At 55.2% G+C, this 57671-nt stretch carries 52 protein-coding genes (2 of these 52 running past the window's edge); 24 read left to right on the top strand and 28 right to left on the bottom strand.

Translation table 11 applies throughout. The features are described 5' to 3' along the window. The 4 genes from ABLV78_RS11520 to ABLV78_RS11505 all read left to right on the top strand — a co-directional run. Positions 1–1349 carry the 3' portion of a cytochrome ubiquinol oxidase subunit I gene (locus tag ABLV78_RS11520; RefSeq protein ID WP_047048764.1) on the top strand. 49 nt of this gene lie to the left of the window's left edge, so the window shows 1349 of its 1398 coding nt (coding positions 50–1398); its start codon lies beyond the left edge, outside the window; the stop codon is at positions 1347–1349. After that, positions 1349–2359 (top strand): cytochrome d ubiquinol oxidase subunit II, encoded by a 1011-nt coding sequence (cydB, locus tag ABLV78_RS11515; RefSeq protein WP_047048766.1) that lies wholly within the window; start codon positions 1349–1351, stop codon positions 2357–2359. Before ABLV78_RS11520 ends, cydB begins: the two co-directional genes overlap by 1 nt. Then, positions 2359–2484 carry a DUF2474 domain-containing protein gene (locus tag ABLV78_RS11510; RefSeq protein WP_064571560.1) on the top strand — a complete coding sequence of 42 codons (126 nt, stop codon included), beginning with the start codon at positions 2359–2361 and terminating at the stop codon, positions 2482–2484. Before cydB ends, ABLV78_RS11510 begins: the two co-directional genes overlap by 1 nt. Before the next feature lie 165 nt (positions 2485–2649). Further along, on the top strand, positions 2650–2886 hold the full coding sequence (locus ABLV78_RS11505; RefSeq protein ID WP_045394002.1) for a DUF2554 family protein: 237 nt from the start codon (positions 2650–2652) through the stop codon (positions 2884–2886). 9 nt (positions 2887–2895) lie between these two features. On the opposite strand, the gene ABLV78_RS11500 is transcribed toward ABLV78_RS11505, so the two are convergent. Further along, positions 2896–4857, bottom strand: a complete 1962-nt coding sequence (locus tag ABLV78_RS11500; protein WP_047048769.1) for a peptidase U32 family protein — start codon at positions 4855–4857, stop codon at positions 2896–2898. 233 nt (positions 4858–5090) lie between these two features. After that, positions 5091–5636, bottom strand: coding sequence for a helix-turn-helix domain-containing protein (locus tag ABLV78_RS11495; RefSeq protein WP_047048772.1), 546 nt, complete (start codon positions 5634–5636; stop codon positions 5091–5093). A 93-nt stretch (positions 5637–5729) separates the two neighbouring features. On the opposite strand from ABLV78_RS11495, the gene ABLV78_RS11490 reads away from it, so the two are divergent. After that, the gene (locus ABLV78_RS11490; protein WP_045393997.1) at positions 5730–6896 is read left to right on the top strand and encodes a benzoate/H(+) symporter BenE family transporter; all 1167 of its coding nucleotides are present in this window, start codon (positions 5730–5732) and stop codon (positions 6894–6896) included. Here the strand turns inward: ABLV78_RS11490 and ABLV78_RS11485 are convergent. Then, on the bottom strand, positions 6873–7742 hold the full coding sequence (locus ABLV78_RS11485) for a helix-turn-helix domain-containing protein (protein ID WP_047038408.1): 870 nt from the start codon (positions 7740–7742) through the stop codon (positions 6873–6875). The genes ABLV78_RS11490 and ABLV78_RS11485 overlap by 24 nt on opposite strands. 184 nt (positions 7743–7926) lie before the next feature. Between ABLV78_RS11485 and ABLV78_RS11480 the strand changes: the two genes are divergently transcribed. Next, the gene (locus tag ABLV78_RS11480; protein ID WP_047048775.1) at positions 7927–8823 is read left to right on the top strand and encodes a DMT family transporter; all 897 of its coding nucleotides are present in this window, start codon (positions 7927–7929) and stop codon (positions 8821–8823) included. 45 nt (positions 8824–8868) lie between these two features. Here ABLV78_RS11480 and ABLV78_RS11475 read toward each other — a convergent pair whose 3' ends face one another. Further along, the gene (locus ABLV78_RS11475; protein WP_045393989.1) at positions 8869–9537 is read right to left on the bottom strand and encodes a DUF3313 domain-containing protein; all 669 of its coding nucleotides are present in this window, start codon (positions 9535–9537) and stop codon (positions 8869–8871) included. A 135-nt stretch (positions 9538–9672) separates the two neighbouring features. After that, positions 9673–11265 (bottom strand): ABC transporter substrate-binding protein, encoded by a 1593-nt coding sequence (locus ABLV78_RS11470; RefSeq protein WP_047048778.1) that lies wholly within the window; start codon positions 11263–11265, stop codon positions 9673–9675. A gap of 310 nt (positions 11266–11575) precedes the next feature. Between ABLV78_RS11470 and pepT the strand changes: the two genes are divergently transcribed. After that, the gene (gene pepT / locus ABLV78_RS11465; protein ID WP_047048782.1) at positions 11576–12805 is read left to right on the top strand and encodes a peptidase T; all 1230 of its coding nucleotides are present in this window, start codon (positions 11576–11578) and stop codon (positions 12803–12805) included. Here pepT and tehB read toward each other — a convergent pair. Continuing rightward, positions 12802–13398, bottom strand: a complete 597-nt coding sequence (gene tehB, locus ABLV78_RS11460; protein WP_047048785.1) for a tellurite resistance methyltransferase TehB — start codon at positions 13396–13398, stop codon at positions 12802–12804. The genes pepT and tehB overlap by 4 nt on opposite strands. 2 nt (positions 13399–13400) lie before the next feature. Next, positions 13401–14399: a dicarboxylate transporter/tellurite-resistance protein TehA gene (gene tehA, locus ABLV78_RS11455; protein WP_047048789.1), complete on the bottom strand. Its 999-nt coding sequence runs from the start codon at positions 14397–14399 to the stop codon at positions 13401–13403. 111 nt (positions 14400–14510) lie between these two features. On the opposite strand from tehA, the gene ydcK reads away from it, so the two are divergent. Further along, positions 14511–15491, top strand: a complete 981-nt coding sequence (gene ydcK / locus ABLV78_RS11450) for a YdcK family protein (RefSeq protein ID WP_047048792.1) — start codon at positions 14511–14513, stop codon at positions 15489–15491. Between the two features lie 4 nt (positions 15492–15495). Here the strand turns inward: ydcK and rimL are convergent, their stop codons facing one another. Continuing rightward, the gene (rimL, locus tag ABLV78_RS11445) at positions 15496–16056 is read right to left on the bottom strand and encodes a 50S ribosomal protein L7/L12-serine acetyltransferase (RefSeq protein WP_045393973.1); all 561 of its coding nucleotides are present in this window, start codon (positions 16054–16056) and stop codon (positions 15496–15498) included. Between the two features lie 68 nt (positions 16057–16124). Beyond that, the gene (locus ABLV78_RS11440; protein WP_047048797.1) at positions 16125–17780 is read right to left on the bottom strand and encodes a glucan biosynthesis protein D; all 1656 of its coding nucleotides are present in this window, start codon (positions 17778–17780) and stop codon (positions 16125–16127) included. A 321-nt stretch (positions 17781–18101) separates the two neighbouring features. Between ABLV78_RS11440 and ABLV78_RS11435 the strand changes: the two genes are divergently transcribed. Continuing rightward, entirely contained in the window at positions 18102–19190 is a 1089-nt protein-coding gene (locus ABLV78_RS11435) for an NAD(P)-dependent alcohol dehydrogenase (RefSeq protein ID WP_047048799.1), read from the top strand. 41 nt (positions 19191–19231) lie between these two features. Here the strand turns inward: ABLV78_RS11435 and ABLV78_RS11430 are convergent, their stop codons facing one another. Both ABLV78_RS11430 and ABLV78_RS11425 read right to left on the bottom strand, forming a co-directional pair. Beyond that, positions 19232–20005 (bottom strand): ABC transporter substrate-binding protein, encoded by a 774-nt coding sequence (locus ABLV78_RS11430; protein WP_015366384.1) that lies wholly within the window; start codon positions 20003–20005, stop codon positions 19232–19234. A gap of 11 nt (positions 20006–20016) precedes the next feature. Beyond that, positions 20017–21186 carry a pyridoxal phosphate-dependent aminotransferase gene (locus ABLV78_RS11425; protein WP_045393965.1) on the bottom strand — a complete coding sequence of 390 codons (1170 nt, stop codon included), beginning with the start codon at positions 21184–21186 and terminating at the stop codon, positions 20017–20019. Between the two features lie 287 nt (positions 21187–21473). On the opposite strand from ABLV78_RS11425, the gene ABLV78_RS11420 reads away from it, so the two are divergent. Next, on the top strand, positions 21474–22820 hold the full coding sequence (locus ABLV78_RS11420) for an L-cystine transporter (protein WP_047048802.1): 1347 nt from the start codon (positions 21474–21476) through the stop codon (positions 22818–22820). Positions 22821–22870: 50 nt separating this feature from the next. Here the strand turns inward: ABLV78_RS11420 and ycaC are convergent, their stop codons facing one another. Then, the gene (gene ycaC / locus ABLV78_RS11415) at positions 22871–23494 is read right to left on the bottom strand and encodes an isochorismate family cysteine hydrolase YcaC (RefSeq protein WP_015366381.1); all 624 of its coding nucleotides are present in this window, start codon (positions 23492–23494) and stop codon (positions 22871–22873) included. Between the two features lie 172 nt (positions 23495–23666). Here ycaC and ABLV78_RS11410 point away from each other — a divergent pair, with 172 nt between their 5' ends. Continuing rightward, positions 23667–24563 carry a LysR family transcriptional regulator gene (locus ABLV78_RS11410; RefSeq protein ID WP_047048805.1) on the top strand — a complete coding sequence of 299 codons (897 nt, stop codon included), beginning with the start codon at positions 23667–23669 and terminating at the stop codon, positions 24561–24563. Here the strand turns inward: ABLV78_RS11410 and ABLV78_RS11405 are convergent. Both ABLV78_RS11405 and hglS read right to left on the bottom strand, forming a co-directional pair. Then, entirely contained in the window at positions 24502–26010 is a 1509-nt protein-coding gene (locus tag ABLV78_RS11405; protein ID WP_045393954.1) for a carboxylesterase/lipase family protein, read from the bottom strand. The two genes, ABLV78_RS11410 and ABLV78_RS11405, sit on opposite strands and share 62 nt — an antisense overlap. A 42-nt stretch (positions 26011–26052) precedes the next feature. Next, entirely contained in the window at positions 26053–27396 is a 1344-nt protein-coding gene (gene hglS / locus ABLV78_RS11400) for a 2-oxoadipate dioxygenase/decarboxylase HglS (protein WP_045393952.1), read from the bottom strand. A 236-nt stretch (positions 27397–27632) separates the two neighbouring features. Between hglS and pcaH the strand changes: the two genes are divergently transcribed. The 6 genes from pcaH (at position 27633) to ABLV78_RS11370 (ending at position 33534) form a co-directional block, all read left to right on the top strand. Further along, positions 27633–28373 (top strand): protocatechuate 3,4-dioxygenase subunit beta, encoded by a 741-nt coding sequence (pcaH, locus tag ABLV78_RS11395; protein WP_020078656.1) that lies wholly within the window; start codon positions 27633–27635, stop codon positions 28371–28373. Then, on the top strand, positions 28370–28990 hold the full coding sequence (pcaG, locus tag ABLV78_RS11390; RefSeq protein WP_047048808.1) for a protocatechuate 3,4-dioxygenase subunit alpha: 621 nt from the start codon (positions 28370–28372) through the stop codon (positions 28988–28990). The genes pcaH and pcaG overlap by 4 nt, the downstream gene beginning before the upstream one ends. 178 nt (positions 28991–29168) lie before the next feature. Continuing rightward, entirely contained in the window at positions 29169–30092 is a 924-nt protein-coding gene (locus ABLV78_RS11385) for a LysR substrate-binding domain-containing protein (protein ID WP_045382604.1), read from the top strand. A 301-nt stretch (positions 30093–30393) separates the two neighbouring features. Then, complete coding sequence (locus ABLV78_RS11380; RefSeq protein ID WP_047048811.1) at positions 30394–32766, top strand: glucose/quinate/shikimate family membrane-bound PQQ-dependent dehydrogenase; 2373 nt, start codon at positions 30394–30396, stop codon at positions 32764–32766. A 128-nt stretch (positions 32767–32894) separates the two neighbouring features. After that, positions 32895–33164 (top strand): hypothetical protein, encoded by a 270-nt coding sequence (locus tag ABLV78_RS11375; RefSeq protein WP_047048814.1) that lies wholly within the window; start codon positions 32895–32897, stop codon positions 33162–33164. A 91-nt stretch (positions 33165–33255) separates the two neighbouring features. Beyond that, a complete protein-coding gene (locus ABLV78_RS11370; RefSeq protein ID WP_047048817.1) occupies positions 33256–33534 on the top strand; it encodes a hypothetical protein in 279 nt (92 codons plus the stop codon). A 56-nt stretch (positions 33535–33590) separates the two neighbouring features. Here the strand turns inward: ABLV78_RS11370 and ABLV78_RS11365 are convergent, their stop codons facing one another. From ABLV78_RS11365 to ABLV78_RS11340, 6 genes are all read right to left on the bottom strand, one after another. Then, on the bottom strand, positions 33591–34709 hold the full coding sequence (locus ABLV78_RS11365) for an S-(hydroxymethyl)glutathione dehydrogenase/class III alcohol dehydrogenase (protein ID WP_045393936.1): 1119 nt from the start codon (positions 34707–34709) through the stop codon (positions 33591–33593). A gap of 23 nt (positions 34710–34732) precedes the next feature. Continuing rightward, a complete protein-coding gene (locus tag ABLV78_RS11360) occupies positions 34733–35008 on the bottom strand; it encodes a metal/formaldehyde-sensitive transcriptional repressor (RefSeq protein WP_015705585.1) in 276 nt (91 codons plus the stop codon). Between the two features lie 104 nt (positions 35009–35112). Next, positions 35113–35586: a GNAT family N-acetyltransferase gene (locus ABLV78_RS11355; RefSeq protein ID WP_047048821.1), complete on the bottom strand. Its 474-nt coding sequence runs from the start codon at positions 35584–35586 to the stop codon at positions 35113–35115. A 16-nt stretch (positions 35587–35602) separates the two neighbouring features. Then, the gene (hpaX, locus tag ABLV78_RS11350; protein WP_047048824.1) at positions 35603–36985 is read right to left on the bottom strand and encodes a 4-hydroxyphenylacetate permease; all 1383 of its coding nucleotides are present in this window, start codon (positions 36983–36985) and stop codon (positions 35603–35605) included. 284 nt (positions 36986–37269) lie between these two features. Continuing rightward, positions 37270–37797 carry a cytochrome b561 gene (cybB, locus tag ABLV78_RS11345; RefSeq protein ID WP_047048825.1) on the bottom strand — a complete coding sequence of 176 codons (528 nt, stop codon included), beginning with the start codon at positions 37795–37797 and terminating at the stop codon, positions 37270–37272. 141 nt (positions 37798–37938) lie between these two features. Then, a complete protein-coding gene (locus ABLV78_RS11340; protein ID WP_052766971.1) occupies positions 37939–38841 on the bottom strand; it encodes an endonuclease/exonuclease/phosphatase family protein in 903 nt (300 codons plus the stop codon). Positions 38842–39339: 498 nt separating this feature from the next. On the opposite strand from ABLV78_RS11340, the gene gap reads away from it, so the two are divergent. Continuing rightward, positions 39340–40338 carry a type I glyceraldehyde-3-phosphate dehydrogenase gene (gene gap, locus ABLV78_RS11335; protein WP_047048829.1) on the top strand — a complete coding sequence of 333 codons (999 nt, stop codon included), beginning with the start codon at positions 39340–39342 and terminating at the stop codon, positions 40336–40338. A gap of 41 nt (positions 40339–40379) precedes the next feature. Here gap and ABLV78_RS11330 read toward each other — a convergent pair whose 3' ends face one another. The 7 genes from ABLV78_RS11330 to ABLV78_RS11300 form a co-directional block, all read right to left on the bottom strand. Next, on the bottom strand, positions 40380–41171 hold the full coding sequence (locus ABLV78_RS11330; protein ID WP_047048832.1) for a YdcF family protein: 792 nt from the start codon (positions 41169–41171) through the stop codon (positions 40380–40382). A gap of 110 nt (positions 41172–41281) precedes the next feature. Then, positions 41282–42718, bottom strand: a complete 1437-nt coding sequence (locus ABLV78_RS11325; protein ID WP_047048834.1) for an amino acid permease — start codon at positions 42716–42718, stop codon at positions 41282–41284. Between the two features lie 10 nt (positions 42719–42728). Beyond that, complete coding sequence (astE, locus tag ABLV78_RS11320; RefSeq protein WP_047048837.1) at positions 42729–43724, bottom strand: succinylglutamate desuccinylase; 996 nt, start codon at positions 43722–43724, stop codon at positions 42729–42731. Between the two features lie 10 nt (positions 43725–43734). Beyond that, on the bottom strand, positions 43735–45075 hold the full coding sequence (gene astB, locus ABLV78_RS11315) for an N-succinylarginine dihydrolase (protein WP_047048840.1): 1341 nt from the start codon (positions 45073–45075) through the stop codon (positions 43735–43737). A 22-nt stretch (positions 45076–45097) separates the two neighbouring features. Beyond that, on the bottom strand, positions 45098–46564 hold the full coding sequence (gene astD, locus ABLV78_RS11310) for a succinylglutamate-semialdehyde dehydrogenase (RefSeq protein WP_047048843.1): 1467 nt from the start codon (positions 46562–46564) through the stop codon (positions 45098–45100). Continuing rightward, entirely contained in the window at positions 46555–47577 is a 1023-nt protein-coding gene (astA, locus tag ABLV78_RS11305) for an arginine N-succinyltransferase (RefSeq protein WP_165430698.1), read from the bottom strand. Before astA ends, astD begins: the two co-directional genes overlap by 10 nt. A gap of 18 nt (positions 47578–47595) precedes the next feature. Beyond that, positions 47596–48801, bottom strand: coding sequence for a bifunctional succinylornithine transaminase/acetylornithine transaminase (locus tag ABLV78_RS11300; protein WP_047048848.1), 1206 nt, complete (start codon positions 48799–48801; stop codon positions 47596–47598). Positions 48802–49332: 531 nt separating this feature from the next. On the opposite strand from ABLV78_RS11300, the gene ABLV78_RS11295 reads away from it, so the two are divergent. The 6 genes from ABLV78_RS11295 to ABLV78_RS11270 all read left to right on the top strand — a co-directional run bounded on the left by ABLV78_RS11295 (position 49333) and on the right by ABLV78_RS11270 (position 56037). Next, positions 49333–50607, top strand: coding sequence for a Glu/Leu/Phe/Val family dehydrogenase (locus tag ABLV78_RS11295; protein WP_015366353.1), 1275 nt, complete (start codon positions 49333–49335; stop codon positions 50605–50607). 182 nt (positions 50608–50789) lie between these two features. Beyond that, the gene (locus tag ABLV78_RS11290; protein WP_045382685.1) at positions 50790–51221 is read left to right on the top strand and encodes a MarR family winged helix-turn-helix transcriptional regulator; all 432 of its coding nucleotides are present in this window, start codon (positions 50790–50792) and stop codon (positions 51219–51221) included. After that, on the top strand, positions 51221–52873 hold the full coding sequence (locus ABLV78_RS11285) for an MFS transporter (protein ID WP_059355880.1): 1653 nt from the start codon (positions 51221–51223) through the stop codon (positions 52871–52873). Before ABLV78_RS11290 ends, ABLV78_RS11285 begins: the two co-directional genes overlap by 1 nt. 27 nt (positions 52874–52900) lie before the next feature. After that, entirely contained in the window at positions 52901–53986 is a 1086-nt protein-coding gene (locus ABLV78_RS11280) for an HlyD family secretion protein (RefSeq protein ID WP_047048854.1), read from the top strand. Continuing rightward, positions 53983–55362, top strand: coding sequence for an efflux transporter outer membrane subunit (locus ABLV78_RS11275; RefSeq protein ID WP_047048856.1), 1380 nt, complete (start codon positions 53983–53985; stop codon positions 55360–55362). The genes ABLV78_RS11280 and ABLV78_RS11275 overlap by 4 nt, the downstream gene beginning before the upstream one ends. Further along, entirely contained in the window at positions 55363–56037 is a 675-nt protein-coding gene (locus ABLV78_RS11270) for an O-methyltransferase (protein ID WP_072251519.1), read from the top strand. A 60-nt stretch (positions 56038–56097) separates the two neighbouring features. On the opposite strand, the gene hrpA is transcribed toward ABLV78_RS11270, so the two are convergent. Further along, a protein-coding gene (gene hrpA / locus ABLV78_RS11265; protein ID WP_242436982.1) for an ATP-dependent RNA helicase HrpA crosses the window boundary here: on the bottom strand, positions 56098–57671 show its 3' end. 2272 nt of this gene lie beyond the right edge of the window; only the last 1574 of its 3846 coding nucleotides appear in the window; its start codon lies beyond the right edge, outside the window; the stop codon is at positions 56098–56100.

The following is a 57671-nucleotide window of genomic DNA, read 5'->3' as shown; positions in this document are numbered from 1 at the left end:
CCGTCTCATTTCATATCATCTTTCCAGCGATCACCATCGGTCTTGCCAGTTACCTGGCGGTACTTGAGGGATTGTGGTTAAAAACAAAAAATTCTGTCTGGCGCTCGCTGTATCATTTCTGGTCGAAAATCTTTGCCGTCAACTTTGGTATGGGAGTGGTCTCAGGGCTGGTTATGGCCTACCAGTTCGGCACAAACTGGAGCGGTTTTTCTCAGTTCGCCGGCAGCATTACCGGCCCATTGCTAACGTATGAAGTCCTTACCGCGTTCTTCCTGGAGGCCGGTTTCCTTGGCGTGATGTTATTTGGCTGGAACCGTGTCGGCCCCGGCCTGCATTTTTTCGCCACCTGTATGGTGGCGCTGGGCACCATTATTTCCACGTTCTGGATCCTGGCCTCAAATAGTTGGATGCAAACACCGCAAGGTTTTGAAATTGTTAACGGCCAGATCGTACCCGTAGACTGGTTCGCCGTTATCTTTAACCCTTCTTTCCCTTACCGCTTATTCCATATGTCCGTTGCTGCGTTTCTTAGCAGCGCGTTATTCGTGGGCGCATCCGCCGCATGGCATTTGCTGCGCGGCAACCAAACCCATGCCATCCGCGCCATGTTCTCAATGGCGCTATGGATGACGCTGATTGTCGCCCCCATCCAGGCATTAATCGGCGATATGCATGGGCTTAATACCCTGAAACACCAACCGGCGAAGATTGCCGCCATCGAAGGCCACTGGGAAAATCCGCCCGGCGAACCGACGCCGCTGCTGCTGTTCGGCTGGCCGGACATGCAACAAGAGCGCACCCGCTACGGGTTGGAGATCCCCGCCCTCGGCAGTCTGATTCTTACCCATAGCCTCGATAAGCAGGTACCGGCGCTGAAGGAATTCGCCCCGCAAGATCGCCCTAACTCAACCATTGTCTTCTGGTCATTTCGTCTGATGGCCGGTCTGGGAATGCTGATGATATTGCTTGGCGCCATTGCGCTGTGGCTGCGCTATCGCCAGCGTCTGTATACCTCAAAACCTTTCCTGCGCTTCGCGTTATGGATGGGGCCTTCCGGACTGATTGCGATTCTTGCTGGGTGGGTGACCACCGAAGTTGGCCGCCAGCCATGGGTCGTCTACGGCGTACAGCGCACCTCCGAGGCCGTATCAGCTCACGGCGATCTGCATATGACCATTAGCCTGCTGGCCTTTATTGCCGTCTACAGTTCGGTGTTCGGCGTCGGTTATAGCTACATGCTGCGCCTGATCCGCAAAGGACCGCAGGAGCAGACACCGGCGCCAACAGGTACGCCCGCGCGTCCGCTTTCTGCCGTTATGGATGGTTTTCAGCATAAGGAGTCCCGCTAATGGGTATTGATTTATCGGTTATTTGGTTTGTTATCATCGTGTTCGCCACGCTGATGTACATCGTCATGGACGGTTTCGACTTAGGGATTGGGATTCTGTTTGTTACCGTACGCGGCGATGAAGAGCGCGACGTGATGGTCAACAGCGTCGCCCCGGTATGGGATGGCAATGAAACCTGGCTGGTGCTTGGCGGCGCAGGTCTTTTCGGTGCCTTCCCGTTGGCCTATGCGGTGATTATCGACGCGCTGTCGGTACCCTTAACCCTGATGCTGATCGGCCTTATTTTTCGCGGCGTGGCCTTCGAGTTTCGCTTCAAAGCTACCCCTACGCACCGTCCTTTCTGGGATAAAGCTTTTCTTGGCGGATCGCTACTGGCGACATTCACCCAGGGCATGGTCGTTGGCGCGGTCATTCATGGTTTTCCGGTCAGCGGTCGCAGCTTTAGCGGCGGAATGTGGGATTGGTTCACGCCATTTACCCTTTTCTGCGGCCTCGGCCTCACCGTTGCTTACGCGTTGTTGGGCGCCAGTTGGTTGGTGATGAAAAGCGAGAATCCGTTGCAGAATACCATGCGCAGAATTTCACGCTTTCTTCTGCTGGCCTTACTGGTGGCGATAGCCGCGATTAGTCTGTGGACGCCGCTCTCTCTGCCGGCTATCGCCGAGCGCTGGTTTAGCCTGCCGAACCTGTTTTACCTGCTGCCGGTGCCGCTACTGGTTATCGCCATCAGCGCCTTGTTATGGCGCACGCTTGGGAAACGCGACGCTCACGTCCTGCCGTTTATATTGACGCTGGGATTAGTCTTTCTTGGCTTTAGCGGGCTTGGGATCAGCATTTGGCCGAATATTATCCCGCCGGGGATTACGTTGTGGCAGGCCGCGGCGCCGCCGCAAAGCCAGGGCTTTATGCTGGTTGGCGCGCTACTGATTATTCCCGTCATTCTTGGTTATACCTTCTGGAGCTACTACGTATTCCGCGGCAAAGTTCAACCTGGCGAGGGATATCACTGATGGAGAGATCATGGATAAAACGTTTGCTATGGCTGGTGGCCATATGGGGGGCTAGCGTGCTGGCGCTGGGCGCCGTCAGCATGATTTTCCGCCTGCTGATGAACGCCGCCGGGCTTCGCGCCTGATAAAAGAAACTGTTTCTTAGCCTGGCGCTTGACGCGTCAGGCTTTTTTTTCATCATTCTTCAGCCGCGCCTGACAAAGCCTTGCGCTTCTTTGATAACCAGGCAAAAAAGCCGATATTAAATCAACCATATTACTCATGCGTTATCTATTGATATGGAAAATGATATGTGGCGAAAATTTTTGACAGCGGTTGTGTTGATGTGCGGGTTATTGTCCGGCCATGTGTTAGCCCAGCGTCAGGGGCATGAATATTTCCCGGTGCAAAGCCTCGAACAGCAGTTACTGCACGAGGCTGATTGCGATGAGCTACGCAGCCAGGCTGAGGAGACCGCCAGCTCGCTGCGCGAGCATCATCACCGGCAGTATGCGCGCAAAGCAAAGGCGCATAACGGCCCGCTGTGAGAACGGCCCTTACGCGCCTTTACGCTTGGGCAACGTTTTCATCAGCTCGTCCGGGCTAACGGAGGCGACGATGCTGCCCGGATGCGGCATCTTGAGGATATGATTTTTGATTTTACCCACCACGTGCATTTCGCACGGGCGACAATCAAATTTCAGCGTCAGGACTTCATCACCGTGGATCAGCTGCATCGGCGTCGCCTTCCAGCTTTTAATCGAGCCTTTAGCCTGCTTCGGACATAGGTTGAAGGCAAAACGCAGGCAGTGCTTGGTGATCATCACCGGTACGTCGCCCTTCTCTTCATGAGCTTCATACGCCGCATCAATCAGCTGTACGCCGTAACGCTGATAAAAAGCGCGCGCTTTGTGGTTATAAACGTTCGCCAGAAATGACAAATGCGTTTCCGGATACACCGGCGGAGGTACGGAGACCGGTTTACGCGTACCGCGCTGCCAGGCATCGAGGCGCGCCTGATCGAGCATCTCTGCCGTTTCGCGGCGAAGTTGGTTGAGCATACTGTTCGGTACAAACAGCGCCGGCAGATTAATCTGCACATCACGCGGGTAGTAAATAGTCTGCCCGAGCTTCGCCACGCCATCACGCAGATTAGCCAGCGCTTTTTCCGCCTGGGTCGCTTCGGCAAATTCGCCATCCAGCGTATGCGTGACGCTGACGCCGTCTTCACAGGTCATGGTCAGCACCAATTGTTCCTGCCAGCCGCTCAGCGCGATATCAACCGCAATGCGACGCTCGCTGGAAGTTTTCAGTAGCGCCTGCTGCCAGTTATGGTCGAGGTTACGATTAAGCGCCTCATGCGGACGTACTTTATGCAGGTCTGCCGGCATCTCGTTTGGCCAGACGCGATAACGGTTTTCCCCCGTTTTCTCCACCGTATTGGCACGGAAGCCGACAACTTCACGTTTGATCATGACATTCAGACCGTCGCCGTTAGTCAACGCGTCGGTCACTTCGACATCGAGATAATCTTTTCCGACTTTTAATACTTCGCCTACCGGCAGACCGATAAATTTCGGCGAATCAAACGCGCCGATATCGCCCTTACGCGCGTTAACAAAATAGTCGGTGCTGCCGCGATGGAACGTTTTATCGGTAGACGGCACGAAAAAGTGCTCGGTGCGCCCGGCGGAAGAACGCGCGAGATCGCCGCGGTCTTCAATAATACGATCCAGCATCTGACGATAGTGAGCGGTGATATTTTTCACATAACTCATATCTTTATAGCGCCCTTCAATCTTAAAGGAGCGCACGCCGGCGTCGATCAATGCCGCCAGGTTGGCAGTTTGATCGTTATCTTTCATCGACAATAAATGTTTTTCATAAGCCACGACGCGCCCCTGATCGTCTTTCAGGGTGTAAGGCAGGCGGCAAGCCTGAGAGCAGTCGCCGCGGTTGGCGCTACGTCCGGTTTGCGCGTGAGAAATATAGCACTGGCCGGAATAGGCAACGCACAGGGCGCCGTGAATAAAGAACTCGATAGTCGCGTCGGTATTGTCGTAGATCGCTTTAATTTGCTCGAGGTTGAGTTCGCGAGCCAGAACAATCTGGCTGAAGCCTGCATCAGAGAGAAACTTCGCCTTCTCGACGCTGCGAATATCGCACTGGGTGCTCGCATGCAGCTCGATTGGCGGCAGATCCAGCTCCATTATCCCCATATCCTGCACGATCAGCGCATCGACGCCGGTCTCGTACAGATCGGTAATCAGACGTTGCGCGGGTTCCAGTTCATCATCATGAAGAATGGTATTCAGCGTCACAAACACCTTAGCGCCAAAGCGATGCGCAAACGGCACCAGGTTGGCGATATCGCTCAGGCTATTACTGGCATTATGCCGCGCGCCGAAGCCCGGCCCGCCGATATAGACCGCATCGGCGCCGTGTAAAATCGCTTCACGGGCGATCCCGGCATCGCGGGCGGGACTAAGAAGTTCAAGATGATGGTTTTGCAGGCGCATACGCTCGTCGTTATCCGTTATAGGGGGTCGAAATGGCGGCTATTGTAGTCAGAACTGAGCGCAGACGAAAACATTTTCCGCCGCGCCCGCACAGCGAATTTGCAGAAATCGGCAAAGCATTGAAGAAAAAGCTATTTCTCATGAAAACCCGGCAAGGTTACAGTGGCTGCGTATTCCGGATTTTCCTCGTCACGTTGTGAATTTTAGTCTCAGTCATCTTGATTGGCCGCGGATTAGTCCGCGGCTTTTTCTTTTGGATAATGAATCAGCGAATGAAAGTGCGCCGTCTGCGCGCCGCTATTGCGGTAAGCGTGCGTCAGGTCACCGGCAAAGCGCCGCCCTTCTCCCGCCTGCAATGAATGCCACTGCCCCTGCAGACATAAATCCAGCGTACCGCTAATGACCACCACATGTTCAATGACGCCGGTCTCATGCGGCGTCGATTCGCTCAGCGCGCCGGGGGCGAGGGTAATCGAAAAATGGTCAAAACGCAGTTCGGGATCCCATGGGAAGATGGGCGTCACCACCATCGCCTGCTGCTGCGGGTCGAAGGCGGCGGGCGCTGCGGACTCATCAGCGACAATAAAAGTCGAAAACGCCACATTGAGGCCGGTGGCTATCTTCCACAATGTCGCAACCGTTGGGCTCGATTCATTACGTTCGATTTGCCCGAGCATCGCCTTTGATACTCCGGTTTCTTCCGCCAGCCGCGACAAACTCCAGCCGCGCTGCTGACGCAGGCTTTTCAGCGTCAATGCCAGATGTTGGGCAATATTCATTGGTGCTCCTCGTCATTTTCTTGATATTACCAGTTGTACGCTATAACGCACAATGCTACCTTCGTCGTATGTTATAACGCACAAGAGGTGTTCATGCGCTCCTTTACCCTTCCCATCCCCACGCTGCTCGCGGGATTTGTCGCCGTGCTGGTAGGCTACGCCAGCTCCGCCGCCATCATTTGGCAAGCGGCCGCCGCCGCTGGCGCCGACGCCGGGCAAATAGCCGGTTGGATGACCGCCCTTGGCCTGGCGATGGGCGTCAGCACGCTGGTATTAACGTTATGGCGGAAAGTCCCCATCCTCACCGCATGGTCAACCCCAGGCGCGGCTTTACTGGTCAGTGGATTACAGGGAGCGACGCTGGCACAGGCGGTGGGAATATTTGTTTTCGCCAACGCGCTGATCCTGCTATGTGGCGTGACGGGACTGTTTGCCCGCCTCATGAAAATCATTCCGCATTCGCTGGCGGCGGCAATGCTGGCGGGGATCCTGCTACGCTTTGGTCTGCAGGCATTTGGCAGTTTGCAGGATAATCTCCTGCTATGCGGCGGGATGTTCGCCGCCTGGCTGTTATGCAAAGCGCTTTATCCACGTTTTGCGGTGGTCGCGGCATTAGCGGCAGGTGGGGTCATCGCCCTGCTAACCGGCGCGCTGTCACCAGTGGCAAACGATATGGTTTTTGTTGCTCCGCAGTGGATTACCCCGCAGTTCACTCCTTCGCTGTTACTCAGCGTCGGTGTACCGTTTTTTCTTGTCACCATGGCTTCGCAGAATGCGCCGGGGCTGGCGACTATTCAGGCATCAGGCTATCGGGTTCCGGTCTCGCCGCTTATCGTATTTACCGGCGCGCTGGCGCTGCTATTTTCACCATTTGGCGTCTATTCCGTATGCATCGCCGCCATTACCGCCGCGATCTGTCAAAGTCCGGATGCGCATCCGGATGCGGATAAGCGCTGGCTCGCCGCAGCGGCGGCCGGTTTTTTTTATCTGTTAGCGGGTCTATTTGGCGGTTCGATAACCGCGCTAATGGCGGCGCTGCCGCCGGTGTGGATCCAGATGCTGGCGGGGCTGGCATTGTTGGGAACCATTAGCGGCAGTCTCTATCAGGCGCTGGGGCATGAGAGCGAACGCGATGCCGCAGTCGTAACATTTTTGGTCACCGCCAGCGGCGTTACCCTTGCAGGAGTCGGCTCGGCCTTTTGGGGGCTGGTCCTCGGCGGTATCAGCTATGCGCTATTAACCGCGCTGCGCCGCGCGTAGCTGGCTTGGCGTAAGACCCGTGGCGCTTTTTACCCGATGACTAAAATGGCTGGCGGAGCTAAAGCCACAGGCTAACGCTATCTCGGTCAACGGCTGCTGAGTATGGCAAATCAGATGTTGCGCCTTGAGCATCCGCCGCTGCATCACATACTGGTGCGGCGCCATATTCATTGACTGGCGGAACATCCGTGCAAAATGGTATTCGCTAAGCGACGCCTGGGCGGCCAGATCGGCGAGCGTTAGCGGTTGCTCGAGGTGCTCCTCAATCCACGCCAACAGATTACGCAACAGATGCGGCGCCAGGCCGCCGGTAACGGTCGGCAACCGCCACTGGACGTTCGAATAGTTTTGGATCAGATGCGTCAACAGCAGCGTACTGGCCGAGCTTAACAGCAGTTGATTAGCCTGCTGGCGCCAGTCGTTGTCGAGCAGAAACTGACGATAGACCGCCGTAATTTTGTCATCGCTGGCAAAGGTCTTTTCCTGCAAGGTGAAAGAAGCAGGACTGCGATCCCAAATTTGCTCGCCGACGCGGCGCAGGTGTTCATCAGTGCAATAGAGATGAACGAACGAAAGATCGCCGCGAATATCCCAGGTGCTTTCATCGCCCTTCGGCATCAGACAAAAACGATCCGGCCCGCCGCCGTTCTTCCAGCCGTAGGGCGTTTTTTGGTAGCTTTCGTAACCATCGGCGACATACAGGCTCAACGTGTGGTGGTCGCTGCGCACCGTGATTCGATCGAGGTCGTTGTACCACGCGGCAAGCTGGATCCCGGAATTGAGTTCTACGGTCCCCCGCAGCACCGCATTTTGTTGTTGTAATGTTTCGAACGTCCCGTATGCCATAGCCTTCACATCGTTTTTAATCCGCAGACCTCTAGTCTATAAATTGTCCTCTACGCTTACCAGCATTGACCATGAGCTTGTGAAAAATAAGCGCAAGATTTTGCAAGTCGGCAACAAAAAGGTGACAGCGCTTTGCCCGGAAAAACCGCACACTCACGCCAGGCATATTAACAGGAGAGACATTTTGAACGCATTACTCTACGGGCTGGTGGTGGTTATCTGGGGTACCACATGGATTGCTATCTTTTTACAACAGGGGCCCGTTGCCGCGCCGGTGTCAATTTTCTGGCGTTTTGCCGTCGCCAGCGTCACCATGCTGACAATTTTGCTGATTACCCGCCGTCTGCGCCCGCTGGCAATGCGCGATCATCTGTTTTGCATGCTGCAAGGCTGCTGCGTCTTTTGCTTTAACTTCTGGTGTTTTTATACCGCCGCGGCGCATATCAATACCGGCCTTGAGTCGGTGATCTTTTCGATGGCGGTATTATTTAACGCGATCAACAGCTTTATTTTCTTCCGCCAGCAGCCGCCGGGGCGCTTTTGGCTGGCGGCGGCGCTGGGGCTCGCCGGAATCGTCACCCTCTTCTGGGACGATCTCCTCGCCAATGGTCTGAACGCGTCGCTACTGTGGGGAATCGGCCTGAGCGCCCTGGGAACGTACGGTTTTTCATTGGGCAATATGCTGAGTATTCGCCACCAGCGCCGCGGGCTTGAGACATTGACCACCAATAGCTGGGCCATGTTTTACGGCACGCTGGTGATGGGCGCGATCGCGCTGCTGCGCGGCGATAACTTTATGCCACAGTGGACCTGGAGTTATATGGGCGCCCTGCTGTATCTGGCGTTGTTCGGTTCGGTGATCGCCTTCGGCGCTTATTTCACCCTGGTAGGACGTATCGGCGCCAGTAAAGCGGCCTATAGCACGCTGCTTTTCCCGCTGGTGGCATTAACTATCTCCACCTTCTATGAAGGTTACATCTGGCATAGCAACGCGGTGATAGGTCTTGCGTTAATACTGGTAGGAAATCTGGTGATGTTCGCCCGCCCCGAGCAGCTATTTATGCGCCGCCGGCTGGCCTGATAATAAGCCCGTCAGGCATCGCGCCAGACGGGCTTAACGCATCAATTACTTCTGTGACGGGTCGAATTTCACCGCGTCGATCGCCATGTCATCAATCACCTGCTTCAACGTATCAGCGGTTAGCGGCGTGCTCTCATTAGACAGCGTTTTACCTTCGCCCTTACGCACAACCTTAATAACCGGCTTATTAGTCTTCGCGTCGATCAGTTCGCCTTCGAAGTAGAGATTCGTGTCCATCGTGCGATGGCCGGTTGCCGCCTGGGTACCCGCGACAATCATCGCTACCGGGATCACTTCATAGAACTGCAGCCCTTCTTTACTGGTATCAACACCGGTGATGGCGCCGCGGAAAATCAGGCTGCGAGGGCCAGCCGTGGTCGCCAACGGTTTACGTTCGCTGATGGCCTGTTTCATCTGCTTGTTGGTGTAATTGAGGATGTCCTGCAGCGCTTTCTCCCCTACCTGAGTCGTTGGTTTCGGCACCGGGTAGTAGGTGATTGGACGATAAACAACATTGTCATAGTTGTTCGGATTGTAGTCCGGGGAGATCCAGCGCAGCTCTGGTTTGCCGGAGGCCGAGGTAGTCTCTTTTAACTTAGAGTAATCTTTTAAGAACCCGGAATACTGATCCGGTTGCGCCAGTTTAGATGCACAACCGGTTAATGCCAGTAGCCCGGCCAGAGCGGCTACTTTAAATAACATTTTTGTACGCATGGATGATCCCTGTAAATGCAGTTTGTCGGCAAGATTTATAACAAATTCCCACGCTAAGTTTTGTGACAAAAAAGGTGGTCCGTCAACTCCTTGCAAAAAATAAATCCGCCAACGCGGCGGATTTATTTACGATGTTTATTTTACGTCCACTTGATAAAAAATATGTTTACCAAAAGGGTCGATTTCATACCCGATCACCGATTTATTAACCGGCTCAAAAATAGTTGAGTGCGCAATCATCACGGCCGGCATTTGATCGTGCATCATCTGCTGCGCCTGTTTATACAAGGCTTCTCGTTGCGGCCTGTCGGTGATGGTTTTGGCTTCGGCGATAATTTTATCAAACGGCGCGTAGCACCATTTCGCCGAATTAGAACCACCGTTGGCCGACTGACAGGTAAATAATGGGCCAAAGAAGTTATCCGGGTCGCCGGTCGCGGTAGTCCAGCCCATCAACGCCGCCTGATGCTCGCCGTCTTTCACCCGTTTAAGGTATTCGCCCCATTCATAGGTGGTGATTTTGGTCTGCACGCCGATTTTAGCCCAGTCGGCCTGGATCATTTCCGCCATTCGTTTCGCATTTGGGTTATAAGGACGCTGAACCGGCATCGCCCACAGGTCGATGGTAATGGGGCTCTTCACGCCGGATTCACGCAGCAGCGCTTTGGCTTTTTCCAGGTCCCAGCTGTAGTCCTGCAGGTCGGCATCGGCACTCCAGACGCCAGGCGGCAGCAGGTTTTTCGCTACTGTCCCGGTACCGTGGAACACCGCGTCGATAATTGCCGGTTTATTGATCGCCATGGCCAACGCCTGGCGCACCTTAACGTTATCCAGCGGCGCTTTCTGGGTGTTGAAGGCGAGGAAACCGGTATTAAGCCCGGCTTTGCTCATCAGATTGATCTGCGGATTATCTTTCATCCGCGGTAAATCGGCGGGATTAGGGAACGGCATGACCTGACACTCATTTTTCTCGAGCTTAGCGTAGCGCACCGAGGCATCAGGCGTGATACTGAATACTAAACGATCGATTTTCGCTTTTCCCTGCCAGTAATCAGGGAATGCGGTAAACAAAATCCGCGAATCTTTTTGATATTGCGCAAGCTTAAACGGCCCGGTGCCGATGGGATCCATATCAACACGCTGCGGGGTACCGGCTTTCAGCATCGCATCAGCATATTCCGCAGAGAGGATTGAAGCAAAATACCAACCGAGGTCAGCAACAAAAGGCGCCTCGGGGTGCGCGAGGGTAAAACGCACCGTATATTCATCCGGTTTATCAATTGCGGTAATTAACGAACCAAACTCCAGGCTTTCGAAATTGGAGTAGTTGCCATTAGAGACATTATGATAAGGGTTATTCGGATCCTTTTGCCGCATAAAGGAAAAAATAACGTCATCGGCATTAAAATCACGGGTCGGTTTAAAATACTTATTACTTTGGAATTTAACGCCCTTGCGTAAGTGGAAAGTATAAACTTTGCCATCGTCGCTCACCTCCCAGCTTTCCGCCAGGCTGGGCTGCAATTCCGTGGTGCCAACTTTAAAGTCCACCAGCCGGTTATATATCGGTACCGCGCTGGCATCGACGCTGGTCCCGGAAGTATAAAGCTGCGGATTAAAGTTTTCCGGCGAGCCTTCAGAGCAATAAACCAGTGTTTTCGCATTCACAGCGGAACTCACCGCTAATGCCGCTATCGTCAGAGCTATTGAAGTAAATGTGCGTTGCATGCGTTTCCCTTTTCATTTTTTGACTAATGAATAGCTTGTTGTTTTATTGCCCATAGATAACACTAAAGCCAGATTGCAAACACCTTAAAAATAACTATACCCTAAATAATTCGAGTTGCAGGAAGGCGGCGACGCAGCGAATCCCCAGGAGCTTACTCCAGTAAGTGACTGGGGTGAGTGAGGACAAATTCGTCAGGAACGAATTTGAACGCAGTTCACTGCGCCCGTAAGGGCGAGGCCCAGGGATGGGCCGAGTTATTGCCAACGCACATGCAACTTGAAGTATGACGGGTATATAGAAGGAAACACTATGGCCTCGCCCTTAACCAGACAATTAACCCAGCGCTTCTTTCGCTATCTGGCTATCACCAGCCAAAGCGATCCACGAGCAACCACGTTACCCACGACGCCCGGACAACATCAGATGGCGCAGGCGTTAGCCGACGAGCTACGTCAGTTTGGCCTTGACGATATCGTTGTCGACGAGCATGCGACCGTGACGGCGGTAAAAAAAGGCACCGTCCCCGGGGCGCCGCGGATCGGCTTTATCACGCATATTGATACCGTTGATGTCGGGCTGTCGCCGGATATTCATCCGCAAATTCTGCGATTTACTGGTGAAGATCTCTGTCTTAATTCGGAACAGCAAATCTGGCTGCGGGTTGACGAGCATCCGGAAATCCTGGCCTATCGTGATGAAGAGATTATTTTCAGCGACGGCACCAGCGTACTGGGCGCCGATAACAAAGCGGCGGTGACCGTTGTCATGACGCTGCTGGAAAACATGACCGCCGAACATAAGCATGGCGATATCGTCGTGGCGTTCGTCCCGGACGAAGAAGTGGGTCTTCGCGGGGCAAAAGCGCTGGATCTCTCGCGTTTCGCCGTCGATTTTGCCTGGACCATCGACTGCTGCGAGCTGGGCGAACTCGTTTATGAAAACTTCAACGCCGCCTCTGCGGAGATACGGTTTACCGGCGTCACGGCACATCCGATGTCCGCCAAAGGCGTATTGGTCAACCCGCTGTTAATGGCTACCGACTTTATGAGCTATTTCGACCGCCAGCAGACGCCGGAGCACACCGCCGGGCGCGAAGGCTACGTGTGGTTTAACGGTATTCATGGCGATCAGAACAGCACGCGGTTGCAGGCCAACATTCGCGATTTCGATCTGGACAGTTTTAACCGCCGCAAACAACAGATTGGCGAAGTGGCAGAGAAAATCGCCGCCCAGTACCCCACTGCCAGAGTTGAATTCACGATAAGCGATACTTACAGCAATATCAGCAACGCCATTGGCGAAGACCGCCGGGCTATTGACCTGATGTTCACCGCGATGGAAAGCCTCGGTATAACGCCAAAACCCACGCCGATGCGCGGCGGTACCGACGGCGCAGCGCTATCGGCAAAGGGTCTGCTGACGCCGAACTTCTTCACCGGCGCGCATAATTTCCATTCGAAATTCGAATTTTTGCCGCTGCGCGCCTTTGAGGCCTCCTATCTAACCGCCCTGCAGCTGTGCCTGCTGGCGGCGGATTAAGCCGGTTTACGCGCCAGCATCGTGGCGAAGCGTAGCTTGATGCGGTTGCCGCTGGCGTCGGTGCGGTGCAGTTCGCCGACGTCTTCGTTGTACTTGAGGAGCTGCCAGCCAGCATAATAGTCACGCAGTTCTTCAGGTTTGAAGGCGAACGGGAAGCCCACGGTACAGGGGTAATCTTCGGTATCCATGGCGGCAACAATCAGGTTATAGCCGCCAGGCTTAGTGCAGCGCTGCATGTTGGCGATAAGACCAGGGATGGTTTTGGCTTCCAGGAACATCATCACCACGGTAGACAGAATAAAATCATACTCGCCATCAAAGCTCAGCGTATTCAGGTTCTTAATCGCCGTCTGCAGGTTCTCCAGCCCTTCAGCCTGACGAATGTTCTCCAGATTATCGATACTCATGGGATTTTTATCCCACGCCGTGACGTTGTAACCTTTCGCTGCCAGATACAGGCTGTTTCGTCCATTGCCGCAACCAAGATCGAGCGTCTGTCCCGGCTGCATCAGCGAGGCGGCATACACTACTTCTGAGTGGGTGCGCGTCAGGCCATATTTTTCAGTAAAGTAGTTTTCGTCACGAGTCGTCATGATTAATCCTTGTTTGGCAATAAAGTGGCACGGTCTACGCGAATGAACAGTTTACCTCGCACCAGCAGCAGAAAGGTACGCAGCAGCAGCAGGCCGATAATCAGGTTGCTAAAAATAAATAAGGGGATCGCCAGCGTATGGAAAAAACCGTGCTGCTCACCGTGCCCCAAATGCAGGCCGGTGGTCGCCAGTGCGGAAATCCCGAACGAGAAGCTCCAGAATGAAGCATTAAACGGCTGCTGCAGATACCACGGCATCAGGCGCAGCATAAACAGCAATTGCAGCAGACCGTAACCAAACAGCATTTTGGCAAACGTATCGGCTTCACCGCCGTTGACGCTGAGCCACGCGCTACAGGCCACCAGCGCCGGCGCCAGTTGGATGCCCAACGATGTCCGCAACGCCGCCGGTAGCTCGCCGTTGCTGCGCAGCCGCTGCAGGATAACCGGCTCCAGGCTGAGCCAGGAAAAGACGCCAGCGCCGAGAAACGCCAGTCCGGCATCATTAAACCCCAGCGCACCGCAGGCCATGGCGCTGATAAAATTGTTGGCGACGGTCGGCAGATATAAACCGGGCGTCGTTGCCTCTTGCGGATGTTTACCCCGCCACAGCCCCGCGCTCTGCCAGGCCGCATAGCAAAGCTGCAGCGTAACGCCCGCAGCAAATAACGCCAGCGATAACGGTCGGTACCAGGGGACAAAGCCGATTGCCACCAACAGCGTTGTCGCCGGGAGCAAACTGACAAAACTGCTGGCCACCGGATGACGCATCTCCTGCAGCACGCTCCACGGGAAACGAATCGCCCGTGCAATAAACGCTAACATCAATAGCGCCCAGATCCCCGTCGCCAGCACCACCAGCGCATCGCCAATAAGCATGCTCACCGGCCAGAGAGTGCTCGCATAGCGCCAGGCGAACCCCATACCGATAATTCCCAGCACCATACCAAAATAGCCAGCCGGTAGATTCAGCACCTGGCCGCTCGCTGCGTTTTTATTCATTTTAATTAAACTTTCAATTTAATTTGAAGTTGCATTTTAAAGGAACCTTATAAAACGCGCTACGGAGATTTTTGCTATGTTTGTGTTAACCAACGGTAAAGAGAAATACTGATGAAGAAATTTCGTCTGAGCGACCACGTCCGCCTGTATCAGTTTGAAGAAGACGGGATTAAACATAGCGTAACTCTGCGGCAAATCGTGGCGCTGATTGATTTCTCAGACGTTAAGGCGGGTAGCGAAGGCGGCTGGCTCGATGATGAAGCCGCGTTAAGCCAGGGCGGCGACTGCTGGATATATGATGCCAACAGCGTCGTCTTCGCTGGCGCGCGCGTTGACGACAACGCCCGCCTGACCGGCACCTGTGTAATAAGCCACGGGGCGACAATTAGCGATAACGCCTGGCTTGATAACGTTCAGGCAAGTCACGGCGCCAGAATAAGTGACAACGTCACAATAAAGCATTCACAAATTCGCGGCGTCTGTCGAATCGCCGACCAGGCGCGTATTCTCCCCCACTGTCTGGTGATTGCCGCTCAGGGACTCACCTCTGATACCGATAAAATGCTGCAAATTTATCAGCGCGCTACGGTTAGCGCCTCACGGATTGTTCACCAGGCGCAAATTTACGGCGATGCCGTGGTTGAGCACGCTTTTGTTGAACACCGTGCCGAAGTGTTCGATAACGCGCGTATTGAAGGTAATGAAGATAACGACGTATGGATATGTGACAACGCCCGGGTCTACGATTGCGCGCGGCTGGTCGCCGGGCGCGGCGAGGATCAGATCCCAACCCTGCGCTACAGTTCCCAGGTGGGCGAAAACGCCGTGGTCGAAGGCAACTGCTTGTTAAAACATCGTGTGATGGTCGGCGGACACGCCCATCTTCTCGGCGGCCCCATTCTGCTGGATGACGAGGTCCTTATCGAAGGGCACGCGACGATTCGAGGCGATGTGATTATCGAACATCAGGTAGAAATCTGCGGTAACGCCTGTATCGAAGCGCTGGAGGGTGACAGAATTCATCTTCGCGGGCGCAAAATCGTCAGCGGCGACGAGCATATCACCCGCACACCGCTGCTGGGTTCGCTATAGCCGATTATTGCGGGTCGATAATCCGCGCGTAGATATTCTGATCGTCATACGCGCCATTTAAAAACTCGGCCTGCTTCAGACAACCTTCCAGTTCGAAACCATTACGCAGCGCCACCTGATTACTGCGCTGGTTGGCGACCCGGCATTTAATCACGAAACGGCGCACGACGCCCGTTTGCGCATAATGATGGATAAACGCCTGTAACGCCTGCGACAACAGTCCCTGCCCCTGATGGCTTTGATCGATCCAGTAACCGATATAGGCCGTCTTATTCAATGGTTCAATCTGGTTAAATGACAGAACGCCGATCATCTGCCCCTGTAAAAACAGCAGGAACATTTTTGCATAACCGCGCTGGTGAAGCATCACGTTTCCCTGCACGTGGCGCCGGGTTTCATCTTCACTCAGCACCTCCGCAGGCCAGCTTAACGTATGCTGCAGCCAATTACGGTTTTTGAGCACCAGTTGATGTAGCTCACTGACGTAACGTTCGTCAACCGCACGCAGCTCCAGCTGTTCGTTGACCGGGATAGTTTCGATGGTGGGGCTGTTTTCGCCAGTCATGACAATATCTCACTGATAAACAACAACGCCCGCAGTAGCGCACCGCGGGCGGGTAGCGACGGCCTGGGTTATTTCATAATCCGGTCATCAACGTAGTTACGCCGATCCGCCGCTGGCGGGAAGTACTGATACAGCCAGGTTTCGCTGATAGCGTCGCCGCGACAGCGCAGGAACATGCGCATCTCCACCGGATCGGTGGAATCTGAAGTCGGATACCAGTCAAAGAGAATACGATAGCCGTCAAACGGCTCGACGTAGAGGATCTCTACCTGCTTAGCCTCGCCGCTGGAGAGCGTAATCACCGGCTCAATACCTTTCGGCGCCGCAGCTTTCAGGTCGCCGCCGACAAAGTCGATGGCGAAACGACGCGCCCATTTGTCCGGATAGTGTTCACCCGGCGCCCATCCTTCCGGGAAGCCGCCCATTCCGGTGCGTGTCGCCAGCACTCGCGCCAGCGGCGAGCGCACCGGCGGCTGCGCGCTCCAGTACAAGCGGTAGCTAAAGTCCAGTTCATCACCCGCTTTTACCGGTTTTTCCGGCTGCCAGAAGCAGACGATATTGTCCAACGTTTCGCCGGTGGTCGGGATTTCCATCAGGCTAACGGCGCCTTTACCCCACTGATTACGTGGCTCCACCCACAGGCTCGGGCGCTTGTTATACCAGCCCATCACGTCCTGATAATGACTGAAATCGCGATCCAGCTGCAGCAGGCCAAAACCTTTCGGGTTTTTATCCTGGAACGCGTTGAACTGCAGCTTTTGCGGATTATTCAGCGGACGGCAAATCCACTCGCCGTTGCCGCGCCACATCGACAGGCGGTCAGAATCGTGGATTTGCGGGTGGATGGTATCGCACATCCGGCGCTCGTTATTACCGCAGCTGAACATGCTGGTCATTGGCGCAATACCCAACTGCTTAATGTCCTTGCGCGCATAGAGATGATTTTCGACATCCATGATCACCTGCGTTTCCTGGCAATTCACGGTGAACTTATAGGCACCGGTGACGCTCGGACTATCGAGCAGCGCGTAGACGGTGAACACCGTCGCGCCAGGTTTGACGGTCTCAAACCAGAATGACGTGAAATCCGGGAACTCTTCCGGCGTATCGGTAAAGGTGTCGACGGCAAGACCGCGCGCCGACAGGCCGTACTGATAAGTGCTGTCGACCGCGCGGAAGTAGCTGGCGCCCAGGAAAGCGACGATATCGCGGCGCGCCAGTTCAGGCGCCTTAAACACGCGAAAACCGGCGAAACCGAGATCGGTCTGCCCTTCCAGCTGTTTGGTATCAACGCCGGCGTCGTTGTACTGGAACAGCTCCGGACGGAAGTGTATCTCCCGCGCCTGCTGAGACTGGGAGTCCAGCGAGAACATACGCACCCGGCGGCGGAAACCCATACCAACATGGAAAAACTGGATATCCAGCTTGCGCTCTTCAACGTTATTCCACAGCGAATGCGCCGCATCATACTGGATGGTGTTATAGGCCTGAGGGGTCAGATTCGCCAGCGTCGGCGGCAGGTCGCGCGGCGCTCCGCCCCACGGCTGGCGGGCTAAGTCATGAGCCATCGCCTGCAGCACGGAAAAGTCAAAGCGGCGCGTCTGACCATCGGCGATAGCGGAATCCGCGGCGAAAGCCGCTTTAGTGAATAACGAGGCGACTCCTGACGTTCCGCATACGGCGGCAACAGCCATGGATGATTTAAGAAAACGTCTGCGGTTCATGCCTGGAAAAGCGTCCTTTTTAAGAGTTCGACGGATACGCAACGTTGCAAACATCTGCGTCGTGAATTCCGCTCACTCTAGACAAAAATGATTGATAATCCAATTGTTGGCAGGCGAAAAGCATGAAAAAAAAGATGTCCACCGGAACAGACTGAATAACCGCCATACGATCGCTATCGCTGACCTGTTTTGGCGAACACACACTGATCCGATACCTACCCATTTTTACCCGCGTTTTGTTTATTTTCAGCACGAACAGGATAAATTTTCATCACACCAGGTGTAATCTCTATTCTCCAGGGAAAATGTCAGGAGTATCTAATGAAAGTAAAAGCCGCCGTGACGTTGGGTTATCAACAGCCATTCAGCATTAAAAATATTCAGGTTAGCGCCCCTAAAAAAGACGAAGTGATGGTAAAAATTGTCGCTACCGGCGTCTGTCATACCGACGCGGTGATCCGCGATAACGCCGGGATCCTGCCGATGCCGGCCATTCTGGGCCACGAAGGCGCAGGTATCGTGGTTAACGTCGGTGATGCCGTTCGTGGGGTCGAAATTGGCGATCATGTAGTACTGAGCTACGCCGCCTGCCATCGCTGCGAAAACTGCCTCACCAACCATCCTTCCGCGTGCGAAAGTTTCAATGACTTAAACTTTGGTGGACGCTTAGACGATGGCTCCACCCCATATCGTCTTGATGATCAAGAATTATCCGTTTTCTTTGGCCAATCTTCGTTTAGTCAGTATGTGGTCACCAAAGCGACGAATGCTATTGTTGTCGACCGTGAAGTCGAACTATCGCTTCTTGGTCCGCTGGGTTGCGGAATTCAAACCGGTAGCGGCACGGTGTTGAATCGACTAAAACCGGTGGCCGGGGAATCGCTGGTGGTATTCGGCTGCGGCGCGGTTGGTTTAAGCGCCATTATGGCCGCAAAGCTCACCGGCTGTAGCCAAATCATCGCCGTCGATATTCATGCCAATCGCCTTGAGCTGGCACGTGAACTCGGCGCAACCCACGTGATCGATGGCAAACAGGAAGATAGCGTTGCGGTCATTCGCCAACTGACCGGCAAAGGGGCGCACTACGCCATCGAAACGACCGGCGTCGCCGCCATCGTCCTGCAGGCGATCCACGCGATTAAGCCGTTAGGCACGGTGGCGGTCATCGGCTTTACCGGCGATATCACCTTTAATGTGCAAAACGATCTGATGGCGGAAGGTAAATCATTGATTGGAGTCATTGAAGGCGACGCCGTACCGCAGCTATTTATTCCGCAGCTGGTACAGTTTTATAAACAAGGGAAATTCCCCATTGATAAGCTTATCGAGTTCTATCCGCTCGAAGAGATTAATCAGGCTTTCGCAGATTCAGCTTCCGGTAAAGTCATCAAACCGGTGGTACTGATGTAATGTGGGCGGCTCTTTGCCTTGCAAAGAGCCGCAAATAAAGATTATTTCACACTAACGTCGATACCGGGGAAGTACTTTGCCGCCAGACGGGTGATAGTGCCGTCGGCGCGCACTTTATCAATTGCGGCGTCGAGCTGTTTTTTAGTTGCCTCATCGCCCTTGCGCAAGCCGTAGCCAATACCGCTACCCAGAATCGTATCATCAGCCACCGGCTTACCGATAAAGCCGAATCCCTTACCCTGCGGCTTACTGAGGAATCCGGCCTGCCCGGCGGCAGACATCACCAGCGAGGCGTCGATACGGCCGTTAAGCAGATCGGCCCACGCCATGTTCTGGTCTTTGTAGGAAACCACCGTGACGCCGTGTTTTTCCCAGTGCTCCTTGGCAAAGGTCTCCTGAATCGAGCCCTGTAGCACGCCGATGGTTTTGCCCTTCAGCCCTTCCGGCGTCGCCTGCATACCGCTGTCGGCCTTGCCCACCAGTTGTGAAGGAATACGGTAGATCGGCTGGGTGAAATCAATACTCTTGCGCCGCTGTTCGGTAATGTTCATCGCCGAATTAATCGCGTCGAATTTCTTCGCTACCAGCCCCGGAATGAGGGCATCAAAGGAAGTTTCGACCCAACTGCACTTCAACTGCGCGGCCTGACAAATCGCGTTGCCGAGGTCAATATCAAAACCCTGCAACTCCCCTGCCGGATTGCGGCTTTCGAACGGCGGATATTCCGCCTCCACGCCGTAGCGTAACTCGCTGGCGGCAAAGCTTGAAACGGTACACAGCATTCCCAAAGCAAGAGTTAGGGCTTTTATTTTCATCATCTGGCTCCTTAACGCGGCTTAACGCGGCACAGCGCCTGGGCGCCGGCCCGCAATGTGGCTTCATCTTTGGCAAAAGAGAGCCGAATCAGTTTGTTATCAGTGCCATCGGTATAAAATGCCGATAGCGGAATCGTGGCGACGCCGTATTCGGTAATCAGCCGCTTAACCATCTCACTGTCATGCTCATCGCTGAAATGGCGATAGTCCGCCAGCATGAAGAAAGAGCCGGCGCTCGGCAATAAGCGGAACGGCGAGTCTTGCAGCAGTTGCTGGAGCAAATCACGCTTTTGCTGATAAAAAGCGGCCAGCGACAGCCATGAAGCCGGATTCTGCATATGCTCTGCGAAAGCGTACTGCATCGGCGTATCGGCAGAAAACATCAGAAACTGATGTACCTTGCAGATCTCATCCATTAGCGCCGCCGGCGCCACGCAGTAGCCAACGCGCCAGCCGGTCACGTGGTAAGTCTTACCGAAGGAAGAGATAATCACGCTGCGTTCCGCCAGCTGCGGATGGGTCGCCATGCCGTGATGCTTTTCGCCGTCGAAGACTACGTGCTCGTAGACTTCGTCGGACAAAACCACGATATCGGTATTGCGGATAAGCATCGCCAGTTGATTAAGGTCGTTGGCGGATAATACCTGGCCGCTTGGATTATGCGGCGTATTAATGATGATCATCCGCGTCCGCGGGGTAATCGCGGCACGCACCTCGTCCCAGTTAATCGCAAAATCCGGCACGGTGAGCTTAATCGCCACCGGCGTCGCGCCTTGCAGACGCACTATCGGGGCATAGCTATCAAACGAAGGCTCAAAGTAAATCACCTCGTCGCCAGCATGCACCAGCCCGGCAATGGCGGAATAGATCCCCTGGCTGGCGCTGGCGGTAACCAACACTTCGTTATCGACATCATATTGCGTGCCATATAACGTAGCGATTTTGTCAGCGATACGCTCTTTTAAAGCCCGCAGACCGGTCATTGGCGCGTATTGGTTATGTCCGGCGTTCATCGCCTGCGTCACGCCGGCCACCAGCTGTGGGTCGCAGGCAAAATTAGGCGCGCCCTGAGAGAGATTAATCGCATTATGCTGCGCTGAAAGCTGGCCGATAACGGTAAAAATCGTGGTGCCGACATCCGGCAATTTCGAGCGAGTGGTGACCGAAGCACTAAGAGCCATGATTAATCCTTTCTCGTTTTATTTGCATATCAATTCAAACCAAAGCGCCTTCAGGCGACAAGCGAATTGTTATCATAAGAGCTATGCATTCCGATCATGGCTCTCAGGACGCCTTTAAAACATGACAGGGCTAACACTCAGGGTATAAACCACAATTTTAGTATGCCTTATGCTATTCAATTCTTTATAATCCCCAGCGGTTCTAAGGCTACTGACCGCCTTAGAGAAATTTAGAATATATCTCTTTCCGGCATTTCAGGTGCTGAATGGGGCAAGAGGCAAATCATATGTTTATTACGTCAGCGTATATCGCGTTATTTTTAATCGCATCATGGGGACTTTTTAAACTCGACCAAAAAAGCAACTCGTTATCAAAAAGCGTTTTTATCGCAATCTTTCTCGGCGCCCTTCTCGGATTATCACTCCATTTCATTGCCAACGAACAACGTAAAACGGTCATTGACTGGTACAGTATCGTCGGCAACGGCTATGTTAATTTGCTGAAACTTGTCGCCGTACCGCTGATTTTTATTTCAATTTTGTCAGCGATTAACAAACTCGAAAATAGCGCCGGTATTGGCCGAATGTCCTTAACCATCGTCGCCTGCATGCTGTGCCTGGTAATGATTGCGGGTTGGGTCGGCCTGTTTACCGCTAACCTGATCGGTCTCGACGCCAGCGCATTCAGCCATATGCAATCGACGCTGACCGCCGAAGACGTCAGCAAAACCGCAGCCGTTTCGCTACCCCAACTGGTCACTTCGCTGATCCCGACAAATATTTTTCTCGACCTTACCGGCGCGCGCAGCGTATCGGTTATCGGCATCGTCATCTTTACCTTGCTGGCCGGCGTGGCGTTATTAAAGGTGAAAAAAGAGGCGCCGGAGGAAGGTCAAAAATTAAGTAGCGGAATTAACGCGATTCAAATTTGGGTGATGAAGATGGTGCGTATCGTCATAGCGCTGACGCCATACGGTGTCCTCGCACTGATGGCAAAAGTCTTTTCAACCTATCAGCTAGCGCAATTCACCAGCCTGCTAGGCTTTATCGCCGCCTGTTATCTGGCAGTCGCCATGATGTTTATCGTGCATGCGATTCTGCTGACTATTAGCGGTCAAAATCCTCTGCGCTACTTTAAAACGGTGTGGCCGGTGCTTACCTTCGCCTTTGTTTCCCGCAGCAGCGCGGCTTCGATTCCATTAGCGATTACCGCACAGGAAAAATTCGGCGTGCCGAATACCATCGCCAACATTGCCGCCTCCTTTGGTTCCAGTATGGGGCAAAACGGCTGCGCCGGGATCTATCCGGCCATCATGGTGGCCATGATCGCGCCAACGCTGGGTATCGACCCACTGTCGTTCTCGTTTTTAGCAAGCTTACTTCCGGCTATCGCTCTGGGCTCAATTGGCGTCGCAGGCGTCGGCGGCGGCGGGACATTTGCGGCGTTGATTGTCCTGTCTACGCTCAACTTCCCGGTGGCGCTGGTCGGCATTTTTATCGCCATTGAGCCAATTGTCGATATGGCGCGTACCGCGCTGAATGTGAATGGGTCGATGATGTCGGGCGTACTGGCGACGCGGCTATTGAAAAATCAACGTGAAAAGTCGCGCCCTGTCGCCTCGATGAGTGAATAATCCCGTCTGATTGAAGCGGCGGCCAGGCCTGAAAACTGGCCGCCAGCTGCTTATTTCTTGCTCAGCAGGTTAAAGCTGGTCATCAGGTTACGGTAATCCGGAATGTGGTTGGAGAACAGGGTTCCCAATCCTTCGATATCATTGCGCCAGTCGCGGTGCAGCTCACAGGCCACGCCAAACCACGACATTAACTGCACGCCCGCCTGCGACATACGATCCCACGCGGCATCACGGGTGATCGGGTTAAAAGTACCGGACGCATCGGTCACCACAAAGACGTCGAATCCCTCTTCAATCGCCGACAGCGCCGGGAAGGCCACGCAGACTTCAGTGACGACACCGGCAATAATCAGCTGTTTCTTACCGGTGGCTTTTACCGCGTTAACGAAATCTTCGTTATCCCAGGCGTTAATATTGCCGGGACGAGCGATATAAGGGGCGTCAGGGAACTGTTCTTTCAGTTCCGGCACCAGCGGACCATTAGGGCCATTCTCAAAACTGGTGGTCAGAATAGTCGGTAGTTTAAAGTATTTAGCCAGATCGCTGAGGGCCAGGACATTGTTCTTGAATTTATCCGGCTCGATATCACGAACCAGTGACAGCAGCCCGGTCTGGTGGTCAACCAGTAATACTGCCGCATCATTTTTATCCAGACGAACGTAAGGTTTAGACATGATGGCTCCTTTTATACACATCAACTAATCGGTGAGAGACGTTGTATCAACGAGACTAATAATAGTGTAAGCACAGGATGACGATTAGATGGCAAAAACGGAACGCATCGTCCCAATTTCGCAACGATGCGTGGCATACTGCCTATGATCAAAATGCATAGCTGGAGCCAACATGTCGCGTAGCGCCCTGCCTTTTCATACCGTAGAAACGTTTCTGATAACCGCGAGGCATCTCAACTTAACCCATGCCGCGCAGGAGCTGTGCCTGACGCAGGGGGCGGTCAGCCGGCAGATTGCCGCGCTGGAGAGCTGGTTTGGCTTCCCGCTATTTGAACGCCACGCCCGCGGGCTGCGGCTATCTCCGCAGGGCAGCGCGCTTTATCCGGAGCTGCAGTCGGCATTTGGCCGCCTGTTAACGGTAGCCGAGCAGGCGCGCCAGCAGCAAACTGTCGTGCGCCTGAAAGCGCCTACCTGCGCGATCCGCTGGCTGGTGCCGAAACTGCTGGAGATAGAACGACGTTATCCGGAACTGCAGGTGGCGTTGACCACCACCACCGAGCATAACGTTAACTTTAAGACTGAACCCTACGATGCGGCGATTATCTTTGGCACCCATCAGAGCGCCGGCGATCTGCTGTTTGAAGAAGCCCTCACGCCGGTGGCCAGTCCCGATACGCCGTGCGATACGCAGCTCTCCGCCATCACATTTTTACATCCGACGCGGGATAAAACCGACTGGCTGCTGTGGCTGGCGCACTATCCGCATGAACCAACGTTAAAAATGCATAAAAACCAATATTTCGACACCATGGACCTCGCCATCACCGCAGCGATGCAGGGGCTCGGCGTCGCCATGGCGGACGAGACGCTAATCGCCGAGGATCTTCGTACCGGGCGACTATGCCGCCCCTTCTCGCTCAGCGTCAAAACAGGCGCCAGCTACCGGTTGGTCGTTCGCCGCTCGCAAAGCAAAGCCGACGGCCTGGCGCGCTTTCGCGCCGCGCTGGTTAATCCAGCGTCACATGATGCTTCATCACCCGGCGAAACAGCGCCAGCCGCGCGCGCATAAAGCGGTTCTCGACTTTAAAACCCGCCCGCTTGTTAAGACCGATACGCAGCAACCGATCTCGCCCGCGCAAACAGGCGGGCCAGCGCACCGGGCCGGTTAACTCACTACACTGATTGCCTGCCAGCCTGGCAAAATTGGCCCAGTAGTCGGCGACCTGCGCGGCGAAGGCTCGGTCCGCCTCACTGGCGTACTGACACACCGGTTCGGCGCGGGTCAGATTGTCGAAAACGTAAACCACTTCGTTGCCATGCCATGCGCCGTGGAGATAGGTTTCATGTTCCGCTTGCGCAACATAATCAAACCAGTAGCGCCAGCACGGTTGCCCAACACGCTGCTGCGCCTGCATTACCACGTAACCCAGGGTGGTGAACGCCATATCGCGGCACACTTCTCTGCCTAACGCTTCATCCCCTTTGACGCCAGGATACAGCAGTTTGATAAGCCCAAGGCCAAAACGGCGTTCGCGACGCAGTTTTTGAATTTGGCCGGCAATATCGACGCCAAATACCGCCATCACGCTGGCCTCATCGCTATTGGAGCCAATCATCACCGGCATCGCATGCTGACGGCCCTTAAAGAACGTGTCGAGCATAGGCTCCGGCAGCACCGCATCGCCGACAATCGGCGCCGGGCCGATATTCAGCGGCGCCGTCAGCGCCCAAAAGGCATCGGCGGGGATTGCCCGCAGCTGTTCCGCGCTGGCATCGGCAAGAGAAAAATGTTCCGCCAGCAGCTTTCCCTTCGCCAGCGCCTTTTCCCGTGGTAAATCCGGTAAGGTATAACCGCTTTGCACGATGGCTTTATGGAACAATCCTTTCGCTTTCGGCGACGCCATTAACGACAGGACGCTGCGCGCCCCCGCGGATTCGCCGAACAAGGTGATATTGGCGGCGTCGCCGCCGAAGGCGTGGATATTATCCTGCACCCAGCGCAGCGCGGCTATCTGATCGAGCAGCGCAAAATTATACAACCGCTCGCCCTCTTCGCCTTCCAGGGCCGGATGAGCGAAAAAGCCGAGATGCCCAAGACGATAATTGACGGTGACCACCACCACCTCGCGGCTGGCCAACGCGCTACCGTCGTAGGGAGGCAGGCTGCCGGCGCCGATGGTGTAGCCGCCGCCGTGCAGCCAGACCATCACCGGGAGCGGCTGCGAGCGGGCAGCGGGCGCCCACACGTTGAGATACAGACAGTCTTCGGAAAAACGGCCAGGATCGCCGCCGCCCAGTTCACGACAATATTCGATATCCTGCCAACTGGCGGCGGCAAAGGTATCGGCCTGACGCACGCCCTGCCAGCGCTCTGGAGGCTGCGGCGAACGCCAACGCAGCTCGCCTACCGGCGGCTGCGCGTAGGGAATACCGCGCCAGATATGGATCCCCTGTTCATTAGTGCCGGATAGCGTGCCCTGCCGCGTTTTTACTAGCGGCATAGATGAATTCTGCATAACAACGTCCTTTTGCAAGTTATGCCATGCAGAGTACCGATTTTAGAGCAGACCGCAACGGCGTTTACTCCGTTCCTCCGCCTGTTGATATAGTTCGAACTCATCGAGGACCTCACAGCCTAACGCCGCTTCAAAAGCGTCACGGCTGGCGTTACCGTGGCTGCGGGCCTGCGTTTCGTTGCCAAGATTTGATTGGAAAATCCCCGCGGCGCTCACCGGTAAAAAATCTTCATAAACAATCGGCTGCGCGACTACCCAACCGCGCTCGATCAGCGGTTGCGGATCGTCGCCGGGGCCAAAAGCATGGCGATGCGCTTCCCCCGCAGGCGTCAGGCGATAGCGGAACCACGCCAGCCCCTGCTGACGCAGCAAAAATTCGCTGTCAGGAAACTGGCTAAAGACCTCCTGCAAATGGCGCTGGTGGTTAAGATTGTCTTTACCGACCCCGGCCTCATTCAGTAAGCGGTCATACAGCGCTCGTCCTTTCGGCGTCAACGCGACGCCGCGTTGTTCAATTTCGCCAAAGCGCGCGCTGTGCGTACCTTTATGTTCGCCGGCGAACATCACCGGCTCTTCCAGCGCTTTAAAACTGGTTTGCCGCAGTAAAATCGGCACCTCGCGGCGCGGCGGTCCCTCAATGAGCGCTTTCGGTTCGATACCGCACTGCGGCATCAACGCCTGAACCCGATCGATATCGAGAGTGCGCGGCGTCAGATGGTTAATGTGGCAACCGGGGAAACAGACCACATCGGCAATCAACCGGTGCTCATTATGCAGCGCGTGATAGGTTTGCTCGTCGACGGTGGCATGACGGTGCCAACGGAAAGTTTCCAACGCTTCGTTGACGAATTCGCGCGCTTCTGCAGCCGTGAATTCCCCCCTATCTTCGTGTAACGCAATCAGCTCACGGCAGCGCGGCGTAAAGATATCGCGACGGGCGAGAATATCCGCCGCTCGCTGGCGCAGCGCCTCGTTGCCGATCAGTTCAAGGCGCAGCAACGAGGTGAAAATACGAAACGGGTTACGCGCCAGCGCCGCGTCATCGACCGGGCGAAAGGCGGTAGAATGCACGGGTACCCCAGCCTGCGACAGATCGTAATAGCTAACGGGATACATCCCCATAATGGCAAACATGCGACGCAGGGTCGCCAGTTCTTCCGCCGTTCCCACGCGGATCGCGCCGTGGCGCTCAACGTTCAGCCGTGCCAGTTCGTCGGCATTAGCCAATTGTTCATGTAATTTCGGGTTGTGTTCCAGGACCGCCAGATTCACATCCGCCACCAACTCCAGGAGGGTTCCATACTGCGGAACTTCCTGCTGGTACATTGCCGACATAGCCTGTGAAAAGTTTTCCCGAATCTCATCAGCCGTGATGGTGTTCGCCATGATGTCTTACCTCCAGTGAATACTTCCTGGAGTGTAGGAAAGCGCGTTAAGAGTGGCGGGAAGAATTTACAAACTGTGATGCGGATAACCTGCTACCGCGTTTCGCCTGTACAAATCATAACCGTGGGTTATGAAAAATTAGATTTAATTTCACTTTAAATTAACAAAACATTTACAGAGACTGTTTCTGGCGAAATTACAACAACATGCCTCTCTTCCGTTTGATGGAGTACCCTATGAATAATAAATGGTCACCGCGCGAGGTCGTACATCGCGATTACAATAGCCATCCGCCGGCGCTGGCGCCGGGATACAAAACCAGCGTGCTACGCTCGCCGCGCAATGCGCTCATCTCCCTGCAAAATTCACTTTCTGAGATTACCGGCCCGGTGTTCAGCAGCGACGACCTTGGCCCGCTGGATAACGATCTCATTCTCAACTACGCCAAAGACGGCCTGCCGATTGGCGAACGAATTATCGTCCACGGTTACGTGCGCGACGGCTTTGGCCGGCCAATGAAAAATACGCTGGTCGAAGTGTGGCAGGCCAATGCCGGCGGCCGTTACCGTCATAAGAAAGACCAGTATCTGGCGCCGATTGACCCCAACTTCGGCGGCTGCGGACGGGTTCTGACCGATGAAAATGGTTATTACTGCTTTCGCACGATCAAACCCGGCCCCTATCCGTGGCGTAATCAGGTTAGCGACTGGCGACCGGCGCATATTCACTTTTCGCTCTCAGGGGATGCCTGGGCGCAGCGGCTGATTACGCAAATGTACTTTGAAGGCGATCCGCTTATCAAACAGTGTCCGATTGTCAGAACCATCAATAACGATGATGCCGTGCGTACCCTGATTGCCGAGTTGGATACCCACGCCGCCGTGCCGCTCGACAGTCTGGCCTATCGTTTTGACCTTGTGCTGCGCGGCCACCGCGCCACGCTGTTCGAAAATCGTACCCAGGGGGCCGCCCAATGAAAGACTATTTAGCTGAAACCGCCTCGCAGACTGCCGGGCCCTATGTGCATATTGGTCTGGCGCCGGACGCTGCAGGGTTTCATATTTTTGAGAAAAACTTTGGCCCCAACTTAGTGAGCGCGGAAACCAAAGGCCAACGCATTACGATTGAAGGGCGGGTTTTCGATGGTTCCGGAACCCCGGTACGCGACGTGCTGCTGGAACTCTGGCAGGCTAACGCCGACGGGCGTTATAACCATCCCGACGACCGCCAGCAGAACAAGGCTCTGGACCCGAACTTCCGCGGCTGGGGCCGTACTTGTTCTGACTTTGCATCCGGCGTCTGGCGTTTTCAAACCATCAAACCCGGCGCGGTCGTCGGCCGTGACGGACGCATTATGGCGCCGCACCTCAATCTGTGGGTAGTGGCGCGGGGTATTAACATCGGCCTGAATACGCGGATGTATTTCGCTGATGAACAGGCGGCAAATGAACAGGATCCGGTACTGAATCTGATTGAATGGGAAGTTCGCCGCCAGACGCTTATCGCGCAACGTGAAGTGCGTGGAGATGAAGTCGTGTACCGCTTTGATATTTATTTACAGGGCGATAAAGAGACCGTGTTCTTCGATATTTAATTTCCCCCCCCAAATTACTCCCTTTTCCCTGCCCCGCCGAGTGCGGGGCTTTTTATCACCTCTGGTAGAAATGACTTGTAAGACAATAAGATCAAATGTTAATAATATTTTGCTAACTAGTTATCAAAATTAAACAACTTCGCTTGCTACCGAGACAGCTCTGTTTTTAACATCGATTATGGAAAAAAATGGTCTCTTCAGTCAGCGCATTCGCTTGCGCCATTTACATACTTTCGTCGCCGTCGCACAACAGGGAACCCTGGGGCGGGCGGCAGAAACCCTGAATCTTAGCCAACCTGCGCTATCAAAAACCCTCAACGAACTTGAGCAGTTGACCGGTACCCGGCTTTTTGAGCGCGGGCGGCTTGGCGCGCAGTTGACGCTGGTTGGCGAACAGTTTCTAACCCATGCGGTCAAGGTGCTGGATGCTCTCAATACCGCAGGCCAGGCTCTCAATCGTAAAGAAGGCATGAATAGCGATGTGGTTAGGATTGGCGCCCTGCCAACCGCAGCGCTCGGTATTTTGCCTACGGTGATTGGTCAATTTCACAAACAGCAAAAAGACATCACCTTACAGGTCGCCACCATGAATAACACCATGCTGCTGGCAGGGCTGAAATCCGGCGATGTCGATATTGGTATTGGGCGCATGTCCGATCCGGAACTGATGAGCGGCCTCAACTATGAACTGCTGTTTCTTGAATCGCTAAAACTGGTCGTCCGCCCCGGCCACCCGCTGCTGCAGGAGACGGTAACGCTCAGCCGGGTGATGGAATGGCCGGTGGTGGTCTCACCAAAAGGGACCATTCCGCGGCAGAATGCGGAAACGCTGCTGCAAAGCCAGGGCTGTAAAATTCCCCCCGGCTGTATTGAAACGCTGTCGGCCTCGCTTTCACGCCAGCTCACCGTCGATTATGACTATGTCTGGTTCGTCCCTTCCGGCGCGGTGAAAGACGACCTGCGTCGCGGTTTGTTAACCTCATTACCTATCGCCACCGAAGGCGCCGGCGAGCCGATCGGTATTCTTACCCGAGTGGACGCCAGCTTGTCACAGGGGGCGCAAACTCTACTCAGCGCGATACGCAAATCCATGCCTGCCTGATTATTCATGGTCGTTACCCCGAGCGAATACAACGGGGTAACGGTACCGTTACGTTCATTCTTCTGCCCCCTTAATATATACATCGTGCTAATCAATTAGTGCGAAATCATTCATTAACATTTGCGCTCATTTCATTAACAGATTTATCATAGCCATGATTTCACCATTTGGTTCATGTGAAATGAATTCATCTTTTGAAATCACCTTTATGAAGCTTTGATAAGCTTCACTCAAAAGCAATTTCCATTTGCACTTGATTCATTTGGTACACACCTGGCAAGGGGTGGTAAAAGGAGACAACATGGCTACGGGCAACGTGCCGCGCGGATTCCCCCGGATCCTGCAGTGGCTACTCGCCGGACTGATGTTAATCATCGGTCTGGCAATCGGTATTTTAGGCGCCAAACTGGCAAGCGTCGGCGGCACCTGGTATTTCGCCATTATGGGGCTGGTGATGGTTATCGCCTCCCTGCTTATTTTCCGCAATCGTCGCGGCGGCATCATTCTTTATGCCGTCGCCTTCGCAGCTTCCATTGTTTGGGCTATCAGCGACGCCGGCTGGACCTACTGGCCGCTGTTCTCACGCCTGTTCGCGCTTGGCGTTCTGGCTTTTCTGTGCGCCATTGTTTGGCCTTTCCTTTCCAGCGCACCGGCCAAAAAAGGCGCGGCCTTCACCCTCGCGGGCGTGCTGGCCGTGGTACTGCTGGTCAGCTTTGGCTGGATGTTCAAATCCCAGCCGCTGGTCAGCGCCAGCGAACCCGTGCCGGTAAAACCGGTACAACCGGGTGAAGAACAAAAAAACTGGGAGCACTGGGGTAATACCACTCACGGCGACCGCTTCGCCGCGTTGGATCAGATCAATAAAAACAATATCAACCAGCTACAGGTTGCCTGGATTGCCCATACCGGCGATATTCCGCAGAGTAACGGTTCCGGCGCGGAAGACCAGAATACGCCGCTGCAGATTGGCGATACTCTCTATGTTTGTACGCCATATAGCAAAGTCCTGGCGCTGGATGTCGATAGCGGCAAAGAGAAATGGCGCTATGACTCAAAAGCGACGGCGCCGAACTGGCAACGTTGCCGCGGTTTAGGCTACTACGAAGATAGCCAGGCACAGGCTAATGCCGTTGCCGGGACCCAGCCTGCCGCCTGCGCCCGCCGCCTGTTCCTGCCAACTACCGATGCGCGTCTGATCGCAATCGATGCCGATACCGGTAAAGCCTGTGAAGCATTTGGTGAACACGGTACCGTCGATCTCAGCGTCGGCATGGGGGAAATCAAACCCGGTTATTATCAGCAGACCTCTACTCCGCTGGTTGCCGGTAACCTTGTTGTCGTTGGTGGTCGTATAGCGGATAACTACTCCACCGGTGAACCGCCGGGCGTGGTTCGCGCTTTTGACGTGCATACCGGTAAACTGGCCTGGGCCTGGGATCCGGGCAATCCACAACTGACCGGCGTGCCGCCGGAAGGACAGACCTACACGCGCGGGACGCCGAATGTCTGGTCCGCGATGTCCTATGATGCCAAACTGAATCTTATTTATCTGCCAACCGGAAACGCCACGCCAGACTTCTTCGGCGGCGAACGTACGGCGCTGGATGATAAATACAGTTCCTCTATCGTTGCGGTCGATGCGACCACCGGTAAAGTACGCTGGCATTTCCAGACTACCCATCACGATCTGTGGGATTTCGATCTGCCTTCGCAACCGCTGCTGTACGATCTGCCGGACGGTAAAGGCGGTACGACGCCGGTACTGGTGCAAACCAGCAAGCAGGGCATGATCTTTATGCTTAACCGCGCGACGGGCGAACCGGTCGCTAAAGTGGAAGAGCGTCCGGTCCCGGCTGGTAACGTTAAAGGTGAACGCTACTCGCCGACGCAACCGTACTCCGTCGGCATGCCGATGATCGGCAACGAAACGTTGAAAGAATCGGATATGTGGGGCGCCACCCCGGTTGACCTGCTGCTGTGCCGTATTCAGTTCAAAGAGATGCGCCATCAGGGGGTCTTTACTCCGCCGGGTGAGGACCGCTCCTTGCAATATCCGGGCTCGCTTGGCGGAATGAACTGGGGCAGCGTGTCGGTTGATCCGAATAACGGCCTGATGTTCGTCAACGACATGCGTCTTGGACTGGCTAACTACATGGTGCCGCGAGCGAAAGTGGCCAAAGATGCCAGCGGTATCGAAATGGGTATCGTACCGATGGAAGGTACGCCGTATGGCGCAATGCGTGAGCGTTTCCTGTCGCCGTTAGGTATCCCCTGCCAGAAGCCGCCGTTCGGCACCATGTCGGCGGTCGATCTGAAAAGCGGTAAGCTGGTCTGGCAGGTTCCGGTAGGTACGGTAGAAGATACCGGTCCGTTGGGTATCCGCATGCATATGCCGATCCCTATCGGCATGCCAACGCTGGGAGCTTCGCTTTCTACCCAGTCTGGCCTGCTGTTCTTCGCCGGCACCCAGGATTTCTATCTGCGCGCCTTTGATACCGCCAACGGCAAAGAGATTTGGAAATCTCGCCTGCCGGTGGGCAGCCAATCCGGCCCAATGACCTACGTTTCACCGAAAACCGGTAAGCAGTACATCATTATCAACGCCGGCGGCGCGCGTCAGTCTCCCGATCGCGGCGATTACATCATCGCTTACGCTTTACCCGATCAAAAATAAAACCAGGGCCCCGTTCAGGGGCCTTTCTTTATCTCCCCGGTTTCAGATTCCATTTAGGCGCCGATCTTCAGGCTTTTGTTACTATGGAACCTCATTTATCAGGCAGGATAAACAGGGAGGAAGCCATTATGGCTTTGATGAAAGGCTCAAGCGCGCTGCTTTTGGCTGCGTTACTAACGGGATGCGCCAACGAGGAACCACCACAGCTTTATCGCCACGATTTTGTGTTGAAGAATCCGCGTACGGGTATGCCGCTGCCCTATCTCCCTTACCAAATCACCACACCAGACGGTAGAGTCTTTAAGGGCAGAACCGATAAAAACGGTTTAACCGTAGAAGCGATATCAACCATGCCGGGAGAATTTAAGATCAATATGATCCCTGAGTCAGCACTATAAGTTTCTTCGACAGGCTGCGCTTTTAGAATGTTTTATTGCGTTATGTTATTATTGCGAACAGTTATCAATAACAATATAACAAGGATAAAAGATGAAAGGAGCCCTCCATCACCTGCCGATCGGCGCACTCTTATTAGCCGCAACCACCTCAGCCCAGGCGCTGAAAGCGCCAGAAGTGGATTTACGCGACCCGACGCTGTGGGAAGAAAAAAAGGTCAATCCGCTAAACGAAATCTCTGCCCCCTGCGAAGTGGCAAGCGGCCCGGATTGTCCAGTCTGGGAGGATCAAAAGTCAGATATTCAACGCGAAAGAGAACGGCGAGAGCAACGACGTTGGCAATCGGGCTATGAGCACTGGCGCAAGTATTAACACAGCCAGAAGTCAACCCGGGCGATAAATGGCCCGGGTTTCGCTATCGGTGATACTTAGTTATCACCGAAGTGAATAACCGTACGAATCGATTTACCTTCATGCATCAGATCGAAGGCTTCGTTGATCTGGTCGAGCGGTAACCGGTGGGTGATAAACGGATCGAGGCGAATCTTACCCGCCATCGCGTCTTCAACCATCCCCGGCAGCTGGCTACGCCCTTTCACGCCGCCGAAGGCGGAACCACGCCATACCCGGCCGGTGACCAACTGGAACGGACGAGTTTTAATTTCCTGACCCGCTCCGGCAACGCCAATGATAACGCTCTCACCCCAACCTTTATGACAGCACTCCAGCGCCGCGCGCATAACGTTGACGTTACCGATACATTCAAAACTGAAATCAACGCCGCCATCGGTTAGCTCGACAATCACGTCCTGAATCGGTTTATCGTAGTCGTTCGGGTTGATAAAGTCGGTGGCGCCCATCTCTTTGGCGAGGGTAAATTTATCCGGGTTAGTGTCGACCGCCAGAATGCGTCCGGCCTTCGCCTGCACCGCTCCCTGAATCACCGCCAGGCCAATACCGCCCAGCCCGAACACCGCGACGCTGTCGCCCTCTTTCACCTTCGCCGTGTTATGTACCGCGCCGATACCGGTGGTGACGCCGCAGCCCAACAGACATACTTTTTCCAGCGGCGCCTGCGGGTTTACTTTTGCCAGAGAAATCTCGGCGCAGACGGTGTATTCGCTGAAGGTGCTGGTGCCCATATAGTGATAAATCGGCTCGCCGTTATAGGAGAATCGCGTGGTGCCATCCGGCATCAGACCTTTCCCCTGGGTGGCGCGGACCGCCTGGCAGAGGTTAGTTTTGCCAGACTTGCAGAATTTACATTCGCCGCACTCGGCGGTATACAACGGAATAACGTGATCGCCTGGCTTCAGGCTGGTCACGCCCTCGCCGACTTCAACGACGATACCGCCGCCTTCATGGCCCAACACCGCCGGGAACACGCCTTCCGGATCGTCGCCAGAGAGAGTAAAAGCATCGGTGTGGCAAACGCCGGTGTGGGTGATTTTGACCAGGACTTCGCCTTTCTTTGGCGGCGCGACGTCAATCTCCACGATTTTTAACGGCTGGCCGGGGCCAAAGGCAACTGCTGCACGTGATTTCATACTGTCCATTCCTCGTCGTGATTTTATTTTAAATAGGATCGTAGCAGGTGACCAACTTCCGCCATACGAGCGGCGCGTTGGTCCGGGGTGGTATCGCCGCTAACCAGTTCATCCTGCAGATGCATCTCTACCAGCTCCCCCATCAAACCGTTGGCGGCGCCGCGAATGGAGGCAATCTGTTGCAGGATAGTCATGCAGGGTTCGCCGGACTCCAGCGCGCGTTCCAGCGCCTCAACCTGTCCGCGAATACGGCGTACGCGGCTAAGCGCACGCTTCTTGTCTTCTGGTGAATGTGGCACGAGATGCCCTCCATATCATATAGGGGGGTATACTATATTTATTTGACTAAAGTGGCAAATTGAAACGCCGCTAACAACCATAGCATAGCGGCGCAGGATTACCGTTAATCGAGCGTGAGGGTCATAGCTATACAGCGTAACTCGGCGTTGGCCATTTTTGAATAATGATATTTTTCACCTTGAGAAACAAAGCCATGGCGTAGATAAAAGCCCGCCGCATTGGGGGTCGCCTCAAGCGTAATGGTTTCGAGCCCCCGTCGGCGGGCTTCGGCAATAACCGCCCCCATGATCAAATCCGCGCATCCCTGCCCGCCCCACTCAGGAAGCGTAAAGATCGCTTCCACGCTTAAGGACTCAATATCGAGATAGCCTGTAGCGACGGGTTGGCCCTGCGTATTTTCCACGATATAAAACGGATTATCGGCAACGGCGTGACGATACCCTTCGGGCATCTGTTCCGGCGTCCAGGCGTGAATCACTTCAGCGCCATAGCTTTGACGACAGCCATGGCGAATCGCCTGATTACGGATATTCCACAACGCAGGGGCTTCATCGGGTACCGCGCGTCTCACTCTCATCGCTACTCCTGTTTTTTTATGGCGTCGCTCGTGGACGGCTGGCCTTCATCGGGATGCGCGATACCACCAGCGCCCCCAAAACCAGGAACCCGGCAACGAGGTAAAATCCGGCGTTGAAGCTACCGGTTAAATCCTTCAGCCAACCGAATAATAACGGACTCATGGCCGATCCCATATTACCCGTCGCGTTAATCACCGCAATGCCGATCGCTCGCGAGCGCAGGCTGATGGATTGATCCGGCGTGGTCCAGAAAATCACCATCGCCGCATAGGCACCCGCCGAGGCCATAATCACCCCCAACAGTTGCATGATGCTATTTGACCCGTGCGCCGCCAGCATCCAGCCCGCGGCGGCAAACAGGTAGGGCAATAACGTGTGCAGCTTACGTTCCTGTAAGCGGTCAGAACGTTTGCTCCACCAGATCATCGCCATAATGGTACAGATATGCGGTACGGCGCTGAGCAGGCCAATGGCGATATTGCTGCTGCCCTGGTTAAAGCTTTTGAGAATGAGAGGCGTCCAGACGCTAAGCGCGCTTAAAGTATTACAGAGAAAGAAATAGGCCAGCGTATACATCAACACCACCGGGGTGAATACGTCGCGCCAGAGGCTGCCTTTCCCCTGCTGCAGCGCGCTGAGACTGGCGCTACCGTTCGGTTGCACTAGTCGTAGTTTGTCCTTTTCCATCATCTCGTTAAGGCAACGTTTGTCTTCATCGCTCAGCCATTTGGCCTTTTTCGGGCTATCATCGAGATAGAACCAGACCACCGCCCCCAACAGCACCGATGGGAATCCTTCCAGCAGGAACAACCACTGCCAGCCTTTAAGCGCCAGCATACCATCCATACTGAGAATATAGCCGGAGACCAGCGAGCCCAGCGCCATCGTCACCGGCATAGCAATCATAAACAACGCATTGGCGCGCGCCCGGTAGTAGGCCGGAAACCAGTAGGTTAAGTAGAGCAGAAGCCCCGGAAGAAAACCGGCTTCGGCAATCCCCACCAGCATGCGCAGCAGATACAGGCTATTCGGCCCGGTCGCGAACATGGTCGCTGTCGATGCAATCCCCCAAACCACCATAATGCTGGCAATCCAGCGACGGGCGCCAACGATCCCCAGCATGATGTTACTGGGAATACCAAAGATGACATACATCGCGTAGAACAACGTCGTCGCGAGGCCGAACATGGTGCTACTCAGCCCCAAATCCTGGCTCATCGTGAGCCCGGCAAAGCCAATATTGATACGGTCAAGAAACGAAAAGATAAAAAGCAGAAACAGAAAAGGGATCAAGCGGCGGAACAATTTATTGATCACCACCTGCTCGTGCGGGCTCAGGCGTTCAGCGCCACCGGCGTCGGCGACAGGCGGAGAAGTGGCCGGTATATTATCGGTCATGTCAGGGTTTCCTTTTGCTCATCGGTATTGAAAATGCAGGCGTTTTAGCCAATGACGCTGCGGATACCGCTGAACGTGCCAGGGTATCGTTTCGACGACCTCCCGGCTGGATTCAATCCACCGCACTGAGATTCTTATAGAACCTTTCGTTTCGTTTAGACATTTTTATTTACATAATTGATACAAATTTGCAGCATAAGTAACATTTCACGAATCATTTATTGGCGAGTGACGGAAACAAAAAACCCGCCGGCCGGCGGGTTCAGTCGTGATAAGCGGGGAACTCAGCGCTTGCGCGGCATCATGCGCAGCAGCGTATTATCTTTCCATAAATAGTGATGCAGCAGCGCCGCCAGCGCGTGCAGGCCAATGACGAAATAGCCGATATTCGCCAGTACGCCGTGCAGTTCCTTCAGGGTGTTGACCAAAGCGAAGTTGCTTTGCGCCGCAAAGGGCATCGTCAGGCCGAAAGCAAACCACGGGTTACCGCGGTAATACATCATTACCATGCCAATCGCCGGTAGCGCGATAAACAGCAGGTATATCACCAGATGGCCAAGATGGGCGAAACCGGTCATCATCGGCGAGGGTTTAGGAACAATCGGCGGCGCTGGAGACTTCAGGCGCACCAGAAGCCGTACGACCATCAGGACAAAAATGGAAATGCCGCAGGAAACGTGGATCATGTTGATTACCGGGCGGTCGCTGCGTGGGAAGAAGCCGCGCAGTTCCATCGCCGCGTAGGCGACGGCAACCAGTAAAAAGACCAGCCAGTGTATTCCTATCTGCAGGCCAGAATATTTATCGCGCATGAATAAACCTTAATGGAAGTGTGATGTTGTTAACATAACCGCCTTCCCTTAAATTTTCATTAACCTTTACCGAGGATTAAACAACAGCGTTGGCGCGAATTGAAGATCATAGGGCTCTTTTGCAAAGAGCCCTGGGCAATGTTACTGCTCGGTGAGCTGCAGTTCTGCAATGACCGGCAGATGGTCGCTGGCCGCTGACCAGTTAAATTCCGGCGAATTATGCGGGATCTCCAGCTTCTTCACATCCCACTTTTGCCCTTTGAAGGTGAAAATGTGGTCGATATCAATGGCCGGGTTAACGGCAGGCCAGCTACGCGTATCCGTCCCCTGCTTCGACACTTCGTTAAAGAAATAACCGATCTCTTTCACCGGCTGTTCTTCACGGGTTGAATTAAAATCGCCGGCCAGGATCTTAATTGAGGAGGCGATATCTTTAAAATCAGACGCCGCATCGCCAATACTCAAATCGAGCAGATAGCGAGCCTGCTCGGTACGCATGGTGGGGTCTTTTTGCCAGTCAAGATGAGTCACCATGATAATCGGCGCGGAATCAAAGCCAGGTACGTCGACCTGCGCCAGCAGCGCCACACGCTGTTCCGCATTGCCTGATGGCAGCTTCACCACCTGCGAATGCAGGATTTTGTATTTTGACAGCAGCCCCAGACCGTACTCTCCGCCATCGAAATCTAACGCTTTACCAAAGGCATAATGCATGTTGTTGGCATCGGCAATCGTCTTAAGCTGATCGATTTTCTGGCTGCGCTGGGTTTTGTTGTCCACTTCCGGAACCGCGATAATGTCAGCGTTAATTTTTTTAATCGCTGAATTAAGTGCTGTAAAATCGGCCACATTATCAGAAGCTTCATTCTTGCCGATATTATAGGTTGCTATGCGCAATTTCGGCTGATTTTGGGTATAGACTTTATCTGGCACCCCGCCTTTTTGTACTGCAAGTATTTCATTACCCGCAAGTTTCTCAGCCGCCAGAACGTTAGCCGACAGACACGCCAGCGCCACCATCGTCAGTGCAATGCTCTTTTTCATTGGTATGTTATTCCCCTATTTAAGTATTCTTATATTAGGGTACCGAGTGAAGACATTGATTATCGTGATGTATGGCGCAAACTTATAACGCATAGTGAATTAAGTATCCCGAAACATTTAGGTTATCCACAAAACGGGTCAGTATCAGATCGCATAGTTTGTGGATAACTCGCCTCAGACCGCGTCAGCGCTACCCTCTCGCCATATGTTCATTATTCAACCACATACGCCTGCATGCAGGATGGACGCCTGCCTAAATACCGTAACGACATGTAGGTAATGTTTACCATTTAACGCCGCATGATGAAGCAGGCAGGGTTATACTTCCTTCGCACCATCTCGCTCCACGTGACAGTGACCGAAGACGCTTAAGGTAGATAACTTAGCCATTGGAACACCGCGGTGAATAGCTAAGTCAATGAAAGGAAGAGATATATCCTTCCCCACTCTATCTGAAGATAGTTTTAATGTATCAACTTCACCACCAGGAGAGTACCCATGAGTAAACTTGGTATTAATGGATTTGGTCGTATTGGACGCTTAGTACTTCGTCGTCTGTTGGAAGTAAATAGCCCGCTAGAGGTCGTAGCCATCAACGATCTCACCTCGCCGAAAGTCTTAGCCTATCTGCTTAAACATGACTCTAACTACGGCCCTTTCCCATGGAGCGTTGATTTTACAGAAGATGCGCTAATCGTTGATGGTAGGAAAATTACCGTTTATGCGGAAAAAGAGGCCCAGCATATTCCGTGGAAAGCCGCGGGCGCAGAGGTGATTGTTGAATGTACCGGCTTCTATACGTCGGCTGAAAAATCGCAGGCGCACCTGACCGCCGGCGCGAAGAAAGTGCTGATTTCCGCCCCTGCCGGCGAGATGAAAACCATCGTTTATCACGTCAATGACGACACCATGAGCCCGGATGACACCATTATTTCGGTTGCATCCTGCACCACTAACTGTCTGGCGCCAATGGCCAAAGTGCTGAACGATGCTTTCGGCATTACCGTGGGCACCATGACCACTATTCACGCTTATACCGGTACGCAATCGCTGGTCGACGGACCCCGTGGCAAAGACCTGCGCGCCTCGCGAGCGGCGGCGGAGAACGTTATACCCCACACCACCGGCGCGGCAAAAGCCATCGGTCTGGTGATCCCGGAACTCAGTGGGAAACTGAAAGGTCACGCCCAGCGCGTGCCGACTAAAACCGGCTCAGTCACTGAGCTTGTGTCCGTGCTGGCGAAGAAAGTCACCGCGGAAGAGGTTAATCAGGCCATGAAAAATGCGGCGGCGAACAACGAGTCTTTTGGCTACACCGAAGAAGAAATTGTCTCCTCCGACATTATCGGCAGCCATTTCGGCTCAATCTATGATGCGACCCAGCTGGAGATCGTAGAGGCCGGCGGCGTACAGCTAGTGAAAACCGTGGCCTGGTACGATAACGAGTACGGTTTTGTCACCCAGCTTGTCCGCGTGCTGGATAAATTCGCGAAGTAATCCCAGAATCTGCGGATAGCTGCGGCTATCCGCCTTTCTCCCTACCCCAGCGTTCTGGCGTTCAGCGCCTGGCTCAATAGCGTATCTGCATGCAAGCATTGCCACGCCGCGCTAACATCGCGTGGGAAATCGACATGGGCAATAAAATCTTTACCGTTGGGGCCATAACCCTGCGGGTTATCCAGCAAACGCGGCAGCTCGCCAAGCAGCAGTTCCAGATAACGCCCCACCGGCCACAGTCCACTATCATCTCCGCTGAATCTCAGGCCAGTAGCGCTATTTTCGAGCCGCGGCGAACAACCGGGGTAGCTCCACCAGTGCGGCGGCGCCGGAGCATCCTGCCAGACGCGGGCAAACGTCGCCATCGTCCGACGCTGCATTGTCGGATCCTGAATCACCACGCCAGACGCATGATCCAGCCCACGCTCTTCCAGTAACCGGCGGGTAAACCACGCGTTTTCGCCGCAGTTGGTTGAACGGTCTTCCACCACAATGCGATCGCGCGGTATTTGCCAGAAACGTTCGGCGATATCCGCCAGGATATGTGATTCCGGACGCCCCTCTACCTGCAGCGCCTGATAGTGCGGATGCTTTCGTACAGCGTCATATAAAAAGGTCGTCGAATGACCAATACCGCCGCTTATCAGCAACGGGACCTGCGCCTGCGCCGCCAGGTGACAGGCGGCATCAATCGTCGGGATCACCGCATTGCCGGCCAGCACGACAATTTTCGGCTGTGACTCCTGCGGTAAATCATCCTGCGCCAACCAGGCGCCAATCTGATTGGCCGCCGCTAACGTCTCGAGCGAAAGCGCCGGGAAATGCTCTGTCATACCCTTTCCTTCTTTTGTCCTGGTCCAACGATGGAGTGCCGGGCGACATCATAAACCGCGCTAAGGCGAAAAGGAAAATCCGGCAGCCACGCTTAAGCTGCCGGGTATCATCAGGCGCTGACATTATCCAAAGCCAGTTGCCCTTCGCGCTTCTGTTTCACTTTCCAGAAGCACCATAGCGCGATAAACCACACCGGCGAGGCCATCAGCGCCAGCAGCGTATCCGGGTCGAAAATCATAATGAAGATCGAGAAGGCGAAAAACAGCAGGCTCAGCCAGCACATCACCACTCCCGCCGGCATTTTGAATTTCGACTGCGCGTGCAGGTCCGGGCGTTTATGACGATACACCAGATATGCCACGAGGATCATACCCCAGCTGAAAACCACCATGATCGCCGCCAGCGTCGACACAATGGTAAATAACGTCATCACGTTTGGCACCAGGAACAGCAGTAACGTGCCGCTTAGCATGCAGAAGCAGGAGAACAGCAGGCTACGTACCGGAATACGGGTATTACGCGACAGAATACGGAACTGCCAGTGCGCATGTTTTTCTACCGACAGGCCGTAGAGCATGCGGGTACTGGAGTAAACGCCGCTGTTCGCCGATGACATGGCCGACGTTAGGGCGACAAAGTTAATTACCGCGGCGGCGGCAGGCAGCCCGGCCTTGGCGAACAGGGTCACGAACGGACTGGCATCCGGCGAGACGCCAGGCCATGAAGCCACGGCAATAATGACCACCATCGACAGCAGATAGAAAATAATGATGCGCAGCGGCAGCGCGTTAATCGCCTTCGGCAGGATGCGCTCAGGATCGCGCGTTTCCGCCGTCATGGTGCCGAGCAGCTCAATACCGGTGAAGGAGAAAATCGCTATCTGAAAACCGGCGAAGAAACCGGTCACGCCGTGGGGCATAAAGGCCGTCGGGTCGGTAATATGGCCTAAAGAAGCCTTCACGCCATCCGGCGAAGTCCAGCCAATAGCAATCATCCACGCGCCGGTCAAAATCAGCGCGATGATGGTGATAACTTTAATCAGCGCAAACCAGAACTCGGCCTCGCCGAACATCTTTACCGACAACAGATTAAACAAGAACAGGATCCCAAGCGTACTCAGCGCGGGCATCCACGCCGACATCTCCGGGAACCAGTACTGCATATAGCTGCCGCAAACCACCACGTCGGCAATACAGGTCACCACCCAGCTAAGCCAGTAGGTCCAGCCCAGATAGAAGCTGGCCTGCGGGCCGAGATAATCGCCGACGAAATCCGCAAACGAACGATAATCCAGGCGGGTCAGCAACAGCTCCCCCATCGCCCGCATCACCATATAGGTAAAGAAACCTACCAGTAGATAAATAAGCAGAATGGACGTTCCGGCGACGGCGATGTTTCTGCCCGCCCCCATAAACAGTCCGGTGCCGATAGCGCCGCCCAGCGCAATCATCTGAATGTGCCGGGCGCCAAGGCCGCGTTTGAGCTGCGACGGGCACTCCCCGTCGGCGGCAGGATGAACCTGCCCCTCACGTTGATGTTCAGTCATGTTGATTCCTTCAAGCAGGCATGGAAAGGCTTGGCGCGGTAGCGGTCAACAGCAGCCCGGCGCGTTGACCGGCGGCGACGCCCGCATTCGGAAACAGGATGTAGGGGGCGTCGGCATTGACCACCCAGGTTTTCTGCGCTTGACGGGCGATTTCATAGCCTGCCGGCAGCGCGGTAAAGTTTTCAATTTTCGGGTCGAGATTAAGGGTGAAACCGTTCTCGCTCTTGATGATGCTCTGCTGCACCACAAAGTATTCGACCGGCGCTTTGCTGCGCGGCGGCATGATGCCATCGGCGATCAGCGCACCGATGGCCAGTTCGGTGGCGGCAAACAAGCGCAGATCATTTTCACCGAATGGCATCACCTTCCCCAGTTCCAGCGTGGCGCTTTGCGCGCCGAACTTCTCGCTGGTGAAGTGGGTAAAGGTGCCGCCCGGTTCGGTATGGCGCACGATGGCGTCCATACCGCTGGCCTGTAACAGCTGATAAAAATCCGCGCTGTAGTCGCCATCATGAGCGGGCAGCAGCGCAAACTGCCGATATTTCGACCCGCGAATGGCGGTATGCAGATCGAGATGCGTGCGCGGCACCTTGCCGTGGACATCGGCGCTACGGAAGAAGGCCTGTACGGCCATCTCCAGTTCAAAAGCGCGCCGCGATTCGTTACCGGGCATCGCCGCCAGATGGCGACCGCCAAACAGCCGGTTGAGATCGTTATGCAGATAGCGACGGCCGGCGAGAATGGCGGGCAGATTGCCGAACACCACCAGTAGCGCGTGGGTCAGCGGCTGTTCGCCATGGCTTAACCCCTGCAGGATCTGCAGCAACATTTCAATCGGCGCGGTTTCGTTACCGTGCACCCCGGCGGAAAGCACCGTCGCCTGTCGCCAGGGCGTTTTTGGCAGCAGTTGCAGAATGCCATCGCCTAACCAACTGGCTTCGATAGTCGGCGGAAAGGTCCATGTCTGCAGTTTACAATGCAGTAAATCGTTGACGTTTTGTTCCATTCCCGGCCCCTTATCGCTGGAAGTCATAAATCGCGCCCAGATGTAAAATCTGCGTCAGCTCGTCCAGCGCCTGATAAACCTCGCGCAGTAGCTGCGGGTCGGCGAGATCGCTGGCATGCAGGCGGTCGCGATAATGCTTTTCAACCCACGCGGTCAGCTGCCGGTAGCGTTCGTCATTCATCAGACTGTGAGCGTTGACCGCCGCGCGCTCGGCATCGTTAAGCACCACCCGCAGACGTAAACAGGCCGGGCCGCCGCCGTTGCGCATGCTTTCACGTAGATCGAATGCCGCCACTTCATCGATAGGCGATGCGCTATCGGCGGCGAGAGCGGAGAGATAACGCCAGACGTTTTCACGCTGACGACACTCTTCCGGCACCACGATCAGCATTTTGCCATCGGTTTTGCTCAGTAACTGGCTGTTGAACAGATAAGAGGCCACCGCGTCATCGAGGCTAACCTGCTCGTCCGGCACTTCAACGCTGGTAAATGGAATATTCAGACTGGCGTTTCTCTCCTTCAGCGTCGCCAGCACCTGCTGCTGTTGCAGGAAGGCGTGTTGATGATGGAACAGTACGTGACGGTTGCTGACGGCGATAACATCATTGTGGAATACGCCATGGTCGATAGCCTGCGGATTTTGCTGAGCGAATACGGTGTACTGCGGGTCGAGCTGATGCAGACGCGCCACCGCTTCGCTGGCCTCCAGCGTCTGGCGTGCGGGGTATTTTGCTGGCGTAACACCGCCGCTGGCGCGCTTACCGTAAACAAAAAACTGCACGCCCTGGCGGTCATAATCCCCGCAGAAACGGTTATGGTTAGCGGCCCCTTCATCACCTAAATCGCCATGCTGCGGCAGTGCCGCGTGATGCGCAAAGTAGCGCTCATCGGCGAAGGTCGCCCTGAGGATGGCCGAGGTGATCGGCGCTTCCTGCATGCGGTGCAGCTTATTGTTGAGGTTCGCCACCGTAAAATGCACTTTTCTATCAGCGCTATCGGCCGACGGCGACACGGTGGCGGCGTTGGCGGTCCACATCGAGGAAGCGGAGCTAAAGGCCGACAATAGCTGCGGGGCCTCTTTAGCCGCACGCTGGATCACCTGCTCATCGCTGCCCTGAAAACCAATGCTGCGCAGCATCGTCATATTTGGCCGCGGCTGCGGCGGCAGAATGCCCTGTACAAAGCCACGATCGGCCAGGGTCTTCATCTTATAAAGTCCCTGCAGCGCCGCCTTCTTCGGGTTAGATAAACCGTCACGGTTGTTTTGTGACGCTTCGTTGCCTACCGACAACCCGGCGTAGTGGTGCGTTGGCCCCACCAGGCCGTCAAAATTCGCTTCAAATCCAGACATAGTGTCCTCACAAAAACGGTTATCAGAATGGCAGACCTGGCGACGTCGTCGCCGGAAGCGTCAGCGTTTCGCTGACCAGAGAAGCCATCGGCCAGGCGCAATAATCGGCGGCATACCACGCCGAGGCGCGATGGTTGCCGGAGGCGCCGACACCGCCGAATGGCGCTTTGCTGGAGGCCCCGGTGAGCGGTTTGTTCCAGTTAACGATCCCGGCGCGCGCTTCGTCGGCCAGCTTGTCGAACAGCGCCGGGTCGGCGGAAATAAGCCCGACCGCCAGACCGTAGCGGGTGTTATTGGCAATCGCGATCGCCTCATCGAACCGGTCGTATCGAATCACGGTAAGCAGCGGGCCGAAGTACTCTTCATCCGGTACCGTATTCCCGGTAACGTCGATAATCCCCGGCGTTAACACGGTAGAGTGAGGGTCCGGCTGGCTCATGCGCAGCAGCACTTTGCCGCCCAGCGCTTCCAGCTTCGCCTGCGCCGCCAGCATGCCCTGCGCCGCGCTTTGCGAAATCACCCCGCCCATAAACGGCTGCGGTTCGGCGTCCCATTTACCGGCGCGGATCTGCCGGCTGGCATCAATCAGTTGTTCGACTAGCGCATCGCCCTGTTCGCCGCGCGGTACCAGTAAACGACGCGCGCAGGTGCAGCGCTGCCCGGCGGAGATAAAGGCCGATTGAATAATCACGTTCAGCGCCGCAACGCTATCGGTAACGTCGGCCACGATCAGCGAATTATTGCCGCCCATTTCAAGCGCCAACATTTTCTCCGGCTGACCGCCGAGGTAACGGTGGAAGTGGAAGCCAGCGGCGGCGCTACCGGTAAACAGCACGCCGTCGATATCGCGATTTTCCAGCAGCGCCTGGCCGGTATCTTTCGCCCCCTGCACCAGATTCAGCACCCCATCCGGGATCCCAGCCTGCTGCCATAGCTGAACGGTGAGTTCCGCGGTCGCCGGCGTCAATTCGCTCGGTTTAAATACCACCGTGTTACCGGCGATCAGCGCCGGGATAATATGGCCGTTCGGCAGATGCCCCGGGAAGTTGTAAGGGCCAAACACCGCCATCACGCCGTGCGGCTTATGGCGCAGCAGCGCTTTGCCATCCGGCATAGCGGACTCGCGATAACCGGTGCGTTCGGCGTAGGCATCAATGGAAATCCCGGCTTTGCCGATCATCGCCTGTACTTCAGTGCGGGTTTCCCACAGCGGCTTGCTGGTTTCACGGGAAATTAACGTCGCCAGCGCCTCTTTATTCTCTTCCAGCAGCGCCGCGAAACGCTGAACCACGGCAATGCGTTCGCTTAATGTTCGATGCGACCAGCCATAAAACGCCTCGCGCGCGGCGGCGCAGGCGGCCTGCACGTCGGCCGCGCCCGCACTTTGCGCCTGCCATAAAACGGACTGGTCTTCCGGCGCCAGCTTAGTTAACGGCGCGCCTGCGCCCTGCTGCCACTTACCTGCTATAAACTGTGCATTTACCGCCATGATCTGTTTTCCTCTGGATTGAGTGTCACCGCGTGAACCCGGTCGGTGGCATTGACCTGCAGGGCGTCCAGCACCTGCTGATCGAGCGCTCCCGGCGTCTCTTGCGCGATGAGCACCGCGCGGAAATTATCAAACTGTCCGTTGGCGACGATGGTTGGCGTCGCCTGCGGCGTCATGAGTTGCAGCGCCGGCAGCGAATAGCTCTCTCTGATAGCGCGAATATTATCGGTTTCAGCTTCCAGTACCGGGCCGGCATCGAAGATGTCGACGGACCCGCGCCAGCTAAACCCTTCTTTTTCGAGAATAGCCCGCGCCGGCGCGGTGTTAGCATGAACCTGGCCTATCACCTCGCGGGCATCATCCGGCAGCAGCGAGATGTAAATCGGGTAAGCTGGCATCAGTTCGGCGATAAAGGTTTTCATCCCTGTACCGGTGAGGCGATCGGCATCGGCGAAAGGAATGTCGAAAAAGTGGTGCCCCAACGCATCCCAGAATGGCGAATTACCCTGCTCGTCGCTGCGCCCGCGCAGCTCGGCAAACAGATGAGGCGAAAACCACTCGCGGAACGCGGCAATAAAGACAAACCGCGCTTTGGAGAGCAGCAGGCCGTTGCGGTTCTTCTGGTACTCCGGGTCCAGAAACAGGGTACAGAGTTCGCTATGGCCGGTATGGTCGTAGCTTAAATTGAGCAATTCCTGATGCTTGTATACCCCAAGCTCTTTAGATGCCCGTACCGTCTTTTGAATACGAAAATTGTAGAACGGTTCGTCGAGCCCCACCGCGACCTCAATGGCGCTGACGCCGACAACCCGGCTCAGTTCGGTATCTTCCAGAACAAACAGAAACCCCTGTTCGCCGCGCGTCAGCTTGCCGGCAAAGGTTTCTACGCTGCGTTTGATCCGTGCGGCGAGGCGCACGGCATCATTGGGCAGCGATGTCATTCCCACGCCCGCCCGGGAGGCCAGGCGGACAATATCATCAAGGTCGTTTTCCCGTACGGGACGAAATAACATCATAGGCCGTCTCCCGGATTAGCTGGTTAAGCGGGCGACGGCGCGCTCAAGGCGCACGAAGGCTTCATCAATATCCGCCAGGGGAATATTGAGCGCCGGGGCGAAACGCAGTACGTCCGGCCCGGCTATCAGCGCGATCAGCCCCTCTTCCGCCGCCAGATTGGTCAGCGCTTTGGCTTTGCCGCGCAGATGGCTTGCCAGTTCGGCGCCAATCAGCAGCCCCATCCCACGCACGGCGCTAAAGACATCATATTTGGCGTTCAGCGCATTGAGTTTATCGACGATAAGGGTATGGCGTTCGCCCACGCCCGCCAGCAGCGCGCTATCCATTTGCGCCAGCACGCTATTAGCGACGGTCGCCGCCAGCGGGTTGCCGCCGAAAGTCGTGCCGTGAGTACCGGGCTGGAACACCTGCGCCCAGGCCTCTTTCGCCAGCATCGCGCCAATTGGGAAGCCGCCGCCCAGCCCTTTCGCGCTGGTGAGAATATCCGGAACCACGTTGTAATGCTGGTAAGCATACAGTTGGCCCGTACGCCCGGCGCCGGTCTGCACTTCATCAAAAATCAGCGTTGCTTCATGCTCATCGCACAGCTCGCGCAGCGCCTGCAGGAATTGCGGATCCGCCGGCATGACGCCGCCTTCGCCGATAATCGGTTCGACGATGACCGCGCAGGTGCGGGAAGAGAACGCCGCTTTCACCGCGTCGATGTCGTTATACGGCAGATGGGTGATGTCCTGCGGTAATGGCGCATAGTCGCTGGAATACTTCGGCTGTCCTCCCACGGTGACGGTAAACAGAGTGCGCCCATGGAAAGAGTTCTTGAAGGCGATGATTTCGCTCTTGTCGGCGCCGAATTTGTCGTGCGCATACTTGCGCGCCAGCTTCAGCGCGGCTTCGTTGGCTTCAGCGCCGGAGTTACAGAAGAAAATTTTATCGGCGAAGGTCGACTCCACCAGCGTTTTCGCCAGCTGCAGCACCGGTTCGTTGGTATAGCCGTTGCCGATATGCCACAGCTTATCCAGCTGCGCTTTCAACGCGTTAGCCAGCGCCGGATTCGCATGACCCAGCGCGTTAACCGCAATGCCGCCAGCCACGTCAATGTACTCTTTGCCCCGCTGGTCCCAGACGCGGGAGCCCGCTGCTTTCACCGGGATAAACGGCGCGGGAGCGAAACACGGAACCATATAAGCATCAAAATCTTCGCGAGTGATACTGCCTGACATAACAATTCTCCGGAACGAGGATCGGCGGCATAAATTGGCCAATCGTGAATAGTCGAATTTAACAATTTCCCTTTAGCCGTTTTCAGGGCGCACACGTCCCGCTGCGATGACAAATATTTTCACCACAACTGAAATAAGCCATTTTATTTGTATGGGTATATGTTAATTCACGGTTAATACCTTGTGTATTGCGTGAGCTAATGCTGGGCCCTGACGCGCAACAAAGTCAATACAACCACGAATCATTTTATTCACTTTTAGAGGATCATCAAGATAATGAAAAATATGAAAAAATTATTTCAGTATTCACTTATCTGCATAAAATATGCATATTGATGCATGACATACAGGCGTCAGAGTGTGCTTATTTATTCAAATGCAACCCCAAAAAACTAACAAAAATGTAAAATTCGGAATAGCCGTCAAATACTGGTTTATAAAATTGGTGATAACATTCATCACACAGATTTTACTGCTGTACCTATTCCACGGTTTTACACGACACAAATAACATTGAGATACAGGACTCTTATGGAAAAGTTATCTTACGCATCTGAAAGTAGTACATCTCCATGGACCACTTACCTGCGCCAGATCGACCGCGTCGCGCCGTATCTGGGCGACCTCGCCTACTGGGTGGAAACCCTGCGCCACCCGAAACGCGCGCTGATCGTTGATATTCCAGTGCAGATGGATGATGGCACCATCCGCCATTTCGAAGGCTATCGCGTACAGCACAATCTATCGCGTGGACCGGGTAAAGGTGGTGTTCGCTACCATCCGGATGTCGATCTTAACGAGGTAATGGCGCTTTCTGCCTGGATGACCATCAAGTGCGCCGCGGTCAATATTCCTTACGGCGGAGCCAAAGGCGGCATCCGCGTCGACCCGTTCTCACTGTCTGAAGGCGAGCTGGAACGTCTGACCCGTCGCTATACCAGCGAAATCGGCATTATCATTGGACCACAGAAAGATATTCCGGCGCCGGACGTAGGCACCAACGGTAAAGTGATGGCGTGGATGATGGACACCTACTCCATGAACCACGGCACCACTATCACCGGCGTGGTTACCGGTAAGCCGATTCATCTCGGCGGTTCGCTGGGGCGTGAAAAAGCTACCGGCCGCGGCGTCTTCGTCACCGGTCGTGAAGTGGCTCGTCGTAACGGTATCGAAATCGAAGGCGCGAAAGTCGCGCTGCAAGGTTTTGGTAACGTCGGCAGCGAAGCCGCTCGTCTGTTCGCCGACGTTGGCGCGCGTATTGTCGTGATCCAGGATCACACCGCGACCCTGTTCAACGAAGGCGGCATCGACATGCAGGCGCTGACCGCATGGCAGGCCGAGAACAAGAAGATCGCCGGCTTCCCGGGCGCGCGTGAAATCGCTAAAGAAGATTTCTGGACCACCGAGATGGATATCCTGATCCCGGCAGCGCTGGAAGGCCAAATCACCCGTGAGCGCGCGGAAAAAATCAGCTGTAAGCTGATCCTCGAAGGCGCCAACGGCCCGACCTATCCGGACGCCGACGACGTGCTCGCCGACCGCGGAGTGATCGTGGTTCCGGACGTTATCTGTAACGCCGGCGGCGTGACCGTCAGCTACTTCGAATGGGTTCAGGATATGGCGAGCTTCTTCTGGAGCGAAGAAGAGATCAACGCCAAAATGGACCGCATCATGACCGATGCTATCGTTCATGTCTGCGATAAAGCCGCCGAGAAAGCCTGTTCTCTGCGTACCGCGGCCTATATCGTCGCCTGTGAGCGCATCCTGCTGGCGCGTAAAGATCGCGGCATCTATCCGGGCTAATGTCCTGGTAATCCAGATGTTCAACCCGGGCTCGCCCGGGTTTTTTATTTTTTTCCACGTGTCAGCCGGCCTTTTCCACAAAAAACGCACATTGCGTTAACCTATTTTTATCTTCGTGACTTGAAATCGGTAAATCGCCGCGCCTAAAATCATTAGAGCTCTAATGAATTTGCAGGCGGAACATGGATAACCGACAGCTTAACTTTTCCCATCTCTTATACTTAACCGCGCATCACTGGCGGCTGGCGGTTAACCGGCGGTTGAAAAATCTTGGCATGAGCCAGGCGTCATGGGTGGCGGTCTCAGCCATTGCCCGCAACGAGCAGCCCCTCTCGCAAAGCGAACTGGCGCAGGAGCTCGGTGTTGAAAGCGCCACCATCGTCCCGCTCATTAACCGCCTGGTCGAACTTGAACTGGTGGAGCGCGTTAAGCCTGACAGCGATAAACGTAAGCGTCTGCTGGTCGCCACTGCAAAAGGGATGGCGCTTTTCCATCAGGTGAAAGCGGTCGCCGACGACCTGCGCGAGGAGATCCTCACCGCCATCACTGCGGAAGAGCGTGAGCAAACCCACCGGGTACTGGAAAAGCTGCTGCACGAGGTGGAAAAGAAATAATGCCTCGTCGCGAAGCTAATCCTTATGTGCCCCACGACTGGGCACCGCATGAAAAGCCGGCGATGCTCGGTTCGCCGTCGACGCCAATCCACAGTACGCCGAAACGCGTCGCTTACGGCATCGTCGGGCTGTTGGTGTGTCTGACCGGCGCGCTGGGTAATGCCGTCGTTACCGCCAACCTGCAGCTGCTGCAGGGCACTTTTGCCGCCTGGTCGACGGAAATTGCGTGGCTGCCGGCGGTCTACGTGATGACTAACGTTTCTATCAACCTGCTGCTGGTGAAATTTCGCCAGCAGTTTGGCCTGCGCGCCTTTACTGAAGGCTTCCTGGTACTGTATGTACTGGTCACTTTCTTCCACCTGTTCGTCAACGACCTCAGCTCGGCAATGATGGTTCGCGCGGCGCACGGCATGGTGGCAGCGGCGCTGAGTTCTCTGGGGATTTACTATCAGGTACAGGCCTGGCCGGCGCGCCACCGTCTGAAGGCGTTGACCATTGGGATCACCGGATCGTCGCTGGCAATCCCACTGGCGCGTCTGTTTTCGACTGAACTGCTGCAGATTGACGAATGGCGCGGGCTCTATTTCTTTGAGCTCGGGCTGGCGCTGGTGTCGCTCGCCTGCGTCATCGCGCTCAAACTGCCGCCCAGCGATCGCAAAAAAGTGTTTGAGAAGAAGGATTTTATTACCTTCTTCCTGCTGGCTCCCGGCATGGCTTTGGTCTGCGCGGTGCTGTCGCTGGGCCGTCTGGACTGGTGGTTTGAGGCGCCGTGGCTTGGCTGGTCGCTGGCGGGGGCGGTGGTGCTGATCGTTTCGGCTATCGCTTTTGAACATAATCGAACGAATCCGCTGCTTAACACCAAATGGCTTTCCAGCGGCAGTATCATTCGCCTGGGGCTGATTATGCTGCTGATTCGTATCGTACTGGCGGAACAGAATACCGGGGTCATCGGCTGGCTGCAGTACGTCGGCTTGCAAAACGAGCAGATGACTAACCTGGCGTGGTCGATTTTCGCCGGTATCGTCTGCGGTATCGTCGCCAGTTGTCTGACGCTTAACCCGCAGCGCCTTTACTGGCCCACCGCGACCGCGCTGGCGTTGATCATGATTGCCTCGTTGCTTGATAGTCAGTCCACTGCCCTGACCCGTCCGGAACAGTTAATGTTCAGCCAGTTTTTACTTGGTTTCGGCAGCGCCTTCTTCCTCGCGCCGGCCATGCTGGCGGGAATTGGCGGGGTGATTGCCGACCAGCGCAATCTGGTCAGCTTCTCGGTACTGTTTGGCATGAGCCAAAATATCGGCGGTCTTCTCGGTTCAGCTATCCTCGGTACCTTTCAGACCTGGCGCGAAAAATTTCATTCCAGCCAGTTGGCCGATCAGATAACCACGCTGAACCCGTTGATCGCCGAGCGACTGCAGCAGTACAGCCAGATGTATCAAAGCCAAATTGGCGACAGCACGCTATTGAACGTGCAGGCTACCACGTTGCTGCAAAACGCCTCGACGCTACAGGCCAATATTCTCGCCTACAATGACACTTATCTCCTGACGGCGGCGATCTCTGCCGCAACGCTGGTGTGGATTTTCTGGCGCTTAATCAGATTGCGAATCACCGCCCGTATCGCGTTAAAACGCGCAACCGGCAACAAATAATAAGATAATTTTTACTCTGGAGTGGTTATGAGTCAGCAGGACGCGGCCAGGCAACAGGCCAATACCCGAAACAACATCCGCGTGGTGTCTATTTTTACCGCCGCGGCGATCGGCATCGTCGGTGTATTGGTTATTCTTTACGCCTGGCAGTTGCCCCCTTTCACCCGGCATAGTCAGTTCACCGATAACGCTTATGTGCGCGGTCAGACGACGTTTATCAGCCCACAGGTTAACGGGTATATCACCGCGGTGAACGTCAAAGATTTTGATACCGTTCAGCCGGGACAGGTACTGTTCCAGATTGACGATCGCATCTATAAGCAGCGGGTACACCAGGCGCAGGCGACGTTGGCGATGAAACAGGCGGCGCTGAAAAACAACCAGCAGCAGCGGAAAAGCGCCGAAGCGACGATCGCCAAAAACGAGGCCGCCTTGCAAAACGCCCGCGCGCAGAATCAGAAAACTCAGGCCGATTTAAAACGCGTCCAGGAGCTTACCGCGGATGGGTCGTTATCCATTCGCGAACGCGATTCCGCGCGGGCCAGCGCGGCTCAAGGCGCTGCCGATATCGAACAGGCGAAAGCCACGCTGGAGATGTCGCGCCAGGATCTGCAGTCCACTATCGTCAATCGCGATTCGCTGGAGGCCGATGTAGCCAGCGCCAAAGCAGCGCTCGAGCTTGCCGAAATCGACCTGCAAAATACGCGGATTATCGCCCCGACGACCGGGCAACTGGGGCAAATCTCCGTACGCCTCGGCGCTTATGTCAGCGCCGGTACGCATTTGACCTCGCTGGTACCGCCTCAGCACTGGGTTATCGCCAACCTGAAAGAGACGCAGCTCGCCGAGGTGCGCGTCGGCCAGCCGGTTACCTTCTCGGTCGATGCGCTGAATAGCGAAACCTTCCACGGCAAGGTACAAAGTATTTCGCCAGCAACCGGCGTCGAATTCAGCGCGATCTCGCCGGATAACGCAACCGGCAACTTTGTCAAAATCGCCCAGCGAATTCCTGTCCGTATCGCGGTCGATGAGGGGCAGAAAAACAGCTATCGTCTGCGTCCGGGTATGTCGGTGCAGGTGACGATTGATACCCGCGCGGAGAATAAACAATGATCCGCCCGTTAACTCTTGCCGTGGCGCTGGCGCTGGTCGGTTGTCAGTCTGCCGATGTACCACGCGCGGATCCCACGCTGGCGATCCCGGCTGCCTGGCGGGCCGATGTGGGTCCATCCAGCCCGGTAGAAGGAGTGTGGTGGCGTAATTTCCACGACAGCGCCCTTAATCAGTATGTCGATCGGGCGTTGCGCTACAACAGCGACGTCCTGATCGCCCGTGAGCGGGTTAACGAGTATCAGGCGCGAGCCTACGCTGCTAATAGCAGCTTATTCCCCTCGCTTGATGCCAGCCTGACCGGTACCCGCGCTCGCGCACAGTCCGCCGCGACTGGCCTGCCCATTCACAGCACGCTGTACAAAGGGGGCCTGACCGCCAGCTATGACGTCGATATATGGGGAGCCAACCGCAGCGCCGCCAGCGCCGCCGAGGCCAGCCTTGAAGCGCAGAAAGCCGCTGCCGCAGCGGCTAATCTGACCGTGGCGACATCGGTCGCCGTCGGCTACGTCACCTTGTTGTCATTAGACGAGCAGTTGCGGGTCACCCGCCAAACGCTGAAATCGCGAGAAGATGCGTGGAATCTGGCTAAACGCCAGTATGAAACCGGCTATACCTCGCGCCTGGAGCTCATGCAGGCGGATTCAGAGCTACGCTCCACGCGGGCGCAGATCCCGCCGTTGCAACATCAAATTGCCCAGCAGGAGAACGCCCTGAGCGTGCTGTTGGGCGACAATCCCGGTGCGGTGAAACGCAATGAATTCGCGCAACTTACCCCACTACGGCTACCCTCGCAGCTGCCATCATCGCTAATGAGCCGCCGTCCTGACATTGTACAGGCTCAACGACAGCTGGTGGCCGCCGATGCCACCCTTGCCTCGTCGCAGGCGCAGTTGCTGCCATCGATTAACCTGACCGCCACCGGCAGCCTGCAGGACCGGACGCTGCCGGATCTGCTCGATAATCCGCTGCGGCTCTGGAGCATCGGCGGCAGCATTCTGACGCCGTTACTCAACCGCCAGGCGCTAAATGCGCAGGTTGATGTCTCGATGGCCCAGCGCAATCAGGCGCTGTACGGGTATGAGAAAACGGTACGCGGCGCGTTCAAAGAGGTGAACGATAGCCTGGATGCCATCAGCCGCTACGGGGAACAGCTAACCGAGCTCCAGGAGCAGGAATCGGTCGCCGCAGAGACGTTGCGTATCGCGCAGAACCGCTATCGTAACGGCTACTCTTCTTATCTGGACGTGTTGGATGCGCAAAGAACGTTGTTCTCCACTCAATTAAGCGTGGTGCAGGTGAAAAATAATCTTCTGCTGGCGCAGATTGATTTGTACCGGGCGCTGGGAGGCGGCTGGTCTGACTCATCAGGGAGCTGAATGGGGAAGCGTCATATGCAACAACAGTGGTCGGCAGTAGACAATTATTTGATTGAGGCCTTAATTCCCGGCGATGCTGTGCTCGATCGGGTACTCGAAAACAACCATCGTTCCGGGTTGCCGGCACACGATGTCGCCGCCAATCAGGGTCAGTTTCTCGCCCTGCTGGTACGGCTTACCCAAGCTAAGCGAATACTGGAGATCGGCACTCTCGGCGGCTATAGCACCATCTGGATGGCGCGCGAGCTTCCTGCCGACGGCCAACTACTCACGCTGGAGGCCGACGCGCATCATGCCCAGATAGCGCGGGAGAATCTGCAGTTGGCGGGGGTTGACCATCTGGTCACGCTGCGGGAGGGACCGGCGCTACAGTCCCTGGAGGCGCTTGGCGAATGTCCCGCTTTCGACCTGATCTTCATCGATGCCGATAAGCCGAATAATCCCCATTATCTGCGCTGGGCGCTACGTTATTCCCGCCCAGGAACCTTAATTATTGGCGATAACGTGGTACGCGACGGCGAAGTGGTCAACTCACAGAGCGCCGACGAGCGCGTTCAGGGCGTGCGTCAGTTCATTGAGATGATGGGCGCCGAGCCACGGTTGACGGCAACGGCGCTGCAGACCGTGGGTAATAAAGGCTGGGACGGCTTTACTCTGGCGTGGGTAAACGCTTAAACGTGGGCACCTGACCAGTAGCCCCGGTAAGCGCAGCGCCACCGGGGACAACCGGCCAAACTACGGCGTAATTTGCTCCATCGCCTGCAATACGCGTTTGTCCGAGATCGGATACGGAGTACCCAACTGCTGAGCAAAGAAGCTGACGCGCAGCTCTTCGATCATCCAGCGGATCTCCTGTACGTCGTCATCATCACGGCGATTCGGCGGCAGCTTATTCAACCACTGCTGCCACGCCTGTTGCACGCTCTCGACTTTCAGCATCTGGGCGCGGTCACGGTGTGGATCGATTGCCAGCTTCTCAAGACGCTTTTCAATTGCCTGCAGATAACGCAACGTATCGCCGAGACGGCGGAAACCGTTGCCGGTCACAAAGCCGCGATAAACCAGACCTGTCATCTGCGCTTTAATATCCGACAGCCCCAGGGCCATCGTCATATCTACCCGCCCTTTCAGACGCTTATTGATGTTAAATACCGCCGTCAGGATCTGCTCGACCTGCTTCGCGATATCGACCACCGTGTCGTTCAGTTCGGCGCGCACTTTATCGTGCAGTTTACTAAAGCCCTCTTCAGTCCATACCGGGCCGCCGGCTTCATCGATAAGCTTGTCAACGCCGCAGGAGATGCAATCGTCAATCAAATCCAGCACCTTGCCATAAGGGTTGAAATAGAGTCCCAGCTTGGCTTTGTTTGGCAGTTTCTCGTGCAGATACTTAATCGGCGACGGAATATTGAGCAACAGTAAACGGCGTAAACCACGCCACATCGCCTGCTGCTGTTCCTGTGGATTATCAAACAGTTTGATGGCTACGCTGTCACGCTCGTCCACCAGCGCCGGCCAGGCTTTCACCTTATAATTACCGCGCTTCTGTTCGTAACTCTCCGCCAGCGTGCCGAAACTCCAGATATGCAGCCCACTTTGTTCAATACCGTCGTCGGCCACCGCCGATAGCGTCTCCTGAACTTTGCCTTTCAGCGCGTCCTTCAACGCCTGCAAAGAGCGCCCTTCCTGCAGTTTCTTATTTTTGTCATCCACCACCCGGAAAGTGATTTTCAGGTGATCGGGCACCTGATCCCACTGCCAGGACTCGCGGTCGATGGTCACACCGGTCATTTTACGCAGTTCACGCTCCAGCGAATCCAGTAGCGGCAACGCCAGCGGCGTCGCGCGGCCTAAAAAAGCCTCCGCATAGTTTGGCGCCGGGACAAAATTCCGTCGTACCGGTTTCGGTAGAGATTTGATTAACGCAATGACCAGCTCGCGACGCAGGCCGGGGATCTGCCATTCAAACCCGGCTTCCTCCACCTGATTGAGCAGCGGCAGCGGGATATGTACCGTTACGCCATCGGCATCGGCACCGGGCTCAAACTGATAGCTGAGACGCAGTTTAAGATTGCCCTGATGCCAGAAGTTCGGGTAGTCCAGTTTACTGACCTGTTCCGCCCCCTCTTTAATCAGCATGCTCTTTTCAAAATTGAGCAAGTCTGGCGTTTCGCGGCTGGCCTGCTTCCACCACTTATCAAAGTGGCGAGCGGAGATGACATCGTGGCTAATGCGCTGGTCGTAAAACTCGAACATCGTCTCGTCATCCACAAGGATGTCGCGACGACGCGACTTATGCTCCAGCTCTT

The organism is Klebsiella sp. CN_Kp075, assembly GCF_040065055.2.
Taxonomy (GTDB): domain Bacteria; phylum Pseudomonadota; class Gammaproteobacteria; order Enterobacterales; family Enterobacteriaceae; genus Klebsiella; species Klebsiella aerogenes.
The sequence above is the reverse complement of the archived record's forward strand: the minus strand, read 5'-3'. Positions and strand labels throughout refer to the sequence as shown.

Excerpts from the sequence above, each read along its gene's own strand:
- ABLV78_RS11510 (WP_064571560.1), top strand. The coding sequence starts at position 2,359 with ATGGAGAGATCATGGATAAAACGTTTGCTATGGCTGGTGGCCATATGG.
- hglS (WP_045393952.1), bottom strand. The coding sequence starts at position 27,396 with ATGGCGAACACCATCACGGCTGATGAGATTCGGGAAAACTTTTCACAG.
- ydcK (WP_047048792.1), top strand. The coding sequence starts at position 14,511 with ATGAAGAAATTTCGTCTGAGCGACCACGTCCGCCTGTATCAGTTTGAA.
- ABLV78_RS11420 (WP_047048802.1), top strand. The coding sequence starts at position 21,474 with ATGTTTATTACGTCAGCGTATATCGCGTTATTTTTAATCGCATCATGG.
- ABLV78_RS11435 (WP_047048799.1), top strand. The coding sequence starts at position 18,102 with ATGAAAGTAAAAGCCGCCGTGACGTTGGGTTATCAACAGCCATTCAGC.
- ABLV78_RS11300 (WP_047048848.1), bottom strand. The coding sequence starts at position 48,801 with ATGTCAGGCAGTATCACTCGCGAAGATTTTGATGCTTATATGGTTCCG.
- astD (WP_047048843.1), bottom strand. The coding sequence starts at position 46,564 with ATGGCGGTAAATGCACAGTTTATAGCAGGTAAGTGGCAGCAGGGCGCA.
- pcaG (WP_047048808.1), top strand. The coding sequence starts at position 28,370 with ATGAAAGACTATTTAGCTGAAACCGCCTCGCAGACTGCCGGGCCCTAT.
- ABLV78_RS11500 (WP_047048769.1), bottom strand. The coding sequence starts at position 4,857 with ATGCGCCTGCAAAACCATCATCTTGAACTTCTTAGTCCCGCCCGCGAT.
- gap (WP_047048829.1), top strand. The coding sequence starts at position 39,340 with ATGAGTAAACTTGGTATTAATGGATTTGGTCGTATTGGACGCTTAGTA.
- ABLV78_RS11380 (WP_047048811.1), top strand. The coding sequence starts at position 30,394 with ATGGCTACGGGCAACGTGCCGCGCGGATTCCCCCGGATCCTGCAGTGG.
- ABLV78_RS11375 (WP_047048814.1), top strand. The coding sequence starts at position 32,895 with ATGGCTTTGATGAAAGGCTCAAGCGCGCTGCTTTTGGCTGCGTTACTA.
- ABLV78_RS11285 (WP_059355880.1), top strand. The coding sequence starts at position 51,221 with ATGCCTCGTCGCGAAGCTAATCCTTATGTGCCCCACGACTGGGCACCG.
- pcaH (WP_020078656.1), top strand. The coding sequence starts at position 27,633 with ATGAATAATAAATGGTCACCGCGCGAGGTCGTACATCGCGATTACAAT.
- astA (WP_165430698.1), bottom strand. The coding sequence starts at position 47,577 with ATGTTATTTCGTCCCGTACGGGAAAACGACCTTGATGATATTGTCCGC.
- ABLV78_RS11290 (WP_045382685.1), top strand. The coding sequence starts at position 50,790 with ATGGATAACCGACAGCTTAACTTTTCCCATCTCTTATACTTAACCGCG.
- cybB (WP_047048825.1), bottom strand. The coding sequence starts at position 37,797 with ATGCGCGATAAATATTCTGGCCTGCAGATAGGAATACACTGGCTGGTC.
- ABLV78_RS11425 (WP_045393965.1), bottom strand. The coding sequence starts at position 21,186 with ATGGCTCTTAGTGCTTCGGTCACCACTCGCTCGAAATTGCCGGATGTC.
- tehB (WP_047048785.1), bottom strand. The coding sequence starts at position 13,398 with ATGACGACTCGTGACGAAAACTACTTTACTGAAAAATATGGCCTGACG.
- ABLV78_RS11505 (WP_045394002.1), top strand. The coding sequence starts at position 2,650 with ATGTGGCGAAAATTTTTGACAGCGGTTGTGTTGATGTGCGGGTTATTG.
- ABLV78_RS11280 (WP_047048854.1), top strand. The coding sequence starts at position 52,901 with ATGAGTCAGCAGGACGCGGCCAGGCAACAGGCCAATACCCGAAACAAC.
- ABLV78_RS11490 (WP_045393997.1), top strand. The coding sequence starts at position 5,730 with ATGCGCTCCTTTACCCTTCCCATCCCCACGCTGCTCGCGGGATTTGTC.
- ABLV78_RS11370 (WP_047048817.1), top strand. The coding sequence starts at position 33,256 with ATGAAAGGAGCCCTCCATCACCTGCCGATCGGCGCACTCTTATTAGCC.
- ABLV78_RS11475 (WP_045393989.1), bottom strand. The coding sequence starts at position 9,537 with ATGCGTACAAAAATGTTATTTAAAGTAGCCGCTCTGGCCGGGCTACTG.
- ABLV78_RS11270 (WP_072251519.1), top strand. The coding sequence starts at position 55,363 with ATGGGGAAGCGTCATATGCAACAACAGTGGTCGGCAGTAGACAATTAT.
- ABLV78_RS11275 (WP_047048856.1), top strand. The coding sequence starts at position 53,983 with ATGATCCGCCCGTTAACTCTTGCCGTGGCGCTGGCGCTGGTCGGTTGT.
- ABLV78_RS11365 (WP_045393936.1), bottom strand. The coding sequence starts at position 34,709 with ATGAAATCACGTGCAGCAGTTGCCTTTGGCCCCGGCCAGCCGTTAAAA.
- astB (WP_047048840.1), bottom strand. The coding sequence starts at position 45,075 with ATGTCTGGATTTGAAGCGAATTTTGACGGCCTGGTGGGGCCAACGCAC.
- ABLV78_RS11495 (WP_047048772.1), bottom strand. The coding sequence starts at position 5,636 with ATGAATATTGCCCAACATCTGGCATTGACGCTGAAAAGCCTGCGTCAG.
- ABLV78_RS11325 (WP_047048834.1), bottom strand. The coding sequence starts at position 42,718 with ATGACTGAACATCAACGTGAGGGGCAGGTTCATCCTGCCGCCGACGGG.
- astE (WP_047048837.1), bottom strand. The coding sequence starts at position 43,724 with ATGGAACAAAACGTCAACGATTTACTGCATTGTAAACTGCAGACATGG.
- tehA (WP_047048789.1), bottom strand. The coding sequence starts at position 14,399 with ATGAATAAAAACGCAGCGAGCGGCCAGGTGCTGAATCTACCGGCTGGC.
- ABLV78_RS11405 (WP_045393954.1), bottom strand. The coding sequence starts at position 26,010 with ATGCAGAATTCATCTATGCCGCTAGTAAAAACGCGGCAGGGCACGCTA.
- pepT (WP_047048782.1), top strand. The coding sequence starts at position 11,576 with ATGGCCTCGCCCTTAACCAGACAATTAACCCAGCGCTTCTTTCGCTAT.
- ABLV78_RS11355 (WP_047048821.1), bottom strand. The coding sequence starts at position 35,586 with ATGAGAGTGAGACGCGCGGTACCCGATGAAGCCCCTGCGTTGTGGAAT.
- ABLV78_RS11470 (WP_047048778.1), bottom strand. The coding sequence starts at position 11,265 with ATGCAACGCACATTTACTTCAATAGCTCTGACGATAGCGGCATTAGCG.
- ABLV78_RS11440 (WP_047048797.1), bottom strand. The coding sequence starts at position 17,780 with ATGAACCGCAGACGTTTTCTTAAATCATCCATGGCTGTTGCCGCCGTA.
- cydB (WP_047048766.1), top strand. The coding sequence starts at position 1,349 with ATGGGTATTGATTTATCGGTTATTTGGTTTGTTATCATCGTGTTCGCC.
- hpaX (WP_047048824.1), bottom strand. The coding sequence starts at position 36,985 with ATGACCGATAATATACCGGCCACTTCTCCGCCTGTCGCCGACGCCGGT.
- ABLV78_RS11340 (WP_052766971.1), bottom strand. The coding sequence starts at position 38,841 with ATGAAAAAGAGCATTGCACTGACGATGGTGGCGCTGGCGTGTCTGTCG.
- ABLV78_RS11385 (WP_045382604.1), top strand. The coding sequence starts at position 29,169 with ATGGAAAAAAATGGTCTCTTCAGTCAGCGCATTCGCTTGCGCCATTTA.
- ABLV78_RS11485 (WP_047038408.1), bottom strand. The coding sequence starts at position 7,742 with ATGGCATACGGGACGTTCGAAACATTACAACAACAAAATGCGGTGCTG.
- ABLV78_RS11295 (WP_015366353.1), top strand. The coding sequence starts at position 49,333 with ATGGAAAAGTTATCTTACGCATCTGAAAGTAGTACATCTCCATGGACC.
- ycaC (WP_015366381.1), bottom strand. The coding sequence starts at position 23,494 with ATGTCTAAACCTTACGTTCGTCTGGATAAAAATGATGCGGCAGTATTA.
- rimL (WP_045393973.1), bottom strand. The coding sequence starts at position 16,056 with ATGACTGGCGAAAACAGCCCCACCATCGAAACTATCCCGGTCAACGAA.
- ABLV78_RS11330 (WP_047048832.1), bottom strand. The coding sequence starts at position 41,171 with ATGACAGAGCATTTCCCGGCGCTTTCGCTCGAGACGTTAGCGGCGGCC.
- ABLV78_RS11430 (WP_015366384.1), bottom strand. The coding sequence starts at position 20,005 with ATGAAAATAAAAGCCCTAACTCTTGCTTTGGGAATGCTGTGTACCGTT.
- ABLV78_RS11410 (WP_047048805.1), top strand. The coding sequence starts at position 23,667 with ATGTCGCGTAGCGCCCTGCCTTTTCATACCGTAGAAACGTTTCTGATA.